The organism is Clostridium lundense DSM 17049 (assembly GCF_000619945.1).
Taxonomy (GTDB): Bacteria; Bacillota; Clostridia; order Clostridiales; family Clostridiaceae; genus Clostridium_AO; species Clostridium_AO lundense.
Genome location: NZ_JHVC01000028.1, coordinates 1 through 42089 on the forward strand (window position 1 = coordinate 1; position 42089 = coordinate 42089).

Sequence of the window (42089 nt, forward strand, 5' to 3'; positions counted from 1 at the left end):
CCAAGTGATACTGCATTAATGAAAGCTTTGTACTTAGCAACATTTGAAGCTACGAAAAAGTGGACTATGCCTCTTCGTAATTGGGGAAAAGTATATGGTGAGTTATCAATAATGTTTGAAGGAAGACTTTTTTAATTAAGCCTACGGCCAAAAAAACACGCCCTTCCCTAGGGTGTTCTTGACATGCAATTCATTGTTAATTATATTGTAATTAAGGCATGGAGTTTTACCATGACCTCCATGCCTATAAAATAATTATCATAGAAAGCTATTTACAGAAAAACTTTCACACACTCATAAATTTTAACATCATCTGTAGATTTCATCATACCAATCTCCCCCAATCCTAAAAAGTAGCGGTCGAAAGGGTTTGTTTTTGTACGAAGAACGACAGGCTTAGGCTTTTTTCGGTATTCACTTGGAGTTACACTATATGTTCCTTTGAAAGCTCTAGTAAAAGCTTCATGTGACCCTTTACCAGATAAATAATCTTTAATGGTTTTGCATTTTTCTTCAAATGATATTTTCGCTTTTCTACCCATAAAATATGCTTCTCCTCGCGATAAACAGTTTTATTATTTAAACTGTCTATCATAAGGGAAGTATATCAAATTCTGATACGGTTTTTTTATTTATTGATAAAGTAATATTATCAAGATGCAAGACTAAAGGTTTTAATGTTTAATTATATAGAAATATAAAAAATACGTAAAATTATATATGTTGATTTTTATTTTAGTTTGTGGTAAATATAGCTATAGGGGTATTTACAATTTTTGGAATATACCTATAAAAAATATAAAATGAGAAGGGTGGTAATAACAATGAAAGAAGTACTTAAAGATGTACAACCAGTTGAAGTATTTAAATACTTTGAAAAGCTATCACAGATTCCAAGAGGGTCTGGAAATGAAAAAGGGATTAGCGATTATTTAGTATCCTTTGCTAAAGATCATAATCTAGAATATGTTCAGGACTCTGCATTAAATGTTGTTATAAAAAAGAAAGCAACATCTGGATATGAAAACAGTCCTGCTATTGTTTTGCAAGGTCATATGGATATGGTGTGTGAAAAAAATATAGATATAGAACATGATTTTACTAAGGATCCGCTAAAGTTAAGAATAATTGATGACATGATATATGCAACTGGCACAACTTTGGGAGCAGATAATGGAATTGCGGTTGCAATGGGACTAGCAATTTTGGCTTCTAATGAATATCAACATCCGGCAATAGAATTGCTTGTTACCACTTCAGAAGAAACAGGAATGGATGGAGCAATCGCATTAGAACCTAAAAATATAGAAGGAAGAACAATTATTAACATAGACTCCGAAGAAGAAGGTACGCTATTAGTGAGCTGTGCTGGTGGAGTTACAGTTAAAACAACAATTCCTGCAGTATGGGAAGCAATAGATGAAAACCTTGTTCCATATATAATTAGAATAAGAGGCTTAAAAGGTGGACATTCTGGAATGGAAATAGATAAAGGAAGAGGGAACTCTAATAAATTAATGGGTCGTATACTTATGTCTATTTTATCTGAAATAGATTTTAGACTCAGTTCATTAAACGGTGGATCTAAGCACAATGCTATTCCACGTGAGACAGATGCTGTTATCTTAGTAAGAGCCGAGGACAAAGCTTTAGTTGAGCAAAAAATATCTGAGTGTGAAGAATTATTTAAAACTGAATTGAGAACACCAGATCCTGATGTAAGAGTAGAATTTGAAGTTTTACCTACCTTGCATTCGGAAATGCTTTCAAAAGAATCAACTAATAATGTAGTTAACTACTTATACTTAGTTATAAATGGGGTAACTTCCATGAGCATGGATATTAGGGGGTTAGTACAAAGCTCCTTGAATCTCGGAATAATTTTTACTCATAAAGATTCCGTAGAATTCATAACCTCAATCAGAAGTTCCGTTAGAAGTTTAAAGAACGAATTATATAATAGATTAGCTGTAACGGCTAAATTGAATGGCGGAAGTGTTGTTGCTGAATCTGGTTACCCTGAATGGGCATATAATCCTGATTCAAAAATAAGAACAATTTTTGAAGATATATATGAAAAAATGTACAAAAAGAAACCTCATATAACTGCAATTCATGCTGGGCTTGAGTGCGGACTGTTTGCAGAAAAATTTGACCAAATAGATGCTATTTCTTTTGGACCAAATCTATATGATGTTCACACTCCAAATGAACATATGAGTATTTCTTCAGTTCAGAGGACCTGGGAATACTTATTGGAAGTATTAAAGAATTTAAAATAAGGAACATTTAAATAAGTCAGTATGCTAGGCTATTTATTTTAATATGCCTAATTAAATGTTTGGACCAAAGATTTTGATCTTTGGTCCTTATAATTTATTTCATTGCAATCAAATAAGTGAAAAAATTTATATTTTAAAATATTTTAAAAGCACTATATTTTATTGGAAATTATGTTATAATATGTATATATAATACATTAGGAGGATATATGGTGAATAAAAAGTTATCTAAATATGCATATGGTGGGGTAGCTGGTAAAGACTACGTACCTTACGTTTCTAGTGGTTCTAAATCTGGTGGAAACGGTGTCGTATTGATAATTGGTATCATCTTGGCTGCTTTGTTCGCAGCATCTACTGCCTATTCGGGTATGAAATCAGGTCTTACAGTTGCAGCTGGTATACCTGGTTCTATACTAGGTTCCGCTCTTATAGCTGTATTTTCTAAACAAAAAGGTATTCTTGGTAAAAACTTAATTCAAGGTATGTCAAGTGGTGCAGAATCTGTTGCTAGTGGTATAATATTTGTTTTACCAGCAATTCTATTAATAGGTTCTAAAGTTACTTTCTTAGAAGGTTTTGCTGTTGGTGTAGGTGGAGTTTTATTCGGTATAGGAATAGCTTCTCTTGTTCACAATTACTTAATGGTTGAAGAACACGGTAAATTAATGTACCCTGAGTCAATGGCTATAGCTGAAACACTTGTTGCTTCAGAAGGTGCTGGAGAATCAATGAAGTACATGGGAATCGGGTTTGGAATAGGCGGTATTATAACTGTTGTAACTAGTTCATTTTTAAATGTAGCTAACAACGTTATAAGTTATGTAAACGAAACCTTCTACAAGTGGAAATTTGAAGTTGAAGTCAATCCACTATTATTAGGTATAGGATATATAGTTGGTTTAGAGGTTTCTTTAACTATGTTTGCTGGTTCTATATTATCTAACTTCTGTATTATGCCTTTAATAGGTTACTTCGCTGCTCTTGCACAAGATGGTGCAGCTGTATGGAATAATCCGAGTGTTGCTATAAACGCTATGCAGGTTAAACACATAGCTGGTAGTTATGTAAAATATATCGGTGCTGGAGTGATGCTTTCTGGTGGTTTAATAGGTGCTGTAAGGCTTATACCTACAATAGTATCTTCCATAAAAGAAACTATTAATGCTAAGTCTTCAAATAGTGGTGAGGGTTCATCTGCTGGAAACATAATATTACTTGGTGGTATAGTAATATGTTTCATAGGCGGTTTCTTGATATCTGGTGGTAATATATTAATGGCAATAGCTGCTTCTATTTTATCATTATTCTTATCATTACTATTTGTTATAGTTTCTGGTCGTTTAACAGGTACTATAGGAACTTCGAACCTTCCTGTATCTGGTATGACTATAGCTTCTATAGTTGTTGTAACATTATTATTCGTTGCAATGGGATGGAAAAATCCTGAAAGCAACAAATCATTACTTTTATTTGGTACATTTATAGTTACTGCTATAGCTATGGCTGGTGGTTATTCTCAATCACAAAAAGTTACTTTCATAATAGGTGGCGACAAAAATGAAATGCAAAAATACTTTGCTATAGCTGGTATAGTTGGTGTTACAGTAGTTGTTGGTACTATATTATTACTTTCTAACCAACTTGCAATGACTGGTGATAACGTTCCATTTGCACTACCTCAAGCTAACTTAATGTCAACATTAACTGCTGGTATAATGTCAGGTAAATTACCTTGGGTTATGATAATTGCTGGTGCTGTTATGGGAGTTGTTTTATTCTTATTAAACCTTCCTGTAATGACAGTTGCTATAGGATTCTATTTACCAATATCTACAACTTCTATAATACTAATAGGTGCATTAGTTCGTTTATTTGTAGAAAGAACTTCTAAATCTGAAAAAGAAAAAGAAGTTAAAATTTCTAATGGTATAAGTTTATCATCTGGACTTGTTGCTGGTGGTTCTATAATAGGACTTATAGGTATAATATTCCAAGTAACAGAGGTTATAAAAGGATCTGGACCAAGTGGATTCGTTGCTTCTAATGGAATGGCATTTTTAATATTAGTAGGTCTTATAATAGCTACTATAATACCTATAATGAACAGTAAGGTAAAAAATGATGAATAATAACGAAGAGGTCTTAAGCATAATATTTAAAGTATCTGATAGTTTAGAATATGAAGTAGATAAGGACAATATTGTGACAATACTTGAAAAACAAGATCACAAGATCCAAAACTTCTTTAGAAAACTTAAATTTAGAATTCCAGAATATAAAAGAATTTCCATGGATGAGTATGGAAGTTATGTATTTTTGCAAATAAATGGCAAGAAAACTGTAAAAGATATTGGAGAAAATCTAGAAGCAAAGTATGGTGATAAAACTCATCCACTTTATGAAAGATTATTGTTGTTCTTAAACCATATTGACGTTAATTGTCACTATATAGAAAAAATAAATTTCTAATACAAAAGATGGCACTACATTGTAGTTGCCATCTTTATATGAGTAACAAGCTTCATAGGCTATACTTAGAAATGGAAGCTTAAAAAGTTTATTGAAGAAAAGATAAAAACAAGAGTTGTAAAAAAGGTTAATATTTACAAATTTGGAATCATATGGTATTATAAGCTTGTATGCTACGAGAGTATACATTTCATTTTAATAAACACATTATTCTTGATTAATAACCACGAAGGTTGATTGCTGTAGGCAGTTATCAATTTTTGTGGTTTTATTTTTTGTTAAATTTTAGAGGAGGGGATAAAATGCATATTCCAGAAAATTATTTAAGTCCAGCTACCTGTGCTGTAATGGGAGCTGTAATGATTCCAATTTGGACAAAGTCAATTAAAAAGGTAAAAAGTGAGGTTAGTAAAAAGAAAATGCCACTTATGGGAATAGGGGCATCACTTTCATTTTTAACAATGATGTTTAATGTTCCATTACCTGGAGGAACAACTGGTCATGCTGTTGGTGGAACATTATTAGCTATTCTTTTAGGACCTGAATCAGCTTGTATTTCTATAACTATTGCACTTCTACTTCAAGCTCTATTATTTGGAGATGGTGGTGTCTTAGCTTTTGGAGCAAATTGTTTTAATATAGCATTCGTTATTCCATTTGCAGGATATTATATTTATAAGTTTTTACAAGAAAGAATCAAGGGAGAAAAAGGGGAATATATTTCAACTTTCATTGCTTCATACTTAGCTTTAAACGTTGGTGCTTTATGTGCTTCAATAGAGTTTGGTATACAGCCATTGCTATTTAAAGATGCATTAGGAATGCCACTATATTGTCCATATCCATTATCAATCTCAATCCCTTCAATGCTTGTTCCACACCTTGCAGTTGCAGGTGTTATAGAAGCAATTATTACACTTGGGGTATTGGGTTTTGTAAAGAAAGTTTCACCTGGTATTATATACGAAGACTCTACTGCGAAAAGGAAACCTATATATGTTTTAATAATTGCATTAATATGTTTATCGCCTATTGGTTTATTAGCTTCAGGTACAGCTTGGGGAGAATGGGGAGCTGATGAGATAAGTTCTGTGACTACAGGTGGTAAAGCATTAGGATTTATACCTAAAGGTATGGAAAATGGATTTAGCCTTAGTGCATTAATGCCAGATTATTCAGTTGAAGGACTACCAGATTATTTTGGGTATATTTTATCAGCAGTTGCAGGAGTTGCCATACTTTTAATAGTATTTAGAGTGATAGCAAATATGAGAAAAGGTATCAACAGTGTGAACAGATAACCTAAAAAGAGAGGATGTTATAAATGCCAGAATGGCTTTTAAAAAAAGATAACTATATACCTCAAAAGGATAAGGATGCTTTTATTAATAAGAGCATCCTATCTATGTTTGAGGTACTTACAAGATTTAGATTACAAACAGAATATAGAGCTAATAAACTTGGAATTAATGCAGTACTTAAACTTATTACAACATTTGTGCTAGTTATTTTTGTTTCTTTGACTAAGAGTTTTACTTTTGTTTTAATTAGTAATGTACTTTTGCTTGTGTTAATTAATTTTTTAAGTATTAATGAAATAAAATATATATTGAAAGTTAGTTTCGTAGTAGCAATATTTACTTTAATTATTCTATTACCATCAGTTTTTTGGGGATACGGTAATAATGCTTTAATGATTACTTTAAAGGTTTTAGTTTCCGTTGGGTCAGTTAATATATTAGCTTGCACAACCCAATGGAATGACCTAATAAGAGCTTTAAAAGTATTTCATGTGCCTGACATGTTTATTTTTGTACTTGATATAACAATAAAGTATATAATGGTATTAGGGGAGTTTTCCTTAAGTATGGTTTATGCACTTAAATTAAGATCTGTTGGTAGAAGTGATAATAAGAATGCATCTCTTTCAGGAATAGTGGGAACGATGTTCATAAAGTCAAAGGAAGCAGCAGAAGAAATGTATGGAGCAATGGAATGCAGAGGATATACAGGTGAATATAAAGTATATAACAAATTTAAATTTAGATTAGCTGATTATATCTGTATCTTAGCTAATGCATTATTTATAATAACATATTTTTATTTTGATAGGGTGTGATTTTATGATTGATATAAAAAATGTTTCCTATTCATATGATCAGAACGCTGAAGCATTAAAAAATATAGATTTACATGTTCAGGAGGGGGAAGCCATTGCTTTGATAGGGGTAAATGGCAGTGGAAAGTCTACGTTAATGAAATTGATTAATGGTTTAATATCTCCACAGCAAGGGGGATACTTTTTTGAAGGCGAAGAAATAACTTATAAGAAATTGCAGAAAGAAAAATTTTCAAAAGCATTTCATAAAAAAATAGGCTTTGTTTTTCAAAATTCAGAAGTACAGCTTTTCTGTTCCAATGTTTATGATGAAATAGCATTTGGACCAAGACAAATGGGAATGACTGAAGAAGAAGTTGAAAAACGAGTAAATGATACTTTAAAACTATTGAAAATTGAGGAATTAAGGAATAGACAACCATATCATTTGAGTGGTGGAGAAAAGAAGAAAGTATCAATAGCCACTGTAGTGGTTCTAAATCCAGATGTATATATCTTTGATGAGCCGATGAATGGACTGGACCCTAGAACCAAAAGGTTTTTAAAAGAATTCATGATTAACATAAATAATGCTGGAAAAACTATTTTATGTTCTACACATGACTTTGAATACATAAACGGAATATTTAAAAGAGCAATAGTATTTTCAAAAGACCATTCAATCATTAGGGATGCTAATTATGATGAAATAATGAGCGATACTGGATTCCTATATGATAATAACATTATTTAATAGTTATGGTAATAGAACATTGTAGTTGGTCATTTGAAAATGCTATGGAAAAACCTCACTTACAGTAGTTACGGTGAACCGTATCATAAGCAAGTGAGGTTTTTTATAAAATTGGATGAAGTAATGGTGGTAAGGTAACCATCACTTTCGCTATATTTATGACAGCCACGCCACGGATTCCACATTGCCATAGCAACACCACCTAAAATTTTCATTTGTCATAATTATATTGTTGAGTTTCTGAAGTGGTTAATTCGGCACTTTAGGTGTCAGCTTTAATAGGTATAGAAATAACAAATAAAATTTTTTCGAATTCACTAGAGGTTAGTTTTATGCTTCCACCATGTTTTTCTATAATTTTTTTGGTTATGGCTAAGCCAAGACCACTTCCACTAGAATTACTATTATCTGTTTTTACAAAGGGCTCAAATATTGTCCCACTTATTGATTTATCAATACCAGCTCCATCACTGCCAATTTTTAAGATTACATTATTTTCTTTTAGATAAGATTCAATTTTTAAACTTGTATAATTTTCATTATGGTTTAGAGCATTGTTGAAAATATTAGAAATTGCTCTTTTCATTAATTTTTCATCAAACTTAAATATAATAGAATGCTCACTAATATTAACTTCCAAGTTAAAATGTTTATTTTCAAATTCTTCATAATATTCTACAATAAGACGTCTCAGCCATTCGTTAAAATCAAGTTCTGCTAAAGAAAGATTATATCCTGAATCCTCTAGTTTTGAAAGTGCAAACAGATCTTCAATAAGCACTGTAGAATATACTGCTTTATTAAGTATTATTTTTAAAAAATTGTCTCTTTCTTCAGAAGTTACATTTTCCTCTAATAAAAGCTTGGAGAAGCCTTGAATGGAGGTTATAGGCGTCTTTAAATCATGAGATATATCTACTAAAAGTCTTTTCTTATTGTTATCAATTCTTTTATTTTCTTCTTCAACTTTTTCAAGTTTTATTACCATTTCATTAAATTCATTTTGAACTTCTTGAAGTTCTTTTAACCCTTTTATATTAGTTCTAGTACTATAATCAAGCTTTTTAAAATTCTTTATACTATTTACAAAGGTTTTAAGAGGAGTTGTTATAAATTTTGAACTTATAATACTATAAATATATATACCTATTAACAATAAAAGAATTTGAATTAAATATAATGTACCAAAAACTTTTAAAGAAAGAAAGGTATCTGATTTACTAGAAAAATTAGGTTTGTATATAAATGAATATTCAACTTTTCGTCTATCTATTTTACAAAGAAAAATATATGGTTTTCCATTTTTGCCTTCTACTGAAAATACTCTTCCAACATAAGGCTTTTCCGGTGAATACTCTGTAAAAGAGACTAATTCAAATAGTTGTTTTTCAGTATATTGCATTATATCATCTTTCTTTTCACCCTTTATATAGATTACCTTTTTATTTTCATCTAGAACTTCTTCCCAGCCACCCATTTCTGAGAGAAAACCAAGTTTTATTTTATTAAAATCCTTATTATAGTATGAAATCATTGAGCTATTGCTAACTTGTTCATTATTAAGAATAAATTTTTCCAAAATAAAAGTTGAAGATTTATATGATAACTGCACAGTTATGTATAATATCAGGAAAGTTACTAAATAATTTATAGTAAGAAAGTTTTTTATATCTAATTTTTTATTACCAATCTTAAAATTTAACTTCATAATTTACTTACCCTCAAACAAATAACCAAGACCTCTTATGGTTTTAATAAATTTAGGCTCTTTTGGATTGTCCTCTATTTTTTCTCTTAACTTACTTATATAAACCATTATAATTTTTTCATCTCCAAGATAAGATTGATCCCATACATTTTCGTACAATTGTCCTTTAGTAAAAACTTTATTTTTATTTTTCATAAGAAAGCATATAAGCTTGTATTCAAATGAGGTTAGTTGAAGTTCCTCATTATCTTTATATACTTTGCAAATATTTTCATCTAATTTTAAATGTTCAGTAATGAGTATGTTTGTACTTCCTGGTGCTTGAGTATTTAATACACTACTTCTTCTTAATAAGGCCTTAACCCTTGCAATGAGTTCTAGAGGATTGAAGGGCTTGGCAAGATAATCATCTGCTCCAAGAAATAATCCATCAATTTTATCTATATCTTCACCTTTGGCGGATAAAAATATTATAGGGGTGTTATTTTTATCTCTGATTTTTCTTAAAACTTCTTTTCCATCAAGCTTAGGCATCATTATATCCAATATTATTAGGTCTATTTGAACTTTTTCAAAGATTTCCAATGCTTCTTTACCATTGAAGGCCCTGTAGGTATTATATCCATTATTCTTTAGATAAAAATCTATTAGCTCTACAATTTCTTTCTCATCATCTACAACTAAAACTGAATTCAATTTTTTCACCTCGTATTTCTTATATTTACATTTTATTATAAGATTATCAAAAATTAAATTTGTATATTTTAACATTTAATTCAAACTTATTATAACATAGCAATGTTTGAAATGTACAAAATTTATGTTTCATTAAGCTTATGTTAATAAGGCATTAATTTTACAGGTATATACTTTAGTTTATAAAGAAATTTAACAGAACATGAGACATAGCGTATCAGGTTTATGATCAATATTCAAAATGTAGGAGGCAAGTTTATGGGAAAAAAAGGATTAAAAGCTTTATTGGTTATTTTGGTAGTGATTTCACTAGGAGGAGGCATCATATTTTTTTTACCAGCTAAAACAACCAATGAACAAAGGATTTTCACTTCAGAAGAAATATCAAATTTAAAGGAGATATCATTAAATGGAAATTTTAATGTTAATATTACAGATTCAGATTCAAAGGATATAAAATGCAGTTTCTCTAGAACAAAAAGGGGATATGTAGCTAATGAGTATGGGTTAGAAAGCAAAATTGAAAATAATATATTATATGTTAAGACATATGTTAAGACAAATGATAAAAGTGAGTCGGGATTTGTTTTTGGTGGTGAGACTTTGAGTGTAAATATTAGCATTCCCAAAAGTTATAAAAATAAATTATCTATAAAATCCAAGTTAAGTAAAATAAATATATTAAATTCAAATTCAAAAGATATAGAATGTTATGTTAATGACAGCGATATTGAAATTTCTTTAGATAAAATATGCGGTAATATTAATGTGAATTCACACTTAGGAGATATAGATTTAAAATTACCTAAAGATGAAAAATTCAATTTATCTGCTAGTTCAAGGTTAGGTGAAGTAACGAATAATCTGGGTTCAAATGTAGATTCTTCTATAAAGGATAAGAATATTAAGCTTTCAGCTTCAGATGGAGATATAACTATAAGCGGGAAATAGTTTTTGGAAAATTTATTATGTTAATTTTAGGAGGAAATATCATGCTTTCAATAAAAAATGTTTCAAAAAAGTATTCAAACAATTTTACAGCTCTTTCAAATTTTAATATGGAATTAGAAGGAGGAGTAATAGGTCTTTTAGGGGCAAATGGTGCTGGAAAATCAACATTAATGAAGATGATAGCAACAGTTTCAAAACCAAGTGAAGGCGTTATTACTTGGAATGGACAAGATATTCATAAAAATGGGGATGAACTTAGACATGATTTAGGATACCTGCCTCAAAGTTTTGGAGTATTTCCTAATTTAACTGCGGTTGAATTTCTAAAGTATATGGCAGCTTTAAAAGGACTTAATATGAAAAAGGCAAAAAATAGAATAAACGAACTTATTGATTTATTAAATCTTAGTGATGCAGCTAATAGAAGTATAGGAAATTATTCAGGTGGTATGAGGCAGAGAATAGGCATCGCTCAAGCTCTTTTAAATGATCCCAAAATTCTTATAGTAGATGAGCCTACTATTGGATTAGATCCAAATGAAAGAATGAATTTTAGAAATTTAATCAATAGCTTATCTAAAGATAAAATAATTATATTGTCTACTCATATAGTATCTGATGTAGAGTCTTCAGCAGAAAAGATAGTACTTATGAATAAAGGCAAACTTATATGCTTCTGCAAAAATGAAGAACTTTTAAATTCATTGGAAGGAAATGTGTGGGAATGCATAGCTGGGGAAAGTGAACTTGAAGATATAAAAGATAAATATATAACAGGAAACATCATAAGGAGAAATGAGGGAATGGTAGTAAGAGTAATATCAGAAAATAAACCAGCATCAAATGCTGTGAAGCTGAAGCCTACTCTTGAAGATGCTTATATTTATTATACTTCTGGAAAGAGAGGGGAGAATATTGGATAAGTTATACCAAATTTATTATATAGGAAGATCGGACTTTTTAGATAGAATAAGAAGTAAAAGTATAATCATTATAGCTCTTTTAATGATGTATATATCCTATTTATTCTTTCCACAAAATAATAGTAGTTTTTATTATACATTGAATTATAATTTTGAAGGATTTTTTTATAGAGGTATTTATAATTCTGTATGGCTTGGATGGGTTTCTACAATAGCATTTATTAGTGTTGTAACCTTGATTGGTTTTTATTTTGTTAGAAATTCTATAAAGAGAGAAAGGGAACTTTTAATTGGTGAAATAACTGCTTCTATAGGTACAAAGCCTTGGGTTTTCATATTTGGAAAAGCCTTTGGTAATTTTTTATTTCTATTGTTACAAATGGTTATAGTTATTTTTATTACAATCTTAATGCAGTTTGTGCGAGGAGAAAGCTATTCTCTTGAGTTAATTAAACTTTTAACACCATTTGTAATATTAGCAGTACCAGCTTGTTTTATTGTATCAGTTATAGCTATAATCTTTGAGGTTATTCCTATACTTAGAAACTCTTTTGGCAATGTAGTATATTTCTTTGTGTGGTCTGGTATATGTGTAGCATCTCTTAGAGGATCAAAATCTTATTTATCTGATGTTTTTGGAATGAATACTACTTCTAAAGTGATTTTAGAACAATTTAAAAATAACTTTGATGAATTTAAAGACATGGACTACTTTAGCCTTGGAACACATGGGCCGCTTCATGATAACATTAAAACTTTTGTAATGGATAAAGTTAATATTGATATTAATATATTTATAGGAAGAGTTTTTTGGATTCTTATAGGAATTTTAATACTATTTTTAGCTTCTATATTTTTTAGAAGAACGTCTCTTATTAGAACAAAAGTGCCTTCAAAGTTCAATAATGTTATAGATATTAAAGAAAAGGAATATAATTATGAAAAAAGAATGGTGTTAAGTGAAGTTTTTGAAAGCAAAAGTTATTCTAATAATTTAAGCATAATACAAAGTGAGCTTAAACTTATGTTTGCCACTTGTAATTTATGGTGGTATGCAGCTATAATTTTATGTTCAATAGGAGTATTCTTTGCAAAAGGTGAAATTTTATATAAATTTTTAATTCCGATAATATGGATTTTACCTATTTTTATATGGTCTAAATTAGGGACTATTCAAATAAATTGTAACATGGAAGACTATCTCAGTACTTATAAAAATTATAGAGAGTCTCAACTTTTAAATTCAGTGTTTGCTGGAATTTTATTTACTATGTTTATAAACATAAGTATAATAATAAAATTTGTAATATTAAATGATTTTCTAGGAGCTATTTATATTTTAATGGGGACTTTCTTTGTAAATGCATTGGGAATGTTTATCGGGAATGTTGCTAAAAATTCTACTGCTTTTGAAATAATTTATACAATTTTATGGTATGTAGGTATTTTGAATGGCTTAACGAGTTTAGATTTTCTTGGTCTTACTAAAACAGCTGTAAGTACACATATTCCAATTATGTTTTCTGCGGTTGGAATTGTTTTGCTAATAGCTTCAATTATAATTAAGAATAATAGAATTAATACTTCACAAAATTAATTTTTAAGAGTTTTCAAGTTTATATATTTTGGTGGATTTCAAAGGTTGCACTTCGCCTCCACCAATGAAAAAAGTTTGTCCATAATATTATTTTCAAAGAGTAGAAATATTTAAAGATCACGTTGAGGTAATATTCAACGTGGTTTTTCATTTTTTCAACTTTATAATATTACTATTTTGGTTTCTTAACTATCTACGGTTAATTTGCCTTTATATAATGATGCTTTATGCATGTTAGGGATTATTAAGGGAGTATTTTTAACTCCTACTATTGGTATAACTGAATAATAAATGCCTGAATCCACAGGAGATGGCATATTTTTTTTATATTTAATATCAAATTTTATCATATAAAAATTAATATTTTTATATTTATTTTTTATAGCTTTATAGTTATGATTTACGTCTTCTTTAAGCATAGGATGTTTATTTGTCTCTAGCTTTTTTACCTCTAATACTTTCACTTCTTCTGTATTTTCAGCAAAGCTATCTATACTGTCTTCTCTATATTCCTCTATAAGTAAATTATTATATTTACTCAAATCTTTTGTAATAAAGGTAGTTTCAAAAAATTCTTTTATTCTCTCTTCTACATCATTGTCAGTATAAGTAATTTTCTCTTCTACATCATTAATTTCCTCTTCAACTAAATTGTTATATTTATTTGAGTTTTTATCAATGTTACTATAAATAAATTTTCCACTAACTAAAATTATGATTAAAGTAAGCATTATATATAGTTTTTTCATGTATTTATACCCCTAAAATGTATTATTTGTACAAGTTTATATTACAGGTAAAAAGTGGAACAGTCAAGAAAAAATGGCATAGAGTGGATTATGAAAAGTAGTAGTTTAGATTCGATATTCTTGTAGATAAAATAACAATATATGACAAGTAAAAAATTGATTAAAAAAGCCGATAATTAAAATAGAGCATAATTAGGAAGTTCCAAACTACAAAAAGAAACTTCTTTTTAATGTGTCTAAACCTATAGAAGCAAAAGCATTTGTAATAGGAATTTGATGAAAGGAGCATGTCAATTTTGGAAATATAAAATGAACAAAAAGTGCAAAAGGAGCACAAAAAATAGTTTCCATATGATAATTTTTATGGTAATATAATCATATGATAAATTTACAAATTAATATAAACATCGACAAAATTATTATGACACATTATCAATAGTAGAGGTGAAAAAATGGACATATTCTTAATAATAGGTGTTATTGTTGGATTGGGTGCTGTTAGTACAGGATTGCTGTTGAAAGGTGTAGGTGTAGCCATACTGATTAATGGTGAGGCCGTTATAGTAATTCTTATAGGTACAGCAGCAGTTGTAATGAACTCTTTTACAAAAAGTGAATTTCTTAATGTACCTAAATTATTCGGGGCTGCTTTTAAAGAAAAGGCAAAGGAAGACCCCGTAGAAATAATTAAACAAATGCTTGAAATGGCATATGAAACTCGAAAAAATGGACTATTGTCTCTGGAAAGCAAGCTTCAAGATATGAGTAATGAATTTATGAAACAAGGATTAGAGATGGTAGTTGATGGTACTGAGCCAGAATATATTAGACAAGTCCTATCTGATGAAATTGAGGCAATGGAAGAGAGACATCGAGGCAATGCGTCAGTTTTTACAACAGCAGGAGGTGCTTCTCCAACTCTTGGAGTTTTAGGAGCAGTTATAGGACTGATTGGTGCACTTGGAAATTTAAATGATACGGAAAAGCTTGGAGAATCCATAGCTGCTGCGTTCGTAGCTACTATCTATGGTATTTTCTTTGGATATGTTATTTGGCATCCTTTAGCATCTAGATTAAAAAGGAAGTCACATGAAGAAGTTAGCAATAAGCAACTAATACTAGAAGGTGTTTTAGCAATTCAAGAAGGAAAAAATCCAAAAGCAATTGAGAAAAAACTTTTAAGTATGTTAAGTTCTAAAGATAGAAAAAAATTTGAAGCCACAAGTAATTTTAGTTAAAGTAAAGGAGGATTTAGTGACAGTTTAGTGTTCACAATACACCCTGTTACTAAAAATAAGCAATGAAAGGTAAAAAACAACATCATGAAGAACATGTAGATGAAACATGGCTGCTCCCTTATTCTGATATGATGACACTGCTATTGGCACTTTTTATCGTTATGTTTGCCATGAGTAAAGTAGATAACCAAAGAGCACAACAGCTTAGTGAACAATTCAATAGTATTCTTTCAGGTGGTACTGCAGTGTTACAAAGTGGTGGTACCAATGGAAGCACTATAAAAATAGACGAGGCTATTAAATTAGAGGAAGCAGGCAGTGTAGCTGAGCAAGATAAGATGCTTAAAGTGAAAAATGAGTTAGAAAAAGATATTAAAAATGATGGGTATGCAGATAAGATGCAAGTTGAACTTAATGGTGAAGGATTGACTATAAAAATACAAGATTCAGTAGCTTTTAAGTCTGGAGATTCGGATATATTAAATCAATTTACTCCAGTACTTGTTAAAATATCAAATATGATAAGGGATTTAGACAATGAGATAAGAATTAGTGGACATACAGACAATGTTCCAATAAAAAATGCAAAATTCCGTTCTAATTGGGATCTGAGTTATATGCGTGCCTCAAATGTTATGAACTTTATGGTTGATAAATGCAAAATTGCGCAGAATAAATTTTCAATTCAAGCATATGGGGAATTTAGACCTAAATATGATAATTCCACAGAGGCTGGAAGAGCAAAAAATCGAAGTGTAGATATACTTATAGTTCGAAAGTATACATCAAATCCTAAGAAGTAAATTAGTATGATTATGATACATGACAAAATTTCCACAAATTACTTTAAACTAAGTTAATAAATTAAAATTGAGGGTCAAATTGATTGGACGAAATATAGATTAATAAAGAATGTAGTTTCCTTGTATTGTAGAATATTTCTATATACTAGGAAACTACATTCTTTGCTTTTTTAATGAACTTATTATGAAATCTTCATTAATAAATAAGGGGTAAATTATTTTGTAAATGAAAACAATGCTATGATAAAATGTAATTAATATTTGCCTTTAGGAGGGAGCATAACTTTGAATATAAAAGAAAAAATAAAAAAACTACCTTCTTCACCAGGAGTATATCTTATGAAAGATTCCTTGGACACTATTATTTATGTAGGAAAATCTAAAAATTTAAGAAATAGAGTTGGATCTTATTTTGTAAATTCCAAATCTCATTCTCCAAAGGTAATAAAATTAGTGAAAAACCTTAAGGACTTTGATTATATTCTAACAGATACGGAATTTGAAGCTTTATTGCTTGAATGTAAATTAATCAAAGAAATTAAGCCAATATATAATAGGCAAATGAAAAGTCCAAAAGGTTATTGTTATATCAAAATAAAAATGGATGAGAAATATCCAAATATTGAAGTCCACAGCGAGCCTGACAGTTCTGATGGAAATCTTTATTTTGGACCTTATACTAGTAAGAATACCGTAGAAAAAGGTCTTTGTGGTATAAAAGAACATTGTAAAATTTTGTGTGCTAATAGTTCTCGAAAGGCTTCAGGCTGTTTAAAGTATTCTATGAACTTGTGTATGGGTATGTGCACAGCTAATCCTTCTACTGACCATTATTTTGCTTTAGTAGAAAAAGTGATAAAATTACTTAGTGGCACTGATTTGACTATTTTGCAAGAAATGGAACAGGAAATGAATATTGCTGCTGCAAACCTCCATTTTGAAGAAGCAGCTAAATATAGAGATTATATAAAAGCAGTAAAGCATTTGGTAAGTACTGCAGAAATTATTAAATTTACAGAAGCTAATAAAAATATTGCTTTGGTAGAGTTTCTAAATGATAAAGAAATTAAGTTTTTTTTGATAAGATATAATAAATTGCTTTTTAGTGAAAAGTATAAACTAAGCAATCTTAGTATTAATGAAATAAAGCATAAATTTAAAAGTAATATTATATCCTATTTTAGTGATAATTTGAAAATCTCGGTTAATATTGGTAAGGATGAAATAGACGAAGTTCATATAATATATAATTATTTAAAAAGTAAAGAAAGTACATGTAGATATATAGTTATTCCAGAACAATGGATTAATGACATGGATAGCTTAAGCATTGATGGAGCTGTTGATGAATTTAGAATATAGATAGGCTATTTTAGTCTATCTATATTTTTTATATTATATAAAATGTAAAATGATTATAACAATTATATGGGTTTTACTTTTTCTATATATACCATGTCTTGGATGTGCACAAATTTTAAATTTCATGTATACATTTCGTAATGGTTTATTTATGATTCTATTTTTATTAGGATATTTTGTGTTTTCTCATGATAAAGTACAGGAAGAATTAGAAAAGCATAATATTGTTTTATTAATAGCTGCTATTGTATTATTTGTTATTGAGATTCAAAAATTTTGGAGAAAGAGTTTTGCAGATTTGAAAGTGATAAATAATTATCTTGTATTTCTTTATGGATGGATTATGATGCTTGCAGTTATAGCGAATTTCAAAGGTCGCACTTCAACTCCACCAATGAAATTGAGGAATATATATGAGTTATTAAAGAAATCTAATACCTTTAGAATTGTGAAAGGTGAACCGTACCATAAGTAAATGAGGTTTTAGCGTAAAATAACATACCATAAGCAAAGCTGGGTTCAGTTGGAGAGATGATAGGACATTGAGAGGTGTATGATATGAGATATAAGTAGCAGCTGATGCATAAGAGATCCCGCATTTTAACCTAGGTAGAACTGCCATTAAGGGATAGCACAACTTAAGAAGGTCTACCTTTGTTGTTCCAAGCATTTCGTTGCGTGCTTTGCAGCGGTCCTCAAAGGTTACTCCACAGAAGTAATTTGTGTCAGCCATTTTCATATTTCCCTTTGGCCCTGATAAAGGCTCTGAATCAGAAATGCAGCCTGTTATAAGTTTATCAAGTCCATTCCCATTCATGAAGAACTCTTTAACAAAGTCTACAGCCTTGTCGAAGCAGTCTAATGAGTGTGCAGCATTAGGATCACGGAAGGTATAGAAGAATAGGTTGCCGTTCCTAAAGTTATTAATACCGGCACCGTATGCACCTCCCTGTACACGTATTGCATTCCATAGATAATCCATGGATAAAAGCTTTGAAAGTAAATTGAAGCTTCCGTTGTATGAAGCATTATGCAGATATATATTTGAGCCATTTACTGCAAAGGATACTGCTGCTCGATTCTATAAATAAAAAACATAAAAACCACCACTAATTAATTAGTCGTGGTTTTCAATAATTTTCACGTAAATATTTATATCTAGTGAAGCCTGGCTGTAGAAAGCGAGTTAAGCTTATCTAGTGGGAAGTAATAATCCATGTATTGTCTCAATACAAGGCCAGTTGCTGCGCTGCCGGGTATTACCTCCTGGCAAAGCACTTCTGAGCGTATTAAGCTTTCCGGCTCATTTATTCCAAATAGTAACCGCATGCATGTAGAACTGCTGAATCTGGGATTTATTTCGAAAATTACTGGCATGTAATCTTTAAGGCGCAATTGAATATTTATAGCCCCATAGGCTCCCAGTGTACTTGCAACCATGGCACAATAATCTGCAATGTGGTGATAATCATCAGAAACTGCAGCAATAGAAACTCCTTCCAGCAAATACCTCCTTAAAGCGATTTTGGAAATGACCTTTCCCTTTTGATTTATGCAAATCCCTACGGTAAACTCTTGCTCCTCATCTGTAAGATATTCCTGTATAATTAGGCTTTTCTTACCCTTTATATTTTCAAGCAGCTGTTGCTTATCCTTAACTAGAACAACACCTACTGAGCCACGTCCAAAACGCGGCTTGACTATCAAGGGAAACCCAGTACTTTCAATAAATGAGGAGAGCATACCAGCATCTTCAGGATACCTGATACTTGCAGGAATTTGAAAACCGGAGCATGATAAATGGCACATGGTCAGCCACTTATCGGTGCAAAGCTCTATCACTGCAGGAGAATTTACAAACACCTTTGCTCCTGTAGATCTTTCAAGGGATTCTCTATTTCTCGAATAAAAGGGAAGCTCCGCTGTAGAGCCGATAAATATCGCTTTAATCTGATGATTTATACAAAGATTTTTAATAAACATATAATAGCTCTCTTCATCTGCTACCTGTGGAGCGATAAAGCTTTTGTCGGCAAAAAATAAACCTAGGGAATATGGGTTAGCGTCAATTGCTATTGTTTCAACAGGAAGCACCGATTCTTTCAGTGACCTGATAATACCCAGCCCGTATACGGAACCTGCACCTGTAACCAATACACTGAGAGTACCATTGATTTCATTCATATTTTTGCAAACTGCTGACAATGTAATCAACCTCCTGTTCTGTTAATCCTGGGTAAACAGGTATTGAAACTACCCTTTCGCAGCTGTTCTATGCCGATTGCTGCATGGATATTGGTCATCCTGTAATTGTAGCCAAGTACATCATGCTGGTATTTGGCTATCTGGCCATGGTTTATCAAACTCCTGGCCTTATCAGCCAGCTCTTTGTCCTCCGGTTTAATACCTAAAGACAGCAGTGCCACATGAAGGGCTGAGGTGCGTGAAGAGGTGGCGACACAATGCTTGCTGCCCTGGAATAGGGCAAAGTCCCGTTCAAACATTTCCACATATTCTCCATGGGCTAGCTTTCCACTGGAAAGAACTTCACTCACAAGTATTTTTTCCTCTATACCAAGCATAGGTTTAGCTAAAGCGATCATCATTACACTCCTCATAAATTTTTTTACACAGCTCTAGATTTAACCGGTGACCGGATCTGAAGCCTATTACATGTCCCAGTACCTTTTTCCCAAGTAAGCCAAGGTCTCCGAGAAGGTCAAGTACTTTATGACGGGCAGGTTCATTGGGCCATTTCCAGGACCTGTACTCAGCCCCGGATTTGACTACCAATACATTTGAGCTGACTTTCCCAGTTAGGTTTACAACATCTTCAATCTCTGACTCAATTATATAAGAACGGGCATCTGCCAGCTCTTTAGCAAAGGTTTCAGGAGTTATGTCCATTTCAGCTACTTGAGATAATTGAGGCAGATTGGGATAGTCAACCATATAGGTTAGTTTAAATCCATCGTAGGGAAGAGCTATCAGGAACTTTTCATATTCCATATCCCCTAAGCTTTCACGTTTATATACAATAATGGGCTTAAGTATTTTTATCATTTCCTTCTTGTCATTTTGTTCCACTATCCCAGCTTCCGTGAGCGCTCCTTTGAACTCTTTACTGCTGTAATCCTCTGTTACGGGCAGGCTGGCCTGTTCCAGCTCGATAAATACGTTGTCCAAACCTAATCCTGATAAGGCTGCCAAGGCATGCTCCGTGTGTTCGATGCGAACTTCTCCATCAACAAGAGAAGTCCATCTGTATTCAACCTTTGCTTTTTCAAATGAGCATTTTACTTTAGGGCAGCCTGGCAGGTCATTACGGATAAATATTATACCTGTATTAGGCGGGGCTGGATAAAAAGTTACCTTTGCATCGGTTTCGCCAGCAATGCTAGTACCCATTAAAGAAACCCTTTGTTTAATAGTTGTCTGATTATCCATTTTCATTTCAATTCCTTTCAACTAAACTGCAGAAATCAAGAATTTGTCTGGCGCGTTCCTTATAACTATGTTTTAAATAAACCTCCAGCTGACCATTGCGCGCTATTTCTTGCCGTGCTGCGGTATTTTTAAGAAAATAATTTACCAGGTTAACTGTATCTTCTGGGGAAGAGGCACATGACAGGTGAACATTATTTATAAACAGCTTGGTAACAGATTGTGTTGGTACGGTAAGCAAAAAACCGCCCGAACCCAGTACTTCAAAAGTCCGAGATGTTAACATGTCATGGTCATTTTGCAAACCTAATATAATTCTAGCTGAATTATATACTTTATTTGTTTCCTCATAAGGTAGTTCACCTTTAAGCATATGCGTTGGGATCTTAAAACCCATTAGCTCCTCATTAAAACGGTCCCATCGCTTACCCCAAATAGCAATGTTATATCCTCTTTCCACCAAAGGCTTAAGTAATATCTGAACGCTATCCTTCCGATATGACTTCCACTCTCGTCCACCATTCCCAATTAGGACCACATCATAATCATATTTACTGCTTGGAGGTTCATTCTTATTGAATTCCGGATTGCAGCCAAAATCCAGATGCCCGGCGGGAAGCCCAAGCTCCCTGTATTTATTTACACTACCAGGATGTATGGTCATAATTGCATTAGGTTTATAGATTTCAATACACCTGAAGGAACACTTTTCGGTCCATCTTGGATCTTCAGTTGCCCAATAGATATGTTTCACCTTATATTTAGAAGCTCTTTTCACTAACTCGTCTATATGCTCACGGCTATACCTGCGGTAAGCCCATCCCGTTGTTATCATGATCTCAGGCCTAAAGTTGTCAATTGCGTCTATTATAGAGCTTCTACTTAAATCCCTCAGGACAAAAACAGGGCAGTTCAATTCTCTAAAGCCCTGCGGCAGCCCAAGAGTATATTTAGAACTATGTGAAAAAAACAATATTCTTTTCATACTTACACCTCTTTCAACAAAAGCTTGCGTGTGCCCGTTGCCCCACAATTAAATAACATATCAACTATAGACAAATTGGGTATAAAATTGCCCCAAAGCTGCGGATATGCTATAGGCTGATAATCCAAATACTCCAATTTAATACCTTGTTTTTCAAAAATCTCTGGTTGATTATATGCCCTTCCTCCAATACCGGACAGGTAACTGTCAGCAGAAAAGTGGCGACAGATTGCAGCTAGTAGTTCATTTTTTCGAAGCTCAGAAAATTGAGGTAAATCTGATAAAAACACAAGCTTTGTTTTAAGTCCCAGCAGGTCATATACCAGCTTGATAAAAGCTATGTTGGTATCTATAAGATATCCGGTATCTTGCAATACCTGCTCCATCATGGGGAAAACTTCTTTGAAATGAGGTGCTTTTGCGTAGTTTACTTTGAGTGCCATAAGATGATGCCTTTTCCAACCCGGTATAACAGTAACTTCATTAAACTGCTGCAAGCCCATGCCTTTGCGTTTCACCGGCACAGTCAGTATCTGAGTCCCTTGGGAAGTTTTGATAAGATTCCTATTATCCAATGAACTGCCTGTTTGAAACTGAGCAGTATCTAAAATAAAAAAAATATCACACTGTGCCATCTTAACAAAATATCCCGGCCAGGGAATATAATTCGGTTGATGACCTGCTAATTTCATTGACTCACTCCTTTAAATTATTTGCTATTGTTTACTTCATACAAATAGCATTCCCGCAATACCCCATGCCCTCCATAACCTTCTTTGAAACGAAACAGCCCTGTATTGACTCTACTTCCTTTTACCTCAGTGGAAATACCCCAATCTAAATATGAAAAGCCGTTTTTTAGTCCCCATTCCATCATATGACCAAAAATAAGGTTTAACGGCCGCTTATGCTGGAAACCATCGTGGTGGGCAATATAAAAACAGTTTATAACTCTGTCGTTCAGTAAAAATGCCAAAACACCCGCTGCAGGAGTTACTCCTTCATATGCTGCAAAGAGTTTTATCCTGTGAGGATAAAGAGTTTTTAGATGTTTGATTTCATCTAATGTATGTGCAGGCTTTGCATTATGATTATATTTAAGTTTATTTTCCAGAATAGGCCAAAAATCATTTATATCGGCATCCTCCACCACTGATAACCCACTTTTCAATGCTTTTTGATAGTTTCGAAAAGCTGTGTCACTCATTACCCGCTTTACAAAAGATTCCTCACCTTTTTTTAGCTCAAGGACTGTGGCCAGCTCTGTATACTCAAGCCTAAACCCAGAAAACCTTAAAGCAAAGTCAAGTTGGTCGGAAAGCTCCTTATGGTAAGCCTTCGGAACAGGTTTTAGCCGTATATAGTCAAAACCAGCCATGGCACAATATTCCACAAGGGCACTTACTAACTCCAGGCATTTTTTAGTGCTTAGACTGGACTTTATTATGAGCCCTCCATGGGAAGCGCCGGGGTGGGAAACTAGTATGCGTTTATCCTCTTGTTGTACTACGGCAGCAGGAAGAACAGCAATGATTCTCTTATCCTCCATAAATATCAGGGAATGATCTGAAAACCTGTCTGAAGGATGATAACCCAGGAATCTTCTCTCCTGCATAAAAGTGCCGTTAACTGAGGAACTCACAAATCCCTCCCATTCATTCTCAAGTTCTTTTGAATAGCTCTTTACAAACAATATAATTTCACCACACTTTCCTGATTATAGTGCTTACCATCTCCATCAAAAGATGTTGATTTTCTCTCCGCCTTTTGCGAGAGATTCTGAAATGCAATCAGTTATTTTTGCCACAAATTCTATATTTTTTCTGCCGCTAAGAGGCTCCTTGTGTTCTCTAATGCATTCCATAAAATGAATACACTCCTGTGTCAGAGGTTCCGAATTGTCTTCCACTGCCAAAAAATGCTCCTGCTCTCCGTTATGGAAGATTTGGATTTTTCTATCGGCAGCCTGTGCATCGTCAAATACCAATTTTGTTTTCGATGCAACCAGTGTCATTTTCCTGGTTTTTTCCGTATGAATGAAGCTAGCAAATATAGAAGCTATTTTACCATTGGGGAAACCCAACAGTATATTGATAACATTGTTATAAGGACTTTGAATATATCTTTCACCATGGGCAATTACCCAGATGGGGTCCATCCCTATGAGGTGGCGGGAAAGATAAATATCATGAACTGCCAGATCATGAAGAACATCTACTTTGGGAGCCTGAGAGGTGGAACTGGTTCTGGACATGTTGAAGTAACATAGATCATCAATAATATGTTTTTCTTCCAGAAGCCCCTTTATCCTTTTCACAGCAGGATGGTAAATCAATGTATGGCCGGCCATCAATACGGTATTTTGAGCAGCAGCCAATTCAATTAGATCATGACTGTCTTTCCTGTTAATTGTCACGGGCTTTTCTACGAGAACAGCTTTGCCTTTGCTTATTGCTTCCTTCGCCAGCATGTAATGACTTTCAGGTGTTGTGGCTATAATAACCCCCTGTACCTCACTGTCATTCAATATATCTGCTTTATTTTCAGTGAACCTGGTCTGAGGGTAAACAGCAGCTGCCTGATTTAGCTTTTCATAGTCTAGGTCGCAGGCCCACTTCAATTCACAGCCCTCTATTGCATTTACAGTTTTCAGATAATTTTTTCCCCATTTTCCACAGCCTATCAAAGCAAGCTTCATCATTGCAATTACCTCTCAATTACATACTAATTATATGCCGGAGCACTATATATTAGCATATTCACCACCCATAGAAAATATTACTTACATTGAGGATCCTCATCTGGTAAAGTTAAAAAAATAAAAGGGGCTATGTTGTAAGATGATTTTGAGTTCATCTTTCAGCATAGCCCCTTTGTTTTGTGATGTGCTAATTCAAAATTAAGTAATCCAGCCATCTTTTGTTGATATATAAATTATGTCTGATACCCACTTTTGATTAGGATTATCAGCTTTGAAGTTTCTATTGAGAATATTGTCAGCAACCGGTAGGGTGTGTCTTGAATTAGTAGTTGCTTTGTACTTCTTTGCAACCTTAGAGCGTATGCCATCTGCTTTCATCAAACGCGCTACGCGTCCCTTGCTAGCTTTCTGATCTTCGGGTAGATTCTTAGTTATCTGAGGCGCACCATAGATTCCATAGCTTTTTTTATGTACAACTTTTATTGTTTCTAGGAGCTTCTTATTATATAGGGAATCTTCGTGTCTATCAAACTGAGGGAAGGTTACTATTTTTGGCGGTAAGACATGATGATATTTATAGAGCTAATGTGCAGGAGAAGTTGAAGCAATTAGAAGTTACAGCATTATTGAAAGAAGAAACAATATAGGAACAGAAAACATATTGTGAAATCTATTGTAAAAACCTCACTTGCAACTGATACAGTGAACCGTACCATAAATAAGTGAGGTTTTTACTTAATAGTACAATATTCGTTAATACATAATCAGTATAAAATAACAAATGCTTTTAAAAACAAATTACTTTGAAGCTTTAATATCAGATTGCAGGTATACACAATATTATATAGCTGCCATTATTCCAATTTTTAAAATAAGTTTTTCCACCATGTACTGTAATAATTTGTTTCACAATAAAAAGTCCAAGACCATGGGACACACCACTAGGAAATTCATTGGAAGTGTTTAGATTTTCTAAAACTTCATTATTAAAGCCAATTCCATTATCTTTAATTTCAATTATGCAAAAATTATCTTCTTCTTTAATTTCAATGAAAATATCACAACCATTTTCATTATATTTCATAGAATTTCCTATAATATTATTAAGAGCACGTTCAAATAATCTCATATCACCATTCAGCATACAGCGTTGAGCTTCATCAGAAATTGAAAGTTCAAGGTTGTATTTATTCTCACACAAGTTATTCAGATAATCAACAACTATTTTTCTAACAAGTTCGGAAATAAAAAAAGGGTGCATATTTAATGGTTGCATTTCATACTCTAGCTTTACTGTTAAATTTAAGTCTTCTATTAGTTGTTTAATTTTTTCACTTTGTGATCTTATTATACTAAACTGTTTTATTTCTTCTTTAGAAAAACTAGTATTATCTTCTAAGGAACTAGAATAGCCCATAATTATAGAAAGAGGTGTACGTATATCATGAGATACTGAATTTATCCAATTATTTCTTGCCATATCTCTTTTTTCTATTAACTTCTGCTGCCTTAATAGTTCTTTTGAAGTGTTATTTATGTTGTTTGCTAAATCTATAAAGGGACCTTTAATATTAAGAGAAACTGGCTTTTTTTTAGCCATATCTTCTACAGCTTTTGCAATTGAACTAAGGGAATTAAAAAAACGAATTCCAAATAAAAATGCTAATAGTATAGCAATTAAAAAATTTATTATAAGTCCAGCTAATAACCACTTAGGAGAATTAAACATAGCTTTTTCGGAAGCTTCAAAATTATATTTCCAAGTGCTATGTTTACTATTACCAAGGACAAATAATCCGTTTTTATGGTGCCATGTCTTAACTGGATAATCGTTTAAATACCATCTAGAAAAAGATGCAATATCTGAAGAAGTGTAACTTAACGGAACATCTTTCGGTAGATTTTTACTCCATATAACTTTCCCAGAATCGTTTAAAAGCATTGCCCACTTAAAATTATCTTCTATAGAAGATGAAGCTTTATCAGATAGTATAAAATTTTCACCTTCTTTTTTTAGACCTTGACTAATATTACATACATTATATTTAGGACTTTTGTTTTTTTGAGAATATGACTGCCATAAAGTTAAAAAAGTTAAATTAGTTATTAACAATAGAACAGCAATGCCAGCAGCTGATAGAATGTAACGTAATATTATTTTTATTATTCCCTTCATTATTATTCCCCCAATACAAGCTTGTAACCAAGACCTCTTACTGTTAATAGATATTTGGGGTGAGAAGGCTCTTGTTCTATTTTTTCTCTAAGTCTTCTTATATGTACCATTAATGTATTTTCATATCCAAATAAATTATCATCCCAAGCAGCTCGGCACATAGCATCAATAGTTACAATGTTTCCTTTATTAGCATATAGCTTGTCTAATAAAGCGTATTCCTTAGCTGTTAAGGTTAACTCTTCATCGTGCTTTTCTACAATACCGCTGTTCATGTCTATAAATACATCTCCTAAATAAAAAGTTGGTTTTTCTTTAGGTTTAATGGCTTCTACAGTATATGTTCTTCTAAGTATAATGTTTAGCCTAAGAATTAATTCTCTAGGTAGAAAAGGCTTGGTCATATAGTCATCTGCTCCAAGTCCTAGCCCTAAGAGTCTGTTTTCATCCTCATCTCTAGCTGATAAAAATAGCACAGGAACTGTGGAAACCATATGGAGTTTTTGTATAAGAGAGAAACCATCTCCATCAGGAAGAATTACATCCAAAATAACAACATGGGGTTTTATTTCTTTAAATTTTTTAATTGCCATATGAAAATTAGAAGCTGTGGATATATTCTTAAATCCTTCCTTTAACATAATGTTTTGAACCATAGTAAGTAAAGAAGGTTCATCATCCACAATTAATATTTTGCAATTCTTAATATTGTCCATGTTAAGGTACTTTCCTTTCTGTTAAGAGTTAGAAGTTAGTATATTTGTAAGTACTAACTATAATTATTATATACTAATGTATAAATATTAAAAATTAATTTTAATATTCTTAAGGTAAATGTAAGGTGGATTTAATTAGGATGTAATGTAGATGTTTTATATTTTAATAGAAGTAAAGTTAAGATATATTAAAAATAATTTATGTATTAGGGCAGTTATTGTTTTTTATGGTACTAACGCAAATTTTGGAAGGGGTTTTTAAAATGGAACATATAATTATAACTAATAATTTGAGTAAAAGATATAAAGATGTATATAGTGTTAAAGATGTTGATTTGAAAATACCCAAAAACACTGTTTATGGTTTTTTAGGGCCAAATGGTGCAGGAAAATCAACTACATTAAAAATGATTTTAGGATTGGTTAAACCAACAGAAGGTAAAATAACTGTATTTGGTAAGGAAGCAAATGATAAAAATAGATTAGATATTTTAAAAAATGTAGGAAGTCTTATTGAATCACCTAGCTATTATGCACATTTGACAGGAGAGGAAAATTTGAAAATTATTCAAACCTTAAGAAATGTACCAGAAAAAAATATAAATAAGGTATTAGAGATTGTTAGATTAGATAATGAAAAAAATAAAAAGGTAAGTCATTATTCATTAGGGATGAAACAAAGATTAGGATTGGCAGCTGCACTCATTAATTTTCCTAAGTTGCTTATTTTAGATGAACCTACTAATGGACTTGATCCAGCAGGAATACAAGAAATGAGAGAATTAATATGTTCACTTCCTAAAAAGTATGATATGACAGTTGTGGTATCAAGTCATCTTTTAAGTGAGATAGATCAAATGGCTGATACCCTTGGAATAATTAATCATGGTGAATTAATTTTTCAAGATAATTTAGAAATACTTCATCAGAGAAGTAACCATAAGCTTGCAATTAAAACTTTAGATAATACAAAAGCAAGAATTATATTAAATAGTGAAGGAATCCATTGCAAAGTTGAAAGTGAATATTTATTATTACCACAAACTTCTGATGATTTCATTATAAAATGTAATAAATTATTTTATAAAAGTGGAGTTATACCTGTTCGCATAGAAGAACGTCAAAAGAGTTTAGAGGATATTTTCTTAGAATTAACAGGAAAGGCAGTGAGTTTATGATAGAAGCACTTTCTATGGAGTTTTATAAAATACGCCGTCGAAAGGTAGGACTTAATGTACTAGCAGTTATTATAATACAACTTATGTATGGTCTGTGGGGTATGAATTATAGAGATGCACATGAATTATCTCAAGGGTGGATGGAGTGTATTTATAGATTTTCATCATTAAACTGTATTTTTATGCCAATGTTAGCTTCTGTTATAGCTTCAAGATTAAGTGATGTTGAGCATAAAGGAAATACTTTTAAACTACTGAAGTCAATAATGAAAAGTAAAGATTTATTTGCAGCTAAATTTATGTGTTGTGGATTTTACATGGCTGTAGAAACATTGTTTCAAGTTTTAATAATGATTTTTATTGGAAAATTGAGAGGTATTACAGAACCATTTCCATTTGTATATTTTGGTTACTATGGACTATTTACGCTTATAGTTAATTTAACATTAGTATTATTGCAGCTTATACTGTCATTACAATTTAAAAATCAAGTAATTGGATTTGCAGTAGCTGCAGGAGGCTCATTTTTAGGATTATATTCATTATTCTTTAAAAATGCAGGTAAATATGTACTATGGAGCTATTACTTAGTTCTTTCACCATCAAAAATGAATTGGGACGAAGTTACAAAAACAGTTGATTTTTATTGGGGAGGAATACCTTTAGTTGAATTTTCAACATTAATTTTAGTTACTGTTTTATTATATATTATTGGGAAAAAATTTTTCATAAGAAAGGAGATTTAAAGATGTTTTTACTAACACTAAAATCTGAACAGATGAAACTTCACAAATCACCTATATGGATTCCATTCTTTGCTATACCATGTATTTCAGCTTTTATGGGAACATTCAATTATTTGGCTAATAAAGATATATTAACAAAAGAGTGGTATAGTCTTTGGACCCAGCACACTATATTTTACTGCTATTTTTTTCTTCCAGTATTAATTGGAATTTACTGTGCATATTTATGTAGATTAGAAAATATAAACAACAATTGGAACAGTATTTTAACATCACCTGTTAGTATTAAAAGTATTTATTTTTCAAAATTTATTACAGTTATGAAAATGCTGCTTTTTACGCAAATTTTTGAGGGAATACTATTTTATATTTCAGGAAAATTTGCTGGATTTACAACTAAAATTCCTAGTGAAATGTTTTTATGGCTTCTATTAGGATTTTGTGCAGGTGCTGCAATTGTATCTGTTCAGCTCACCATTTCCCTTGTAATAAAGAGTTTTTCAGTGCCAATAGGGATTTCTTTACTTGGAGGTTTTTTAGGGGTTGCGGCTACAGCAAAAGGAGTTGGACTTTACTTTCCTTATTCATTATTTTCAATTGGAATGTGTGCAAATAATCCATCTGCTGCTGCAGGATATAGTATATCTGCCTTTGTGATTTCATGTGTTTTATTTGTAATTATATTTAGCAAATTAGGTATTATAGCTTTAGAGCCAAATAATAATTGGTAAATTTAAACATATTATATTAAGAAAAAACATAATCATTTTCGCAAAAATGATTATGTTTATGATAAAATGAGATATAGAACCATTAGTTTTAATAGCCACATTTATATTAGATTTTCTTTGCATACATCCATAAATGACATAGACTTTTATTAGTGATAAGATTGGGGAAATAAAAATGAAAATAAGTTCAAGGGAAATAAGAATTTCAATATTATATTTTGTTAATGCATTAATTATGATTTTAGGAGTATTTTTAATGACAAAATGTAATTTGATAAATTGGAATAGTAAGGTTGATAAAGGAAAAATAGAGATTGTTGTTTGTGCGACTATTATGATGCTTTCAGTAATCCCACTCCTTATAATATCAATTTATCATATTATAAAGGCTTTTAAATATAAGAATATATACTATAATGAGGAAGTTTATATTGAATGGAAGTATGAAAAAAGTGAATGGAGAGAGCTTATTATCAAAAACTTTAAAATTAATATTTTTAATGATTTAAAGGGTTATTTAAAAGCTATGACAATAGTTTTAATAACAGTAATTATTGCATTAGAACTACACAATATTATAAATTTAAGAGGTACTGAAAAAATAGTTCCATATATAGTGATTTGTATGGTAGTAATAGCAGTAGTATTTTCAATAGATGTCTTAAAAGAAATTATAAGTTTAATAGATCATTTAATATTTACAAACTGCACTATTACAATTACTAAAGCAATGGCTATAGTTAATGAACAAGTTTATAGCTTTAATATACAACGTGAAAGTGAACTAGAAAATAAACAGATAAGGGATAAAAATATTGAAATAACTTATGCAGTTCCAAGTAAGACATCAAGAAGAATTGATAATATAAGGGCTTTAGAATATAAGGATTTAAAAAAATTAATAATTCCAATACCAAAGAATAAATATGAAGAGGCAGAAAAGTATATAGATGCACCTTATCCTATATATAATTATTTAAGAGATAAAAAAGAGGGGAAAAATAAGAAGAAAAGAAGATCATCATCCAAAGTTGATACTAGTAAGAATAATCCTGCCTGAAATAGTACTTTAAAATTTTATTTTGAAAATAGTAAGTGGCAAATTAAAAACTATGAATGATTTGACATACAGAACCAAATATACAAGTGTTAACATATATATTGAAAAATAAACTGTAATTAAATAATACTTGAATAAATGGTATTTTAGGTAAAGTTTTAAAAAAAGTATTACGAAGATATTATTAATGAATTTTTATTTAATAATCACTAGGTACAGAAAGTTGTATTATTAGTGAAGCAAAGAGTTTTATTCATTATTTTGATATAGATACTGTAAAGATAGTAGCTAAACACTCATTAACATATACTACTTTTGTATATTCTGATTATATGGGAGGATAGAATTATGAATATTAGTAGTACAACAAATTTAACAGAAGTTAAGTTTGATACAAGTCAAGCTTTAGGTATTAAAAATGTTAATATTAAAGAAGAAAAAAAATCAGCAGCTGAAATAACATTTATACCATGGGAAGATATGGACTATGAAAAATGCATAGGAAAAGATGGAAAGAAATTTGAAGTAGTTAGTTATTATAAGGTTAAAGGAGAAACTTTAAATAAAGATTATCTTGATGTATTTTCTTCTAAAGCTCAAGGGAAAGATGTAAAATGCTATGATTATTATGTAAAGAATTTTTTAGCAAAAATAACTAAAAATTTTAGTGATAGTGGAAGTTTAAAAAATGATGAAGAATCATTAAAAAAAGGAATAGATGATCTTGTCGGTGAGATGAAAAAAAATATTTCAAAAGGTATTTCTAATAATATAGAAAACTTAAATACCAAGTTTAATGTAAATGGAGTAGATTTTACTTTAAAAGAATTAATGGATTCTTCAAAGGTTATGGATTATGCAAATTCTATTCTACGTACCACAGGAAGTGGCCTGAATTATGAAAATTATGCAGAAATGGGAATAGCTAAAGGTAAGGTAAATACTTATGCAGAAAAAAATCTGAATACAGATCAGCAAAAATTACTTAATTCCACTATGTCTGCAAGAATACAAAAGATTATAGATTCAGTGCCAGAAAAAGTAGATGAAACCTACAAAAAAGGCATAGTTGTAGATAAAAATAATAAGTTTTATGCTATAAAAAATGTACAAGCTGCCACTAATATAGAATATGCAAAAGAAATTATGGATACTTTTGCAAATGTAGATTATTCCAATATAGAAAGCTTTGAAAAAGCTACAGAAATATACAGAAATCTTATAAAGCCTGTACTAGAATCAGCTGGTGTTATAAATATTGGAAGAAATCAAGCTTTAACTGATACAACTAATTATGAGATTAATAAATTTAAATCTTTATTTGATGAGAGCTATAAAAGAGTTTTTTTATCAGCTGCTGAAGTTAGAAAAATGTTTGGAAATTCAAAAAATGTTATAGATATTTGTAGATAAATTTTAAGAATTGCCCATTCTTCAATATTAGGGGGAAATTTATATCAAAGGAAGTAATATGTAATACGGTTTTAAAAATTACTGAACAGATGAAAACAAAGACATTTATATAGAAATTGAATAGATGTGAAGTTGGCTTTAAAAGTCGTATATCTCTTCAGCTATGGAATCCACCACAGAAATGTAGTGGGTTTTTTACGTTTATAAGGCATATATTTTTTAGTTTATATAATATGTTGTCAGAATTGACTATAATGTATCTAAGTTTTATTAAAAATTTTTTGTGAAGTGTTGACTCTAACATCACGTTATAGTGTAGTATAAAAATAGAGCTTAAAGATATTATCAAGATTTCTAGCCGGCAGATTATTAAATAATATTGGAAGCTCTAAAATAAACTTTGAGGTGTAGAGATGAGAACAGTAAAACAAGTTTCGGATTTGACAGGAATAAGTGTGCGCTCACTACATTATTACGATGAAATAGGATTATTAAAACCAAGTGAGGTTACAGAGGCAGGTTACAGGCTTTATGACGATGAAGCTCTTAAAACCTTACAACAGATTTTATTTTTTAAGGAACTTGATATACCTTTAAAAGATGTTAAAGAGATAATGTCCAGTCCATACTTTGATAAAATGAAGGCTTTGGAAAATCAAAAAAAGCTGATTATTATGAAACGTAATAGATTGAATGATTTAATAGAGCTTATAAATAAAACATTAAAAGGAGAAAATACAATGAGTTTTAAAGAATTTGATATGAGTGAATATTATAATGTATTGGAAGAATTTAAGACAGAACACCGGGATGAGGTAATTAGAATTTATGGTAGTGTAGATAAATATAATGAATTTATTGAAAAATGTAAATCTAAGGAAGATGAAATTGCTAAAATGGCTATAAAGCAATATGGAAGTATTGAGAAATATGCTAAAGCCGTAAAGAAAAATCTTAATAGCGATATGATAACTTTATCAGAACAATATGATAAGTTTAAAAAAGATTTTCTTAACGATAAGCATCCTAAATTAAAAGAATTATATAAAAAGCTTACATCTGACTTAAGTAAGGATCCCTCTTCAAAGGAAATTCAACAAATTGCCGAGGAAATAATCAATATAACTAAAAAAGATTATGAAGCTTTCAAAATGGATAATGGAGATGATCATTGGTACTATATGGTGCAAATTTATTTGGTATATCCTGAATGGATAGAAGCAGTTGATAAAAAATATGGCAATGGTGCATCTAAATTTATCGGAGAAGCTTTAAAAAATTGTTCGAAAACTAAGAAGCCTAAAGTAGAAAAATTATATGAAAAGCTAGTATCTGACTTAAGTAAAGATCCTTCTTCACAGGAGATTCAACAAATCGTTGAAGAAATATTAGATGAAAGTAGAAAAAATCAGGAATTTTACAAAGTAGATGAGGGGGAGAATCATTGGAGTTATATGGCAGAACTTTATTTATCAAATTCTACTTTTATAGAATTAATTGATAAGGAATATGGCAGTGGTGCATCTAAATTTATTGGAGAAGCTTTAAAATTTTATTCTGAAAATAGTAAGTAGTGAATAATGAGCACAGTATAGTTTTTATAACTATAGTGGCTCATTTTTTTATGAAAAATGTTTAAGGAAATTGCAAAGTTTTTGTCTTTAAATAAATTATATAATAGATTAAAATATGTATTGAATGTTATGGTATTATAGAATAATAATGGAAAGTTAGTATGTAAACAATGGGGAGGAAAAATATGATTTTTAGTAAAGATATTATGGATAAAAAGAATCTACTTAAAGAATTAGATTCATTAGCATATTCAGATAGAGCAAATAAAATGGCATTATTAGGTCGTGATAATAATGGATCCAAGAAGTATTCAAAATTACTTTCTTCATTATTAGATGATGGTGCGTATGAAGCAAGTCTTGCTTTAATCGGTGCAGGTGTAACAAAAGATATAAGTATTATTTTGGCAGCATTAAAACATCCTGCATATAGTGTTAGAAATAAGGCAGTAGGACTTTTAGCAAAAGTAGCTTCAGATAATGATATTGAAGGTGAAATAATAAATTTATCTTATGATTGCCGTCGAAAATTACTACATAATATTTCAATTATAAATCGCCAAAGTGCAGCAGATAAATTATTACCTTTTGTATATTCTAAATGGGGAGCAAAAGAAGCAGCTATTTTATTACCAGCATGTTCTAAAGAAACTGTTGAGGAGTGGATTATAAAGATTGGATATGCAATAACAAATTGGTGTAGATTAGCAGCTCATCATTCTGATATAGTTTTAGAGTATTTTAAGACAGCTTTAGAGAAAGCAACCGTTGGGAAAAGGATTTATGTTTGGTATAGATTTTCATCTGCAATGGAAACTTTGTGCATGTCAAATGCAGATTTTATATTGGATTGTGCAATAAACTTAGGGCCAATGAATGTAATATATTTAGCGTTAAAAAAACAAATTGGTACTTTAGTCCGTATAAATCCTAACAAGGTTTATATGTTACTTGTAGGAAATGAATCAAGAAAGGAACTTATTTCATATGGAGTGCCAGAGGGCATTTTGAAAAGAAAAAATTATCTATCAAAAGATCAATGGATTGGATTAGCAAAATTGCTAGGGGATAGTCCTTTTCATATAGTAAAATTACTTTATTATATAGCACCTTCAAATAGGGAAGAGATTTTTGAAGCTGTGTATGAAGAAGATGAACGTAAGGAAAGAATTTTTTCAGAAGCGCTATTGTGCAGCTTGCCAAATAAATTGCGTGATAGGGAAGCTGCTAGAATGCTTGGCCTTCGTGGAATTTATGATAACAAAGAAAAGAATATTATGATTACTGCATGTCGTCATATTGATAATTCAAGGGAAATGCTTCAAAAAGCAGCACAAGCCTCAAGTGCAGATGAGCGTGGAAGGGCACTTGCGGGGCTTATTGTGAGTACTGCATTATCAAGACATGGCGTTCATGATACATTAGTGTTTTTAGGCCGTATCAAAAATGATCAAGATCCTGTGCGAAATGCAGTGCTTAACAAGCTTTCAGATTGTCCACCATCTATTTTTACAGATGAGAATACAAAAGAACTCACTTTACTTATTGATAGTGTCAACGAGGCTAGAGATACTTCATATGGCACACTGTATGCAACACAAAGATTAGCTTTTAATATTATGAGATATAATATATCAAATCCTCAAAGCGAGATTTTTAAATTTTCTATAAGCACAATTATAAAGCTAGCAAAGAAAACAGGAGAACTTGCATTACCATCACTTGAAAAAAATTTACCAAGAGGTGCGGAAAAGATATTGTTTGAAGAGCTTTACCCATTAATTGTTGAGGCAAATAAAAGAGAAAATTACAACTTTACAATTGATATAGCAGATTCATTAGGAAAAAGAGGTTATAACATAATAAAACTTCAAAATTTATTAAGACAGGCCATAACTGCTAAACCAGATAGTATAGCAATACAAGCAGTAAGATATTGGCTTGCAGATAAAAAAACACGTGATGAAAGAGTTAAGGAATTACTAGCTTTGGATAAATCCTTTATTACAATAGATGAAGTGTTTTTACATTTACACTACACACGTCAAGAATGGTTAGATCCATTTATTTCTGGCAATGTTATCAGAGGTAGATTTCTAACTGGTAAAACAATTTATGTTGTGCCAGCTGATAATGGATTTAATAGGTGGCTGCCACGTCAGCAAAATTCTTTAGGGATTATACTAGAAAAAATTGCATCTGATTCAAAACGCAGTCTTTGGGAACGTTCAAGAGCTATAAGAATAATTGCAGGGATGCCTGATTTCTCTTCAAGCAAAGTGGAAGATCTTTTAAAGGGCAAAGAAGTAGCTATAGTGGAAGCTGCACTTCATGCATTATCACTTACTCAAGAGCCTGAAAAGGCACTTTCAATTCTCTTGGAGAATTTAGATGGGGACAGGGCACGTGTGGCAATGTATTCTATACCTAGATGTGTTCGTAAAATGAGTCCATCTCTTGTAACTTCAATGCTTAAGGAACTTTTAAAACGGGACAAGCTTAAAATCACTGTTAGAAAAGAGGCTGTTAGGTTGCTTGGTGCTTATAGAACCAGTGATAGCATTTTATTACTGGTAAATGAATTTGAAAAAGCAAATTTGCATAAAGATGTACTAATTGCAATAGGACATGCGGCCAGAGAATTTTTAGATGATGAACGTGGGTGGAATATTTTAAATACTATGGCTTGTTCATCCGAAAGTGATGTTGTAAAAAGTTTATTATATCAAGCTCCAGATGAACTTCCAGAAGAATATAGAGCTTTATATTTAGAATTAATAATTAAGATTGCAAACCATATAGATGCAGAAGTTGGACGAGAAGCTTTTAGCTGCATGAGGCGTTGGACAAATGTAAATGAAGAAATAATTGCCAAAGCCACAGCAAAGGCTATTACTGATGTTGAAGATAGTACTAGGTGGAATGCTGCCATGAATACTTTAGTGGAAACATGCCGTGATGGTAAGGTCAATGAATTTGTAATAAGGATTTTTAAAGATTTATCTAGCGCCACAATAGCTCAGAAGTGGAATGCTAATAACCAAAGAGATTTACCTCATAGGCAGCGTTTAATGAAGTTAACAGATAAACTTATATCCTTACCAAATCTTACACGTTTAAACCTTACATCTTTGTATATGGAAATTATTAATAGTATTGCAGCAAATGACACATTAAAATATGTTGTAGTGAAATTTTATATAGCTTCAATTGATTGGAATAATGTAGATGAATCTACTCAGTATATAAAAAGTATTGCAAATTGTATTAAAAATCAACCATACCTTATAAACAATGCATATAGAGACATTATGAAGAATTTAAAAGATGACAAAGGATACTGGAATCCAGAAATAATACTACAAATTGTTGATATATTATGGTGTGAAGGCTTTTATGAATCTCAATTTATAGGACTTTCTTTACTTGAAGCTGCTGGAAATGCTTTATTGTGGAGAGAAGATTGTGCCAATAGGTTGAAGTTATATAGAAATCATCCTGACCTTAATATTCAATCACTTGCATTAGATATTTGGACGGCAATAGAGTAAAATGTGCACTTTAAAATAAGGATTTTTGAGTTTATTTCGAAGATATAGAAGGTCTAGGTTACATACTGATAATTCAAAATTTTAAGGGGGAAAATCATGTTAAGAAACTCAAAAGTAGAACAAATCCAAATTCTAAATGATTCAGAAATTCTATTTAGAGTAAAAAATGGACTTGGAAAATTAAATATGAGTTTTGTTAAGAATAAAGATGATGAAATAAAAATGACCTATTTTTTAGGGGATATACCATTGATTATGGGCAATACAGAATATTGTCCAACTTGTTCTGCCATGATTCAGTTAGCCGAAGGTAGAGAGAAAGTTGATAGTAAAGTAGTTCAGGTTTTAAATAATATTAATACAATACAAAGTATAGAAGATGGATTTGAAAAAATTAAGCCCATACTAGTTTTACTAAATGATGGTTATTATGTATTAAAAGAAATAGAATTAATTCCTACAGATGGCGAAGGAAATTATTTTTGGAATTTAGATGGGAAGAACAAAAATTATAATGCAAGTGCGGATTTTTATTTGCATGATTATGGAACAATTTGTGGAGCACCTAAGTTTATGATTCCATCCCAGGGAACTAATTGTTATAACAATGAGAGAGTAGAATACTATAGAGAAAAAATTAGAAATGGTGAAAAGTTGTTTGGTATTGCTATTGAATTAAGAGCTTTTATGTCATTATTGATAGACGGGCATCATAAAGCAACAGCTTCTTATTTAGAAGGAAAAACTCTTAGCTGTATTACAATAATAAAACCTTGTTCTTATAAAAATTATAATACTGGTGAGGAGGGTATTAATTATTTAGGAAATGATATTCCTTTTAGTAGGTTGAGTGATACAAAAGACATAAAGCATTATTACAATAAGAAAAATACAGGTAGTAGAAATGAATATAAGAAGATAATTTTAGAAGAAAAACATACTATGCCAATTAATATAGGTAAACCTAAGAACGATTTTCCTAATTATGAAGATATAGCTTTATCAAATTTGGCTCAAGATACTTCTGATGAAAAGATAGCAGAATTACTAAATTATATAGGAGAGTATCCTTTAGAAGAATTAGAGTATATATTTTATAATTTAAAAGTTAACAACAAAGCAAAAGCTAAGGATTTATGTTTTAAGATTCTTTCTTCAAATGGATTCCAAAGTATATGGGATATATGTGTTAAATTCTTATCTCAATATAGAGTTAAAGAAGTAGAGGACTTATTTATAAATATTCTAGTTAGCTATGATCAATATGATTGTATTGGTTACGAGAATATTAAAAAGATAATAGATGATTATTTTAAAGAAAATAAATAAGATATTTATTAATGGTGAATTTGAAAGGTGGTGATTCGCCTCCACTATACATATCCATCGCCTGCAAATAGTTTAAAAAGCTCTTTACAGGCGGTGGTGTTTTTGTTAGGTGAGGGCTCCACCAAATATGTATTGTAATTAAATATAGTGTGAAAAATAAGCTTGAATATATTTGTTTATATATTGAAAGCTTATTTTTGTTTATTTAAGGAATATTATATTGAATTATATATGTGATATTGAACAATATATAGTTTATAGACAGTACTAAGAAAGGTGAGTTTACATGAATTTATTAATGACAATATTATCGCTTATGGTATGTTTACTAATTTCAAATATTATTAGTCACTACATCCCATCTATTCCTACAGCTTTAACTCAAATTGCTTTGGGGATTATTCTTACATTAATTTTTAAACATAATTACTTTGAGATAGAAGAAGAATGGTTCTTTCTTTTATTTGTAGCACCCATTTTGTACAATGATGGAAAATACTTTCCAAGAGATGAATTGTGGAAAATGAGATGGTCAATATTAGGAAATTCTCTTATATTAGTTCTTTTAACTACTATTGGAGGAGGATATTTTATTCATTGGATGATACCGGAGATTCCCCTTGCTGCAGCATTTGCATTAGCAGCTATTTTATCACCAACTGATCCTGTGGCTGTAAATGGAATTGCAAAGCGCATTCATATACCTGAAAAAATATTAAATCTTGTTAGGGGAGAATCTTTAATAAATGATGCATCTGGTATAGTAGCTTTTAATTATGCAATAGCTGCTGTAGTAACCAATTATTTTTCCTTAAAAAAAGCAATCTTAAATTTTTCATATGTATTTTTGGCAGGTGCTATTTTAGGTTTAGTTTTGGCTTTGCTTGTGGTGCTAGTGAGATTCATTTTGCGTAAAGAGGGAATAAATGATGTAATATTTCACTCCTTGTTTCAGATACTAACTCCCTTTGGTATTTTTATTATAACAGAAGAACTCTTACATGCATCAGGAGTTATCGCAGTAGTAGTGGCAGGGATTGTTCATTCATTAATAAAGGAAAAAACAGAAACTAGGATAGCTGAAGAGCAAGTTCTTACAGAAAACTTATGGTCAATTATTTTATTTGTGTTAAACGGAATTGTGTTTCTATTATTAGGATTAAATATCCCACTATCAATGACTGAAACAATAGCTAGTCCCAATATAGGGAATTGGAAGGCTGTGGGATATGTTATTGCTATTGGGCTTGTTATTTTAGCAATTCGTTTTGTTTGGTCTTATTTATTTGCTTATTATGAATATCGTTTAAATAAAGTTGAAATTATTGAAGAACCCAATATGAAAATGGCTTTGTTAACTAGCTTAACGGGTGTTCGAGGTGCGGTTACAATGGCAGGAGTCTTATCAATTCCTTTTTTCCTAGACAACGGAGAAGTTTTTCCAGAACGATCACTGATACTTTTTTTAACTGCTGGTGTAATATTATTTACATTAGTAGTTGCAACAGTGGCTTTGCCCATTTTAAGTAAACAAGAATTAGTGGAAGAGGAAAGTCTTGATGATAATAATCTAAGTAAAGCAAAGAAAAAACTTTTATTAGCTAGTATTAAAACTATTGAGTCAGAAATAAATGAGAAAAATGAAGCTGTAGCCTATGAATTAATTAATGAATATAAGAAGATATCTGAAAATCATCTATTGCAGCAAGATTCAATGATACAAAAGACAGATCTTTATCAACAAGAAATAGCAGAAATACGACTAATAGGGTTAGAAGCAGAAAGAGGATATGTTTATGAATTAATGGATAAAGGAGAAGTGAACGAAGCGGTCTTTAAGGCTTTGGATAAATCTTTTGACTACAGAGAAGAAGTCTTTTTATATAATACTCACCAAGATACCATGTATCTTATAAGAAAATTAATAAGATGGTGGAAGCGTTTTTATGGAAATCATCATAAACCAAAAGATACTAAAATAAATAATTTAGGATTAGTAAAAGATATTCAACTAAAAGCCTTTCAAAAGGCAATTAAGTCCTTAGAGGAATATGTGAAGAGTCATGACAGATCAGAAGCTGCCAAGGTGGTGATTTTAGATTACAAGAACATGATTAATAGATTAAAAGGAACAATGATAAAATACAATGAAGAAAGCGTAGAACAAAAGGAAGAATTAAGAATAAAAGCAATGGACATGGAACGTTCAGAGATTCGCAAAATGTATGAGTTAGGGGAAATTACTAGAGAACAATCTAATGAATTAAGAAGATATATAAACTATATTGAAAGTGTAATTTTGTATAAGCATGCTGAGTAAAATAAAGATAGTTTAATATGTATTGTATTTAAATATAGCATAAAAAATAAGCTTTGAATATATTTGTCTATATATTGAAAGCTTATTTTTGCTTATTTGGAGAGTATTATTTTCGTCTAAATTTTATATTTACATATATAATAAAAATAATTGATACAATGGCTAGTACAATACCAGCATATGCAAAAATTTCTCCACTATTAACTGCAGCTATAATAAGAAAAATACCAAATATAACGAGTCTGTGAAAAAAAGTCTGTAAATTACAAAATATAGCAGCTTTCTATGATAAAATATAAATATCATAGGAGGCTGTTTTGTTATGGGTAAGAGAAAAGAAAGATTAACAGAGGGAAAAAAGAATATTATTGCTGATTTAATTAGGGAGTATGACATTCAATCTGCTGAGGACATTCAAGACGCATTAAAAGACCTTCTTGGAGGTACTATTGAAAGCATGCTTGCAGCTGAGATGGATAACCATTTAGGGTATTCTCCATATGAGCGTACTGATGTAGAAAATGCACGCAAT

Annotated in this window: 37 protein-coding genes and 2 pseudogenes; 24 read left to right on the forward strand and 15 right to left on the reverse strand. The window is 31.0% G+C overall.

The window, feature by feature from the left end; genetic code table 11:
• Positions 1 to 135 (forward strand): annotated as a pseudogene (locus tag T514_RS26340) (IS256 family transposase); the annotation flags it as partial.
• A 161-nt stretch (positions 136 to 296) separates the two neighbouring features.
• Here the strand turns inward: T514_RS26340 and T514_RS0120275 are convergent.
• A pseudogene (locus T514_RS0120275) lies at positions 297 to 548 on the reverse strand (AraC family transcriptional regulator); the annotation flags it as partial.
• Between the two features lie 276 nt (positions 549 to 824).
• Between T514_RS0120275 and T514_RS0120280 the strand changes: the two are divergent.
• From T514_RS0120280 to T514_RS0120305, 6 genes are all read left to right on the forward strand, one after another.
• The gene (locus T514_RS0120280) at positions 825 to 2282 is read left to right on the forward strand and encodes an aminoacyl-histidine dipeptidase (protein WP_027626395.1); all 1458 of its coding nucleotides are present in this window, start codon (positions 825 to 827) and stop codon (positions 2280 to 2282) included.
• A gap of 212 nt (positions 2283 to 2494) precedes the next feature.
• Complete coding sequence (locus T514_RS0120285) at positions 2495 to 4414, forward strand: OPT family oligopeptide transporter (protein WP_027626396.1); 1920 nt, start codon at positions 2495 to 2497, stop codon at positions 4412 to 4414.
• Positions 4404 to 4754, forward strand: coding sequence for a PqqD family protein (locus T514_RS0120290; protein WP_207640957.1), 351 nt, complete (start codon positions 4404 to 4406; stop codon positions 4752 to 4754). The genes T514_RS0120285 and T514_RS0120290 overlap by 11 nt, the downstream gene beginning before the upstream one ends.
• A gap of 302 nt (positions 4755 to 5056) precedes the next feature.
• Positions 5057 to 6055 (forward strand): cobalt transporter CbiM, encoded by a 999-nt coding sequence (gene cbiM, locus T514_RS0120295; RefSeq protein WP_027626398.1) that lies wholly within the window; start codon positions 5057 to 5059, stop codon positions 6053 to 6055.
• A gap of 23 nt (positions 6056 to 6078) precedes the next feature.
• Positions 6079 to 6873, forward strand: a complete 795-nt coding sequence (locus tag T514_RS0120300) for an energy-coupling factor transporter transmembrane component T (protein ID WP_027626399.1) — start codon at positions 6079 to 6081, stop codon at positions 6871 to 6873.
• A gap of 4 nt (positions 6874 to 6877) precedes the next feature.
• Entirely contained in the window at positions 6878 to 7606 is a 729-nt protein-coding gene (locus tag T514_RS0120305; RefSeq protein WP_027626400.1) for an energy-coupling factor ABC transporter ATP-binding protein, read from the forward strand.
• Positions 7607 to 7868: 262 nt separating this feature from the next.
• Here the strand turns inward: T514_RS0120305 and T514_RS0120310 are convergent, their stop codons facing one another.
• Both T514_RS0120310 and T514_RS0120315 read right to left on the reverse strand, forming a co-directional pair.
• The gene (locus T514_RS0120310) at positions 7869 to 9185 is read right to left on the reverse strand and encodes a HAMP domain-containing sensor histidine kinase (protein ID WP_169735838.1); all 1317 of its coding nucleotides are present in this window, start codon (positions 9183 to 9185) and stop codon (positions 7869 to 7871) included.
• A gap of 132 nt (positions 9186 to 9317) precedes the next feature.
• The gene (locus tag T514_RS0120315; RefSeq protein ID WP_341350174.1) at positions 9318 to 10019 is read right to left on the reverse strand and encodes a response regulator transcription factor; all 702 of its coding nucleotides are present in this window, start codon (positions 10017 to 10019) and stop codon (positions 9318 to 9320) included.
• Between the two features lie 249 nt (positions 10020 to 10268).
• Here T514_RS0120315 and T514_RS0120320 point away from each other — a divergent pair, with 249 nt between their 5' ends.
• The 3 genes from T514_RS0120320 to T514_RS0120330 are packed head-to-tail and all read left to right on the forward strand — an operon-like array spanning position 10269 to position 13481.
• Positions 10269 to 10961 (forward strand): DUF4097 family beta strand repeat-containing protein, encoded by a 693-nt coding sequence (locus T514_RS0120320; protein ID WP_027626403.1) that lies wholly within the window; start codon positions 10269 to 10271, stop codon positions 10959 to 10961.
• 41 nt (positions 10962 to 11002) lie between these two features.
• Positions 11003 to 11884, forward strand: a complete 882-nt coding sequence (locus T514_RS0120325) for an ABC transporter ATP-binding protein (RefSeq protein ID WP_084284789.1) — start codon at positions 11003 to 11005, stop codon at positions 11882 to 11884.
• Positions 11877 to 13481 carry a hypothetical protein gene (locus T514_RS0120330; RefSeq protein ID WP_027626405.1) on the forward strand — a complete coding sequence of 535 codons (1605 nt, stop codon included), beginning with the start codon at positions 11877 to 11879 and terminating at the stop codon, positions 13479 to 13481. The genes T514_RS0120325 and T514_RS0120330 overlap by 8 nt, the downstream gene beginning before the upstream one ends.
• Before the next feature lie 185 nt (positions 13482 to 13666).
• Here T514_RS0120330 and T514_RS0120335 read toward each other — a convergent pair whose 3' ends face one another.
• Positions 13667 to 14230: a RasGAP domain-containing protein gene (locus T514_RS0120335; protein ID WP_027626406.1), complete on the reverse strand. Its 564-nt coding sequence runs from the start codon at positions 14228 to 14230 to the stop codon at positions 13667 to 13669.
• Between the two features lie 452 nt (positions 14231 to 14682).
• Between T514_RS0120335 and motA the strand changes: the two genes are divergently transcribed.
• The 4 genes from motA to T514_RS0120355 all read left to right on the forward strand — a co-directional run bounded on the left by motA (position 14683) and on the right by T514_RS0120355 (position 18108).
• Positions 14683 to 15468 carry a flagellar motor stator protein MotA gene (motA, locus tag T514_RS0120340; protein WP_027626407.1) on the forward strand — a complete coding sequence of 262 codons (786 nt, stop codon included), beginning with the start codon at positions 14683 to 14685 and terminating at the stop codon, positions 15466 to 15468.
• A gap of 62 nt (positions 15469 to 15530) precedes the next feature.
• Positions 15531 to 16271: a flagellar motor protein MotB gene (locus tag T514_RS0120345; RefSeq protein ID WP_027626408.1), complete on the forward strand. Its 741-nt coding sequence runs from the start codon at positions 15531 to 15533 to the stop codon at positions 16269 to 16271.
• Between the two features lie 285 nt (positions 16272 to 16556).
• Positions 16557 to 17633, forward strand: a complete 1077-nt coding sequence (locus tag T514_RS0120350; protein ID WP_027626409.1) for a UvrB/UvrC motif-containing protein — start codon at positions 16557 to 16559, stop codon at positions 17631 to 17633.
• A gap of 151 nt (positions 17634 to 17784) precedes the next feature.
• Complete coding sequence (locus T514_RS0120355) at positions 17785 to 18108, forward strand: hypothetical protein (RefSeq protein ID WP_156940037.1); 324 nt, start codon at positions 17785 to 17787, stop codon at positions 18106 to 18108.
• Here the strand turns inward: T514_RS0120355 and T514_RS27725 are convergent.
• The 11 genes from T514_RS27725 to T514_RS0120410 all read right to left on the reverse strand — a co-directional run bounded on the left by T514_RS27725 (position 18055) and on the right by T514_RS0120410 (position 27655).
• Positions 18055 to 18675, reverse strand: coding sequence for a hypothetical protein (locus tag T514_RS27725; RefSeq protein ID WP_423219368.1), 621 nt, complete (start codon positions 18673 to 18675; stop codon positions 18055 to 18057). The two genes, T514_RS0120355 and T514_RS27725, sit on opposite strands and share 54 nt — an antisense overlap.
• Before the next feature lie 116 nt (positions 18676 to 18791).
• A complete protein-coding gene (locus tag T514_RS0120360) occupies positions 18792 to 19838 on the reverse strand; it encodes an ATP-grasp domain-containing protein (protein WP_027626411.1) in 1047 nt (348 codons plus the stop codon).
• Positions 19839 to 19843: 5 nt separating this feature from the next.
• Complete coding sequence (locus T514_RS0120365) at positions 19844 to 20236, reverse strand: DegT/DnrJ/EryC1/StrS family aminotransferase (protein ID WP_027626412.1); 393 nt, start codon at positions 20234 to 20236, stop codon at positions 19844 to 19846.
• Positions 20220 to 21086, reverse strand: a complete 867-nt coding sequence (locus T514_RS0120370; RefSeq protein WP_027626413.1) for a UDP-3-O-acyl-N-acetylglucosamine deacetylase — start codon at positions 21084 to 21086, stop codon at positions 20220 to 20222. Before T514_RS0120370 ends, T514_RS0120365 begins: the two co-directional genes overlap by 17 nt.
• A 1-nt stretch (position 21087) precedes the next feature.
• Positions 21088 to 22062, reverse strand: coding sequence for a CgeB family protein (locus tag T514_RS0120375; RefSeq protein WP_027626414.1), 975 nt, complete (start codon positions 22060 to 22062; stop codon positions 21088 to 21090).
• 2 nt (positions 22063 to 22064) lie between these two features.
• On the reverse strand, positions 22065 to 22754 hold the full coding sequence (locus tag T514_RS25190) for a WbqC family protein (protein ID WP_051542213.1): 690 nt from the start codon (positions 22752 to 22754) through the stop codon (positions 22065 to 22067).
• Between the two features lie 17 nt (positions 22755 to 22771).
• The gene (locus tag T514_RS0120385; RefSeq protein ID WP_027626415.1) at positions 22772 to 23755 is read right to left on the reverse strand and encodes a GNAT family N-acetyltransferase; all 984 of its coding nucleotides are present in this window, start codon (positions 23753 to 23755) and stop codon (positions 22772 to 22774) included.
• Between the two features lie 45 nt (positions 23756 to 23800).
• Complete coding sequence (locus tag T514_RS0120390; RefSeq protein WP_027626416.1) at positions 23801 to 24763, reverse strand: Gfo/Idh/MocA family protein; 963 nt, start codon at positions 24761 to 24763, stop codon at positions 23801 to 23803.
• Positions 24764 to 24961: 198 nt separating this feature from the next.
• Complete coding sequence (locus T514_RS27615) at positions 24962 to 25312, reverse strand: IS3 family transposase (protein ID WP_084284791.1); 351 nt, start codon at positions 25310 to 25312, stop codon at positions 24962 to 24964.
• Between the two features lie 268 nt (positions 25313 to 25580).
• A complete protein-coding gene (locus tag T514_RS0120405) occupies positions 25581 to 26939 on the reverse strand; it encodes a sensor histidine kinase (RefSeq protein ID WP_027626418.1) in 1359 nt (452 codons plus the stop codon).
• 2 nt (positions 26940 to 26941) lie between these two features.
• Positions 26942 to 27655, reverse strand: a complete 714-nt coding sequence (locus tag T514_RS0120410; RefSeq protein ID WP_027626419.1) for a response regulator transcription factor — start codon at positions 27653 to 27655, stop codon at positions 26942 to 26944.
• 263 nt (positions 27656 to 27918) lie between these two features.
• On the opposite strand from T514_RS0120410, the gene T514_RS0120420 reads away from it, so the two are divergent.
• The 10 genes from T514_RS0120420 to T514_RS0120465 all read left to right on the forward strand — a co-directional run.
• A complete protein-coding gene (locus tag T514_RS0120420) occupies positions 27919 to 28833 on the forward strand; it encodes an ABC transporter ATP-binding protein (protein WP_027626420.1) in 915 nt (304 codons plus the stop codon).
• Positions 28830 to 29579: an ABC transporter permease gene (locus T514_RS0120425; protein ID WP_027626421.1), complete on the forward strand. Its 750-nt coding sequence runs from the start codon at positions 28830 to 28832 to the stop codon at positions 29577 to 29579. The genes T514_RS0120420 and T514_RS0120425 overlap by 4 nt, the downstream gene beginning before the upstream one ends.
• 2 nt (positions 29580 to 29581) lie before the next feature.
• Complete coding sequence (locus T514_RS0120430; protein ID WP_027626422.1) at positions 29582 to 30310, forward strand: ABC transporter permease; 729 nt, start codon at positions 29582 to 29584, stop codon at positions 30308 to 30310.
• A 175-nt stretch (positions 30311 to 30485) separates the two neighbouring features.
• Positions 30486 to 31370 carry a hypothetical protein gene (locus T514_RS0120435; protein WP_027626423.1) on the forward strand — a complete coding sequence of 295 codons (885 nt, stop codon included), beginning with the start codon at positions 30486 to 30488 and terminating at the stop codon, positions 31368 to 31370.
• 348 nt (positions 31371 to 31718) lie between these two features.
• Positions 31719 to 32783 (forward strand): hypothetical protein, encoded by a 1065-nt coding sequence (locus tag T514_RS0120440; RefSeq protein ID WP_027626424.1) that lies wholly within the window; start codon positions 31719 to 31721, stop codon positions 32781 to 32783.
• A 413-nt stretch (positions 32784 to 33196) separates the two neighbouring features.
• Positions 33197 to 34357 carry a MerR family transcriptional regulator gene (locus T514_RS0120445; RefSeq protein ID WP_027626425.1) on the forward strand — a complete coding sequence of 387 codons (1161 nt, stop codon included), beginning with the start codon at positions 33197 to 33199 and terminating at the stop codon, positions 34355 to 34357.
• Between the two features lie 185 nt (positions 34358 to 34542).
• A complete protein-coding gene (locus T514_RS0120450) occupies positions 34543 to 37908 on the forward strand; it encodes a hypothetical protein (RefSeq protein WP_027626426.1) in 3366 nt (1121 codons plus the stop codon).
• Between the two features lie 96 nt (positions 37909 to 38004).
• The gene (locus T514_RS0120455; protein WP_084284793.1) at positions 38005 to 39237 is read left to right on the forward strand and encodes a cytoplasmic protein; all 1233 of its coding nucleotides are present in this window, start codon (positions 38005 to 38007) and stop codon (positions 39235 to 39237) included.
• 286 nt (positions 39238 to 39523) lie between these two features.
• Positions 39524 to 41557 carry a Na+/H+ antiporter gene (locus T514_RS0120460; protein ID WP_027626428.1) on the forward strand — a complete coding sequence of 678 codons (2034 nt, stop codon included), beginning with the start codon at positions 39524 to 39526 and terminating at the stop codon, positions 41555 to 41557.
• Between the two features lie 322 nt (positions 41558 to 41879).
• A partial coding sequence (locus T514_RS0120465; RefSeq protein ID WP_027626429.1) for a transposase occupies positions 41880 to 42089 on the forward strand: 210 nt, incomplete at its 3' end.

Bases quoted from the DNA above. Each gene is read 5' to 3' on its own strand.
- T514_RS0120345 (WP_027626408.1), top strand. From the start codon at position 15,531: ATGAAAGGTAAAAAACAACATCATGAAGAACATGTAGATGAAACATGG.
- T514_RS0120410 (WP_027626419.1), bottom strand. From the start codon at position 27,655: ATGGACAATATTAAGAATTGCAAAATATTAATTGTGGATGATGAACCT.
- T514_RS0120390 (WP_027626416.1), bottom strand. From the start codon at position 24,763: ATGATGAAGCTTGCTTTGATAGGCTGTGGAAAATGGGGAAAAAATTAT.
- T514_RS0120460 (WP_027626428.1), top strand. From the start codon at position 39,524: ATGAATTTATTAATGACAATATTATCGCTTATGGTATGTTTACTAATT.
- motA (WP_027626407.1), top strand. From the start codon at position 14,683: ATGGACATATTCTTAATAATAGGTGTTATTGTTGGATTGGGTGCTGTT.
- T514_RS0120435 (WP_027626423.1), top strand. From the start codon at position 30,486: ATGAAAATAAGTTCAAGGGAAATAAGAATTTCAATATTATATTTTGTT.
- T514_RS0120405 (WP_027626418.1), bottom strand. From the start codon at position 26,939: ATGAAGGGAATAATAAAAATAATATTACGTTACATTCTATCAGCTGCT.
- cbiM (WP_027626398.1), top strand. From the start codon at position 5,057: ATGCATATTCCAGAAAATTATTTAAGTCCAGCTACCTGTGCTGTAATG.
- T514_RS0120375 (WP_027626414.1), bottom strand. From the start codon at position 22,062: ATGAAAAGAATATTGTTTTTTTCACATAGTTCTAAATATACTCTTGGG.
- T514_RS0120450 (WP_027626426.1), top strand. From the start codon at position 34,543: ATGATTTTTAGTAAAGATATTATGGATAAAAAGAATCTACTTAAAGAA.
- T514_RS0120355 (WP_156940037.1), top strand. From the start codon at position 17,785: ATGATTCTATTTTTATTAGGATATTTTGTGTTTTCTCATGATAAAGTA.
- T514_RS0120430 (WP_027626422.1), top strand. From the start codon at position 29,582: ATGTTTTTACTAACACTAAAATCTGAACAGATGAAACTTCACAAATCA.
- T514_RS0120290 (WP_207640957.1), top strand. From the start codon at position 4,404: ATGATGAATAATAACGAAGAGGTCTTAAGCATAATATTTAAAGTATCT.
- T514_RS0120305 (WP_027626400.1), top strand. From the start codon at position 6,878: ATGATTGATATAAAAAATGTTTCCTATTCATATGATCAGAACGCTGAA.
- T514_RS0120445 (WP_027626425.1), top strand. From the start codon at position 33,197: ATGAGAACAGTAAAACAAGTTTCGGATTTGACAGGAATAAGTGTGCGC.
- T514_RS0120425 (WP_027626421.1), top strand. From the start codon at position 28,830: ATGATAGAAGCACTTTCTATGGAGTTTTATAAAATACGCCGTCGAAAG.
- T514_RS0120300 (WP_027626399.1), top strand. From the start codon at position 6,079: ATGCCAGAATGGCTTTTAAAAAAAGATAACTATATACCTCAAAAGGAT.
- T514_RS0120325 (WP_084284789.1), top strand. From the start codon at position 11,003: ATGCTTTCAATAAAAAATGTTTCAAAAAAGTATTCAAACAATTTTACA.
- T514_RS0120420 (WP_027626420.1), top strand. From the start codon at position 27,919: ATGGAACATATAATTATAACTAATAATTTGAGTAAAAGATATAAAGAT.
- T514_RS0120280 (WP_027626395.1), top strand. From the start codon at position 825: ATGAAAGAAGTACTTAAAGATGTACAACCAGTTGAAGTATTTAAATAC.
- T514_RS25190 (WP_051542213.1), bottom strand. From the start codon at position 22,754: ATGAAATTAGCAGGTCATCAACCGAATTATATTCCCTGGCCGGGATAT.
- T514_RS0120440 (WP_027626424.1), top strand. From the start codon at position 31,719: ATGAATATTAGTAGTACAACAAATTTAACAGAAGTTAAGTTTGATACA.
- T514_RS0120455 (WP_084284793.1), top strand. From the start codon at position 38,005: ATGTTAAGAAACTCAAAAGTAGAACAAATCCAAATTCTAAATGATTCA.
- T514_RS0120370 (WP_027626413.1), bottom strand. From the start codon at position 21,086: ATGAAAATGGATAATCAGACAACTATTAAACAAAGGGTTTCTTTAATG.
- T514_RS0120365 (WP_027626412.1), bottom strand. From the start codon at position 20,236: ATGATCGCTTTAGCTAAACCTATGCTTGGTATAGAGGAAAAAATACTT.
- T514_RS0120320 (WP_027626403.1), top strand. From the start codon at position 10,269: ATGGGAAAAAAAGGATTAAAAGCTTTATTGGTTATTTTGGTAGTGATT.
- T514_RS0120335 (WP_027626406.1), bottom strand. From the start codon at position 14,230: ATGAAAAAACTATATATAATGCTTACTTTAATCATAATTTTAGTTAGT.